General features: G+C 61.6%; 49 protein-coding genes and 2 tRNA genes (2 of these 51 running past the window's edge). 33 read left to right on the top strand and 18 right to left on the bottom strand.

The features are described 5' to 3' along the window. From GTP27_RS02330 to ppa, 3 genes are all read left to right on the top strand, one after another. Positions 1-554 carry the final stretch of a uroporphyrinogen-III C-methyltransferase gene (locus GTP27_RS02330; protein ID WP_161037546.1) on the top strand. The gene continues 586 nt to the left of window position 1, outside the view, so the window shows 554 of its 1,140 coding nt (coding positions 587-1,140); the start codon falls outside the window, past its left edge; it ends in the stop codon at positions 552-554. A gap of 2 nt (positions 555-556) precedes the next feature. Next, positions 557-1,753 (top strand): heme biosynthesis protein HemY, encoded by a 1,197-nt coding sequence (locus tag GTP27_RS02325; protein WP_161037545.1) that lies wholly within the window; start codon positions 557-559, stop codon positions 1,751-1,753. 108 nt (positions 1,754-1,861) lie between these two features. Then, the gene (ppa, locus tag GTP27_RS02320) at positions 1,862-2,404 is read left to right on the top strand and encodes an inorganic diphosphatase (RefSeq protein ID WP_155433559.1); all 543 of its coding nucleotides are present in this window, start codon (positions 1,862-1,864) and stop codon (positions 2,402-2,404) included. 87 nt (positions 2,405-2,491) lie between these two features. On the opposite strand, the gene GTP27_RS02315 is transcribed toward ppa, so the two are convergent. Continuing rightward, on the bottom strand, positions 2,492-3,439 hold the full coding sequence (locus GTP27_RS02315; protein ID WP_161037544.1) for a hypothetical protein: 948 nt from the start codon (positions 3,437-3,439) through the stop codon (positions 2,492-2,494). A gap of 106 nt (positions 3,440-3,545) precedes the next feature. Then, the gene (locus tag GTP27_RS02310) at positions 3,546-4,688 is read right to left on the bottom strand and encodes a GNAT family N-acetyltransferase (protein WP_161037543.1); all 1,143 of its coding nucleotides are present in this window, start codon (positions 4,686-4,688) and stop codon (positions 3,546-3,548) included. A 133-nt stretch (positions 4,689-4,821) separates the two neighbouring features. On the opposite strand from GTP27_RS02310, the gene GTP27_RS02305 reads away from it, so the two are divergent. The 6 genes from GTP27_RS02305 (at position 4,822) to GTP27_RS02280 (ending at position 15,926) form a co-directional block, all read left to right on the top strand. After that, positions 4,822-6,885, top strand: coding sequence for an NAD(+) synthase (locus tag GTP27_RS02305; RefSeq protein ID WP_161037542.1), 2,064 nt, complete (start codon positions 4,822-4,824; stop codon positions 6,883-6,885). Between the two features lie 101 nt (positions 6,886-6,986). Continuing rightward, on the top strand, positions 6,987-7,325 hold the full coding sequence (locus tag GTP27_RS02300) for a P-II family nitrogen regulator (RefSeq protein WP_161037541.1): 339 nt from the start codon (positions 6,987-6,989) through the stop codon (positions 7,323-7,325). Positions 7,326-7,465: 140 nt separating this feature from the next. Further along, positions 7,466-8,875 carry an arylsulfotransferase family protein gene (locus GTP27_RS02295; protein WP_161037540.1) on the top strand — a complete coding sequence of 470 codons (1,410 nt, stop codon included), beginning with the start codon at positions 7,466-7,468 and terminating at the stop codon, positions 8,873-8,875. A 95-nt stretch (positions 8,876-8,970) separates the two neighbouring features. Then, positions 8,971-11,373 (top strand): TonB-dependent receptor, encoded by a 2,403-nt coding sequence (locus GTP27_RS02290; protein ID WP_161037539.1) that lies wholly within the window; start codon positions 8,971-8,973, stop codon positions 11,371-11,373. 11 nt (positions 11,374-11,384) lie between these two features. Then, a complete protein-coding gene (locus GTP27_RS02285; protein WP_161037538.1) occupies positions 11,385-12,803 on the top strand; it encodes a sulfatase family protein in 1,419 nt (472 codons plus the stop codon). Between the two features lie 276 nt (positions 12,804-13,079). After that, positions 13,080-15,926, top strand: a complete 2,847-nt coding sequence (locus GTP27_RS02280; RefSeq protein ID WP_161037537.1) for a TonB-dependent receptor — start codon at positions 13,080-13,082, stop codon at positions 15,924-15,926. 209 nt (positions 15,927-16,135) lie between these two features. Here the strand turns inward: GTP27_RS02280 and GTP27_RS02275 are convergent, their stop codons facing one another. From GTP27_RS02275 to trxB, 3 genes are all read right to left on the bottom strand, one after another. Next, entirely contained in the window at positions 16,136-16,768 is a 633-nt protein-coding gene (locus GTP27_RS02275; RefSeq protein WP_161037536.1) for a trimeric intracellular cation channel family protein, read from the bottom strand. A gap of 79 nt (positions 16,769-16,847) precedes the next feature. Next, complete coding sequence (locus tag GTP27_RS02270) at positions 16,848-17,516, bottom strand: Smr/MutS family protein (RefSeq protein ID WP_161037535.1); 669 nt, start codon at positions 17,514-17,516, stop codon at positions 16,848-16,850. Positions 17,517-17,519: 3 nt separating this feature from the next. Then, positions 17,520-18,473, bottom strand: a complete 954-nt coding sequence (trxB, locus tag GTP27_RS02265) for a thioredoxin-disulfide reductase (protein WP_161037534.1) — start codon at positions 18,471-18,473, stop codon at positions 17,520-17,522. A 254-nt stretch (positions 18,474-18,727) separates the two neighbouring features. On the opposite strand from trxB, the gene GTP27_RS02260 reads away from it, so the two are divergent. From GTP27_RS02260 to GTP27_RS02250, 3 genes are all read left to right on the top strand, one after another. Continuing rightward, positions 18,728-21,103 carry a DNA translocase FtsK gene (locus GTP27_RS02260; protein WP_161037533.1) on the top strand — a complete coding sequence of 792 codons (2,376 nt, stop codon included), beginning with the start codon at positions 18,728-18,730 and terminating at the stop codon, positions 21,101-21,103. Positions 21,104-21,187: 84 nt separating this feature from the next. Beyond that, on the top strand, positions 21,188-21,820 hold the full coding sequence (gene lolA / locus GTP27_RS02255; protein WP_161037532.1) for an outer membrane lipoprotein chaperone LolA: 633 nt from the start codon (positions 21,188-21,190) through the stop codon (positions 21,818-21,820). A gap of 50 nt (positions 21,821-21,870) precedes the next feature. Then, on the top strand, positions 21,871-23,175 hold the full coding sequence (locus GTP27_RS02250; RefSeq protein WP_161037531.1) for a replication-associated recombination protein A: 1,305 nt from the start codon (positions 21,871-21,873) through the stop codon (positions 23,173-23,175). Here the strand turns inward: GTP27_RS02250 and GTP27_RS02245 are convergent. After that, a complete protein-coding gene (locus GTP27_RS02245; protein ID WP_202416484.1) occupies positions 23,172-24,830 on the bottom strand; it encodes a glycoside hydrolase family 32 protein in 1,659 nt (552 codons plus the stop codon). The two genes, GTP27_RS02250 and GTP27_RS02245, sit on opposite strands and share 4 nt — an antisense overlap. 213 nt (positions 24,831-25,043) lie before the next feature. On the opposite strand from GTP27_RS02245, the gene GTP27_RS02240 reads away from it, so the two are divergent. Next, a complete protein-coding gene (locus GTP27_RS02240; protein WP_161037530.1) occupies positions 25,044-25,895 on the top strand; it encodes an alpha/beta fold hydrolase in 852 nt (283 codons plus the stop codon). 52 nt (positions 25,896-25,947) lie between these two features. On the opposite strand, the gene GTP27_RS02235 is transcribed toward GTP27_RS02240, so the two are convergent. Further along, the gene (locus tag GTP27_RS02235) at positions 25,948-26,355 is read right to left on the bottom strand and encodes a hypothetical protein (RefSeq protein ID WP_161037529.1); all 408 of its coding nucleotides are present in this window, start codon (positions 26,353-26,355) and stop codon (positions 25,948-25,950) included. 171 nt (positions 26,356-26,526) lie between these two features. Between GTP27_RS02235 and serS the strand changes: the two genes are divergently transcribed. From serS to GTP27_RS02215, 4 genes are all read left to right on the top strand, one after another. Beyond that, positions 26,527-27,816, top strand: a complete 1,290-nt coding sequence (serS, locus tag GTP27_RS02230) for a serine--tRNA ligase (protein ID WP_161037528.1) — start codon at positions 26,527-26,529, stop codon at positions 27,814-27,816. 66 nt (positions 27,817-27,882) lie between these two features. Then, positions 27,883-27,972 (top strand) — tRNA-Ser (locus tag GTP27_RS02225). A 27-nt stretch (positions 27,973-27,999) separates the two neighbouring features. Continuing rightward, positions 28,000-28,089: transfer RNA gene (locus tag GTP27_RS02220), tRNA-Ser, on the top strand. A 111-nt stretch (positions 28,090-28,200) separates the two neighbouring features. Further along, positions 28,201-28,728 (top strand): hypothetical protein, encoded by a 528-nt coding sequence (locus GTP27_RS02215; protein ID WP_161037527.1) that lies wholly within the window; start codon positions 28,201-28,203, stop codon positions 28,726-28,728. 109 nt (positions 28,729-28,837) lie between these two features. Here GTP27_RS02215 and GTP27_RS02210 read toward each other — a convergent pair whose 3' ends face one another. Continuing rightward, positions 28,838-29,512: a UPF0149 family protein gene (locus GTP27_RS02210; RefSeq protein WP_229633317.1), complete on the bottom strand. Its 675-nt coding sequence runs from the start codon at positions 29,510-29,512 to the stop codon at positions 28,838-28,840. A 186-nt stretch (positions 29,513-29,698) separates the two neighbouring features. On the opposite strand from GTP27_RS02210, the gene GTP27_RS02205 reads away from it, so the two are divergent. The 4 genes from GTP27_RS02205 (at position 29,699) to GTP27_RS02195 (ending at position 34,147) form a co-directional block, all read left to right on the top strand. Beyond that, on the top strand, positions 29,699-29,893 hold the full coding sequence (locus GTP27_RS02205) for a hypothetical protein (RefSeq protein WP_161037526.1): 195 nt from the start codon (positions 29,699-29,701) through the stop codon (positions 29,891-29,893). Between the two features lie 114 nt (positions 29,894-30,007). Beyond that, the gene (locus GTP27_RS23565) at positions 30,008-30,145 is read left to right on the top strand and encodes a hypothetical protein (protein ID WP_202416482.1); all 138 of its coding nucleotides are present in this window, start codon (positions 30,008-30,010) and stop codon (positions 30,143-30,145) included. 109 nt (positions 30,146-30,254) lie between these two features. Further along, positions 30,255-30,620, top strand: a complete 366-nt coding sequence (locus GTP27_RS02200; protein WP_161037525.1) for a hypothetical protein — start codon at positions 30,255-30,257, stop codon at positions 30,618-30,620. 74 nt (positions 30,621-30,694) lie between these two features. Next, complete coding sequence (locus tag GTP27_RS02195; protein ID WP_161037524.1) at positions 30,695-34,147, top strand: response regulator; 3,453 nt, start codon at positions 30,695-30,697, stop codon at positions 34,145-34,147. Positions 34,148-34,204: 57 nt separating this feature from the next. On the opposite strand, the gene GTP27_RS02190 is transcribed toward GTP27_RS02195, so the two are convergent. Together GTP27_RS02190 and GTP27_RS02185 are read right to left on the bottom strand one after the other, a co-directional pair. Further along, entirely contained in the window at positions 34,205-35,620 is a 1,416-nt protein-coding gene (locus GTP27_RS02190; RefSeq protein WP_161037523.1) for a M16 family metallopeptidase, read from the bottom strand. Continuing rightward, positions 35,621-36,934: a M16 family metallopeptidase gene (locus GTP27_RS02185; protein ID WP_161037522.1), complete on the bottom strand. Its 1,314-nt coding sequence runs from the start codon at positions 36,932-36,934 to the stop codon at positions 35,621-35,623. A gap of 117 nt (positions 36,935-37,051) precedes the next feature. On the opposite strand from GTP27_RS02185, the gene GTP27_RS02180 reads away from it, so the two are divergent. Next, positions 37,052-37,531 (top strand): acyl-CoA thioesterase, encoded by a 480-nt coding sequence (locus GTP27_RS02180; protein WP_229633315.1) that lies wholly within the window; start codon positions 37,052-37,054, stop codon positions 37,529-37,531. Between the two features lie 16 nt (positions 37,532-37,547). On the opposite strand, the gene GTP27_RS02175 is transcribed toward GTP27_RS02180, so the two are convergent. Then, a complete protein-coding gene (locus GTP27_RS02175) occupies positions 37,548-38,297 on the bottom strand; it encodes a spermine/spermidine synthase domain-containing protein (protein ID WP_308495156.1) in 750 nt (249 codons plus the stop codon). 177 nt (positions 38,298-38,474) lie between these two features. Between GTP27_RS02175 and GTP27_RS02170 the strand changes: the two genes are divergently transcribed. From GTP27_RS02170 to fdhD, 9 genes are all read left to right on the top strand, one after another. Beyond that, positions 38,475-38,750, top strand: coding sequence for a hypothetical protein (locus GTP27_RS02170; RefSeq protein ID WP_161037697.1), 276 nt, complete (start codon positions 38,475-38,477; stop codon positions 38,748-38,750). Positions 38,751-38,772: 22 nt separating this feature from the next. Next, positions 38,773-39,948, top strand: a complete 1,176-nt coding sequence (locus GTP27_RS02165; RefSeq protein ID WP_161037521.1) for a GGDEF domain-containing protein — start codon at positions 38,773-38,775, stop codon at positions 39,946-39,948. A gap of 135 nt (positions 39,949-40,083) precedes the next feature. Continuing rightward, a complete protein-coding gene (locus tag GTP27_RS02160) occupies positions 40,084-41,538 on the top strand; it encodes a Ppx/GppA phosphatase family protein (protein WP_161037520.1) in 1,455 nt (484 codons plus the stop codon). A 13-nt stretch (positions 41,539-41,551) separates the two neighbouring features. Then, complete coding sequence (locus GTP27_RS02155) at positions 41,552-42,334, top strand: substrate-binding periplasmic protein (RefSeq protein WP_161037519.1); 783 nt, start codon at positions 41,552-41,554, stop codon at positions 42,332-42,334. A 37-nt stretch (positions 42,335-42,371) separates the two neighbouring features. Further along, positions 42,372-44,975, top strand: coding sequence for a hybrid sensor histidine kinase/response regulator (locus GTP27_RS02150; protein ID WP_202416480.1), 2,604 nt, complete (start codon positions 42,372-42,374; stop codon positions 44,973-44,975). Positions 44,976-44,977: 2 nt separating this feature from the next. Continuing rightward, positions 44,978-45,355 (top strand): response regulator, encoded by a 378-nt coding sequence (locus tag GTP27_RS02145; RefSeq protein WP_161037518.1) that lies wholly within the window; start codon positions 44,978-44,980, stop codon positions 45,353-45,355. 63 nt (positions 45,356-45,418) lie between these two features. Next, positions 45,419-46,054 (top strand): hypothetical protein, encoded by a 636-nt coding sequence (locus tag GTP27_RS02140; protein WP_161037517.1) that lies wholly within the window; start codon positions 45,419-45,421, stop codon positions 46,052-46,054. 162 nt (positions 46,055-46,216) lie between these two features. Then, a complete protein-coding gene (locus GTP27_RS02135; protein WP_161037516.1) occupies positions 46,217-46,981 on the top strand; it encodes a GNAT family N-acetyltransferase in 765 nt (254 codons plus the stop codon). 82 nt (positions 46,982-47,063) lie between these two features. Next, positions 47,064-47,876, top strand: coding sequence for a formate dehydrogenase accessory sulfurtransferase FdhD (fdhD, locus tag GTP27_RS02130; protein ID WP_161037515.1), 813 nt, complete (start codon positions 47,064-47,066; stop codon positions 47,874-47,876). Positions 47,877-47,882: 6 nt separating this feature from the next. Here fdhD and GTP27_RS02125 read toward each other — a convergent pair whose 3' ends face one another. Together GTP27_RS02125 and GTP27_RS02120 are read right to left on the bottom strand one after the other, a co-directional pair. Next, positions 47,883-50,204, bottom strand: coding sequence for an FdhF/YdeP family oxidoreductase (locus GTP27_RS02125; protein WP_161037514.1), 2,322 nt, complete (start codon positions 50,202-50,204; stop codon positions 47,883-47,885). 77 nt (positions 50,205-50,281) lie between these two features. Next, positions 50,282-51,073, bottom strand: coding sequence for a transporter substrate-binding domain-containing protein (locus tag GTP27_RS02120; RefSeq protein ID WP_161037513.1), 792 nt, complete (start codon positions 51,071-51,073; stop codon positions 50,282-50,284). Between the two features lie 91 nt (positions 51,074-51,164). Between GTP27_RS02120 and GTP27_RS02115 the strand changes: the two genes are divergently transcribed. Next, positions 51,165-51,758: a YdeI/OmpD-associated family protein gene (locus tag GTP27_RS02115; RefSeq protein ID WP_161037512.1), complete on the top strand. Its 594-nt coding sequence runs from the start codon at positions 51,165-51,167 to the stop codon at positions 51,756-51,758. Positions 51,759-51,873: 115 nt separating this feature from the next. On the opposite strand, the gene GTP27_RS02110 is transcribed toward GTP27_RS02115, so the two are convergent. The 5 genes from GTP27_RS02110 to GTP27_RS02090 all read right to left on the bottom strand — a co-directional run bounded on the left by GTP27_RS02110 (position 51,874) and on the right by GTP27_RS02090 (position 56,337). After that, on the bottom strand, positions 51,874-52,161 hold the full coding sequence (locus tag GTP27_RS02110; RefSeq protein ID WP_155433603.1) for a hypothetical protein: 288 nt from the start codon (positions 52,159-52,161) through the stop codon (positions 51,874-51,876). Positions 52,162-52,329: 168 nt separating this feature from the next. Continuing rightward, the gene (locus GTP27_RS02105) at positions 52,330-53,022 is read right to left on the bottom strand and encodes an ABC transporter ATP-binding protein (RefSeq protein ID WP_161037511.1); all 693 of its coding nucleotides are present in this window, start codon (positions 53,020-53,022) and stop codon (positions 52,330-52,332) included. A 22-nt stretch (positions 53,023-53,044) separates the two neighbouring features. Then, positions 53,045-53,836, bottom strand: a complete 792-nt coding sequence (phnE, locus tag GTP27_RS02100; protein WP_161037510.1) for a phosphonate ABC transporter, permease protein PhnE — start codon at positions 53,834-53,836, stop codon at positions 53,045-53,047. Beyond that, the gene (locus tag GTP27_RS02095; protein ID WP_161037509.1) at positions 53,833-54,666 is read right to left on the bottom strand and encodes a PhnE/PtxC family ABC transporter permease; all 834 of its coding nucleotides are present in this window, start codon (positions 54,664-54,666) and stop codon (positions 53,833-53,835) included. The genes phnE and GTP27_RS02095 overlap by 4 nt, the downstream gene beginning before the upstream one ends. 84 nt (positions 54,667-54,750) lie before the next feature. Further along, positions 54,751-56,337: a cytochrome C gene (locus GTP27_RS02090; RefSeq protein WP_161037508.1), complete on the bottom strand. Its 1,587-nt coding sequence runs from the start codon at positions 56,335-56,337 to the stop codon at positions 54,751-54,753. 200 nt (positions 56,338-56,537) lie between these two features. On the opposite strand from GTP27_RS02090, the gene GTP27_RS02085 reads away from it, so the two are divergent. Continuing rightward, positions 56,538-57,671, top strand: partial view of an ATP-binding protein gene (locus GTP27_RS02085; protein WP_161037507.1) — the 5' portion only. It continues 414 nt past the right edge of the window; 1,134 of the gene's 1,548 nt are visible here — the first part of the coding sequence; it begins with the start codon at positions 56,538-56,540; its stop codon lies beyond the right edge, outside the window.

Genomic DNA, 57,671 nt, shown 5'->3' with positions numbered 1-57,671 from the left:
CTAACGTGGATTCGGTGGGTCTGGCCCTGCGGCTCGATAACGTGATCGCCCAGGTGGATACCCTGCCTATGCTGGCCGACGAAAAACCGACGCTGCCAGCTGCACCGGACAAGAAAACCGCTGCCAAACCAGCCGGCAAGGATGGCAAGGCCGAGGCGAGCGTAACGAGTCCCTGGCTGCAATCGGCCCAGGCCATCTGGCAGGGCTGGAGCAGCGAGATGTGGACTGATGTGCGCCAGCTGATCCGCGTGCGCAGCGTGGAAACCCCGGACGCGCTGATGCTGTCGCCCACCCAGGCGTATTTCCTGCGCGAGAATCTGAAACTGCGTCTGCTCAATGCCCGTATGGCTCTGCTGTCGCGCAACGAAGCGGCCTTCCGCGCCGACCTGATCGCCGCGCAGGATGCGCTGACCAAGTATTTCGATGTGCGCGCCAGATCGACCCAGACGGTACAAGCCATGCTGCGTCAGGTGCAGGGTAACAACCTGACCATCGAGCTGCCAACCCTGTCGGACAGCCTGAACGCCGTGCGTAACTACAAAGCGAAGCCCTAGTCATGCGTTTATTTATCTGGATAGTGTTGCTGATGGCTGCGGCCATCGGTATCGCCGTGACAGCCCGCTTCAACCCGGGCAATGTGGTGCTGTTCTACCCGCCGCACCGTATCGACCTGTCGCTGAACTTCTTTGTGGTGCTGGAAGTGGCGCTGTTTGCGCTGCTGTATGTGCTGATCCGCGCCTTCCGCGCCACCGTGAAAATGCCATCCAAAGTGGCCGCCTACCGTCAGCAGAAGCGCGAGCGTGACGGTAACAAGGGGCTGCGCGAAGCGTTGAAAGCCCTGTTCGAAGGCCGTTTCGGCCATGCCGAAAAAGCGGCCTTGCGCGCTGGCGAACTGGCGGAAAACGCCGGCGTGGCCGCATTGATAGGCGCCCGTGCGGCGCACCGCATGCGGCAGGCGGCGCGGCGTGACCAGTGGCTGGGCAAGATCGCGGACGACAACAGCATGAAAACGGCGCGTCTGATGACGATGACGGAACTGCTGGTGGATGACCATCAGCCGGAAAAAGCGCTGGAAGCCGTACACGAACTCAATGCCAGCGGCACGCGCCACATCCATGCATTGCAGATGTCGCTGAAAGCCCAGCAGCAGGCCAAGAACTGGCCGGAAGTGCTGCGCCTGGTGCGTTCGCTCGATAAACACCATGCGCTGCATCCGGCCCTGTCGGCCCGTCTGCGCGAACTGGCGTATGACGATATGCTGTCCGATGCCGGTCACGATGCCGAATCGCTGCAGCGGGTCTGGTCCACCGTGCCGACCGCCGACCGCATCAAGCCTTACGTGGCCTGCCGTGCTGCCACCGCACTGAATGCGCGCGGTCTGCATGACGAAGCGCGGCTGGTGGCGGAAGAATCGCTGGCCTCCGACTGGGACGAGCGGGTCGTGCGCGCCTACCGCGATGCGGCAGCACCGGCCGGTTCGGCGGCGCTGCTGACCCAGATCGAGCACTGCGAAGGCTGGGTCAACCAGCATCCGGCCGATGCCGAACTGGCGCTGACGCTGGGTTCTCTGTGCCTGAAGCAGAAGCTGTGGGGCAAAGCCCAGCGCTATCTGGAACAGGCGCTGTCCGATGCTACTGAAGCGGGCATGGTGCGCGAATCGCATCTGAAACTGGCGCAGTTGCATGAAGCGCTGGGTCAGGCCGAAGAGGCAGCCAATCATTACCGCCAGTGCGCACTGGCCACCATCCTGTAGTTTTACCGTCATCAGAGGCCGGAAATGCGGTGCTGCGCCGCACAAACGGCCTCTGTTTCGCTATAATGACGCGATCCCCAATTTGTCAGTACACACGAGGAAACCCCCATGAGCTTGAATAAAGTCCCATCCGGCCGCGATCTGCCGAACGATTTCAACGTCATCATCGAAATCCCGATGAATGCCGATCCGATCAAATACGAAGTGGATAAAGAATCGGGCGCGATCTTCGTTGACCGTTTCATGGGCACCGCCATGCACTACCCATGCAACTACGGTTATGTACCGAACACCCTGTCGAAAGACGGCGATCCGGTCGACGTACTGGTGATCACCCCGTTCCCGCTGATCCCTGGCGTGGTCGTGCGCTGCCGTCCTATCGGCGTGCTGAAAATGACCGACGAGTCGGGCGAAGATGCCAAAGTACTGGCTGTGCCAGTCGACAAAGTGCTGCCTATCTACAGCCACTGGCAGAAGCCGGAAGATCTGAACGAACTGCGTCTGCGTCAGATCCAGCACTTCTTCGAGCACTACAAAGATCTGGAAAAAGGCAAATGGGTGAAGATCGACGGCTGGTACGGCGCCGATGAAGCCAAGGCCGAGATCCTCAGCGGTGTGGCCGCCTACAAGGCAGAAAACCCAGAAGCGTAAGCAGTCCTGACGCTTCAAACAGAAAGCCCCGGTTGTTGTGACCGGGGCTTTTTGCTTCCTGCTTACTAGCTCCGTTTATGACGAGCGTTACATGGTCGGCAGAAGGGCGAGCACAGCTTGTTGTTCGTTCAGTTCCTGCTGGAGCTCATCTCTGCAGCTTTCTATGGCTTGCAGGTTATCGCTTGTATTGTGGAGCGAATTCTCTTCACTTTTTAACTGTGCTTCTTTGGTCGCAATTTCGCGTGCCAGATGGACGTCTCGCTCATGGGCAGAAGCGGACAGATCCTTTATTGCATCCACGGTCGCAATGGCCTCCTGCGCTAGCGACGAAACTTGATCCGGATCCGCTTGCGGCGGCATCAGGCGATCAACTACGGTGAGTACAGATAGCAATAATTCGCGTGCCTCGCCGAATGCTGTGGTTGATGGCAATTGCGCCAGTGCCGTTTCCAGATACTGTTTTGCGGCCACCACATCGTCTGCCGTCACCAGTATTGGTGCAAACTGGGCGAGCAATAACTTGCCATTTACCCTATCGAGGTTGGCGAGCACTTCCTGTGGTAATTTTGCTTCATCGGGCAGACGGCTCTGCTTTAACTGCGCTATCTCCAGTTTCAATTTGCTCGCTTGAGCTGCATAGTGCTGGAGATTATTGTTGGCATCTGAAATATGGCTGTTGGTGCTTTCAATGCGCTCTTTTAACTGCAGGATATGCAGATTTTTATCCAGCCGTGCGTGCAGTGCCTGCTCGCCCGTCGCGTTCAAGTGCGCCATCAGCTTTTCTATCTGCGCACGATGTTCTGGGCCGAGCGTAGCGGGTAGTGCATTGCGTAAGCGCCGGACTTCGGATGGCACGCCGATGAATTCGCGCAGATCACCCCATGCACTACGGATCTTGCTGCAGACGTTGCGCAATGGGTTGCGCGCGAAAGTATTCGACTGGCAGTCGTACACTCTTTTTTTCGAGATAGGGCTGCTAAAAGTAATGTTGGAAGGTTCAGTAGAACTGGAAACAACTGGTGTGGAAATATACATGGCGCACTCTTTAAAGGCTGGGAAATAATGACTTACCTATCAAATAGGTAACACTTGCCTTGTAAAGGTTCAGAGAGCAGAGCACCAAGTAGTGCTGGGCGCGGTGTCAGCTGCGATAAGGACTGTGTTCGCCCAGCTCATCGAGGTAGTGGCCGATGGCATCCGTTTCGCGGGCGAGGAAGTCGGCGATAGCATCGGCAAAGCGGGCGTCGGCAATCCAGTGGGCCGACCAGGTCGGAGTAGGGATCAGGCCGCGCGAGATTTTATGCTCGCCCTGTGCGCCGCCTTCGAATCGGGCCAGTCCGTGGGCAATGCAGTAGGCGATGCTCTGCATGTAGCAGGTTTCGAAGTGCAGGCCGGAGATGTATTCTTCGGTGCCCCAGTAGCGCCCGTACATGGTGCCGGCGCCGATCAGATTGAGCGCTGCCGCTACCGGCTGGTCGCCGCGCCGGGCGATGATCAGCAGCAGGCTGTCGGGCTGCTCGCGTAGCAGGCGCTGGAAGAAGTCCAGCGTCAGATAGGGGCGCGAGTAGTGGGCGCGGTAGGTGCCCACGTAGCAGCGGTAGAAAAACGCCAGCATGTCCGCGCTGATGGCGCCGCCGCGCAGGTGCAGAAAGTCGATGCCGGCCTGCGCCACGCGACGCTGGTCCTGCCGCAGCTTTTTGCGCTTGTCCATTTTCAGGCTGGCCAGAAAAGCCTCGAAGTCGGCATAGCCGGCATTCTCCCAGTGGAACTGTACGCCTTCGCGCAGCATGAAGCCGGCCGCGCTCAGGGCGGCGCGGTCTTCCTCGCAGGGGAACAGGATGTGCAGCGAGGAGGTGTCCAGCTGGCGTGCCAGTGCGATGGCCGCTTGCGCCAGCAAAGGACGGTCGGCTGCATCGCGCACCAGCAGGCGCGGGCCGGTAACGGGCGTGAACGGAATGGCGCCCAGCAGCTTGGGGTAGTAGGGCATGCCGTTGCGCTCGAACGCCTGCGCCCAGCCATGGTCGAACACGTACTCGCCGCGGCTATGGCTTTTCAGGTAAAGCGGCATGGCACCCACCAGTTGTCCGGCGCGCCGCATGATCAGATAACGTGGCGCCCAGCCGGTGTCCTCGCTGGCGCAGCCGCTGTCATGCAGGGCGTGCAGAAAAGCGTGGCTGAGCATGGGCTGCTCGCCCGCCAGCGCCTGCCAGTCGGCGGGGACGATCTCGGTCAGGCTGTCGATCAGGCTAAATTCGGCGCTCTGGCTGGCGGCGGTCACGCGCATCTCCGTGCATATACTCAGCCTTTAGTCTAGCCTATCTGGCGGTTGCGCGTTGCCGCAGCACTGATTTTGTCGGCCTTCCTTGCCCATGCGATAATGACTTTTTGCCTGACGGCGCTGTGCGCGAAAGACTTCCATGAGTACCAATTTCCTCAATCTGTATGCCCACGATTTTGCCCGCGTAGCGATCGCTGCGCCGGTGAGCCGCATCGCCGATCCGGCCCATAACGCGGCGCAGACCATCGCGCTGGCGGCGCAGGCAGCCGAGCAGGGCGCAGCGCTGGCGGCCTTCCCCGAACTGGGACTGGCTGGCTATACCTGCGATGACCTGTTCCATCAGCGCGCGCTGCTCGATGGCTGTCTCGATGGACTGGAGCAGATTGTGCTGGCCTCGCAGGAGTGGCGCATGGCGCTGGTGGTGGGCGTGCCGCTACGCGTGGAACATCAGCTCTACAACTGCGCGGTGGTGATCGCCGGCGGGCAGATACAGGGCGTGGTGCCGAAGAGCTACCTGCCCAACTACGGCGAGTTCTATGAAGCGCGCCAGTTCAGCAGCGGCGACTATGCCGTGGCAACGGAAATCGATCTGCTGGGCGAGCGCGTGCAGTTCGGCTCCGGCCTGCTGTTCGAAGTGGCCGATCTGCCGCTGTTCAAATTCCACGTCGAAATCTGCGAGGATGTGTGGGTGCCGATTCCGCCATCATCGTTTGCGGCGCTGGCTGGCGCTACCGTGCTGGTCAATCTGTCGGCCTCGAATGCCCTGGTGGGCAAGGCTAATTACCGCAATCAGCTGGTGTCGCAGCAATCGGCGCGCTGTATCGCCGCCTATCTGTACACCTCGGCGGGCGAAGGCGAATCGACCACGGATCTGGCGTGGGACGGGCAGGGCGTGATTTGCGAAAACGGCGAACTGCTGGCCGAAGCGCAGCGCTACAGCGACACGGCCACGCTGACTTTTGCCGATATCGATCTGGAGCGCCTGTCGCGCGAGCGCATGCGCATGAACACTTACGCGCAGTCGGTGCAGCGCCACGCGGCGGAAGTAAATAAATTCCGTACCGTGTTTTTCCAGCTCGACATCGACCAGAGCGCCACGCTGCCGCTCAAGCGCCACATCGAACGCTTCCCCTATGTGCCGTCCGACAGCCGCCGCCGCGACGAGCGCTGCAACGAGGTCTATAACATACAGGTACAGGCACTGGCCCAGCGGCTCAAGTCCAGCGGTTTGAAAAAAATCGTGATCGGCGTCTCGGGCGGACTCGATTCCACCCATGCGCTGCTGGTGTGTGCGCGGGTGATGGATAAACTGGGCCTGCCGCGTACCAATATTCTGGCCTACACCATGCCGGGCTTCGCCACCAGCGAACGCACGCTCAAGCAGGCGCACGCGCTGATGAAACTGGTGGGCTGCGCAGCCAGGGAAATCGATATCCGCCCCAGCTGCCAGCAGATGCTGCAGGATCTCGAACATCCCTTCATCAACGGCCAGCCGCAATACGACATCACGTTCGAGAACGTGCAGGCGGGCGAGCGCACCAATCACCTGTTCCGTCTGGCCAATCACCACCATGCCATCGTTTGCGGCACGGGTGACCTGAGCGAACTGGCGCTGGGCTGGTGCACCTATGGCGTGGGCGACCATATGTCGCACTACAACGTCAACGCCAGCGTGCCCAAGACCCTGATCTCGCATCTGGTGCGCTGGGTGGCCGAATCGGGCGTGATCGGGCGCAGCGATGCACAGGTGCTGCTCGATATTCTGGCGACGGAAATCAGTCCGGAACTGGTGCCCGGCACGGCGGGCGGCCAGCCCGAGCAGCGCACGGAAAGCACCATAGGCCCATACGAACTGCAGGATTTCCACCTGTACTATGTGCTGCGCTTCGGTTTCCGCCCTTCCAAGGTGGCTTTCCTGGCGCTGGCCGCCTGGCAGGACAAGACGCGCGGACGCTGGCCGGACGGCGATCACGTCACCCGCAACCAGTATGATCTGGTGGCGATCAAGCAGTATCTGGGCATTTTCCTCGACCGCTTCTTCCGCACCAGCCAGTTCAAGCGCAGCTGCGTGCCGAATGCGCCCAAGGTGGGTAGTGGCGGTTCGCTCTCGCCACGGGGCGACTGGCGTGCCCCCAGCGATAGCCAGAGTGTGGTGTGGATGGAAGAATTGCGCGCCATTCCGGTGCAGGACGCCAGCATTTAAACGATGTTCACGTCGGATCGCAGCGCGCGGGGTACAATATGCGCAAGCGCTAGAGGCATGCCCGGCACCAGATTCTCGATAGATATAACGAAGGAGTAGTGATGAAACAGATTACCGCTGTGATCAAGCCGTTCAAACTGGACGAGGTGCGCGAAGCACTGGCTGAAGTCAATGTCACCGGCCTGACCGTGACCGAAGTAAAAGGTTTTGGCCGTCAGAAAGGCCACACCGAGCTGTATCGCGGTGCCGAGTATGTGGTCGATTTTCTGCCGAAAGTAAAAGTCGAAGTGGTGGTGGACGATGATGTGGCCGAGCAGGTGGTCGATGCCATCATCAAGGCGGCCCGTACCGGCAAAATCGGCGATGGTAAGATCTTCGTGCAGAACGTGGAACAGGTGATCCGTATCCGTACCGGCGAAACCGGCGCCGACGCCGTCTAAATTCGCCCACTTGCGCCGTATAGAAAAATGCCGCTGATGCGGCATTTTTTTTCGCATATCGATGTTTGGTTATATTAGTTCGAATTTACTATGTAGATTAGTAATATAGACACACCATTATTCCAAGAAGAAAGTGTGTCATGTCCCTACGCTCGAATCTGCTCATCCTGTCTCTGCTGGCTGCCAGCGCCTCTGCCGGTGCGGCCCCCAGTGTCTATCCTACCGGCGTCACCCGCTACGATCCGGCGCTTGCGCATAACCAGTATGTGATCTTTAGCGGTCAGGACCAGAAGACCCATCTGATCGATATGAACGGCAATGAAGTGCAGCGCTGGGACGCCGAGGGTTTCCCGCCGGTGCTGCTCGATCCCGCTCTGACGGGTGGCCAGCGCGGCCATGTGCTGGTGCAGCTGGCCAGTGCTGCCGGCACCAGCAACGAAGGCAATGGCCTGCGTAACCAGTCCATCGGCGAGCTGGACTGGCAGGGCCGCGTGGTCTGGCAATGGGGCTCGGCCGGCGCGGCGCAGGACGCCTATGCCGCGCCAGTAGAAGGCAAGTCCGCGCAGGTGCCGGGCGGCAGCGCCAAGCAGCACCACGACTGGCGCCGTCTGGCCAACGGTAACACGCTGGTGCTGGCGAATCTGCTCCATCCGGTCAGCGGTTTTACTGCGCCGCAGGTGCTCGATGACGTGGTCTACGAAGTGACGCCGCAAGGCCAGATCGTGTGGCAGTGGGTCGCCGCCGAGCATCTGCAGGAATTCGGCTTTAGCCCGGCGTCGCTGAAACTGGTGCAGGGCGGCCATTCGCCGCGCGGCAAGGCAGCGCCTTATGACTTCCTGCATGTGAACAATCTCTCCGTGCTGGGGCCGAATCGCTGGTTCGATGCCGGCGACCAGCGCTTCCACCCCGATAATTTGATGATCGATGCGCGCGAGGCCAATTTCATCGCCATCATCGATAAGCACAGCGGCAAGGTGGTGTGGCGGCTGGGACCGGACTATCCGGCACAGCTGCGCATACCGCAGCCGCTGCCGCGCAAGGTCGATCAGATCGCCGGCCAGCACGATGCCCATCTGATCGAACCGGGCCTGCCCGGCGCCGGCAACCTGCTGGTGTTCGACAATCAGGGCGAAGCCGGCTATCCGCGTGTGAGCGTGGGCGTGCAGCCGCGTTCGCGCGTACTGGAGATCGATCCGGTCAGCCAAGAGATCGTATGGGAATACACGGGCCGCGATTCCAATCTGCCGGACTGGGGGTTCTACAGCTCGTTTATCAGCAGCGCGCGCCGTCTGCCCAACGGAAATACTCTGATCGACGAAGGCACCAGTGGCCGCATCTTCCAGGTCACCCCCAAGGGCGACATTGCGTGGGAATACATCAGCCCCTATTTTGCCCAGACGCCTGTAGCCGGTGCAGGCAAGGCCGTGCGCAGTAACTGGGTGTATCGCGCCCAGCCTGTGCCTTACCACTGGGTGCCTGAGGGCACGCCGCGCTCCGAACAGGCGGTGATCCCGCCAGAACCGGCCAGCTATCGCGTCGCCGCCCACTAGTCAGCGCGCCACCTCTTTCGTATCTACCGTTCCCACCCGCGCTCACGCGGGCGGGCAGGGCGGCTGTCGCCCGTAATTTTTGAACAGGATTTGTTATGCAACAGAAGAAACTCGTGGTGGCACTGGCTGCCGTTTATGGATTAGGCTGGACCGTGCTGGCGCAGGCCAGTCCGGCGGAGCTGGCGGTAGCGACGGCGGCAGCCAGCAGCGCGGCACTGGCGGCCGGCGCGGAAGCGGATGCGGCTCCGGCAGCAGAAGCAGCGCTGGTCGCCGAGGCAGCAGAGACGGGCGGCGCCGCCACGGCTGCGGCAGATGCCTCGCTTGATGTGATCGCCCGTGTGACCGTATCGGCGCGGCGCCGGGTGGAGTCGTCGCAGAGCGTACCGACCACCCTGAGCGTGCTCGATAGCAGCGCGCTGGAAGGTAACCGCGTCTATCGCGTGCAGGACCTGCAGCAGCTGCTGCCTAGTACCACGGTCAATTATGTGCATGCGCGCCAGATGAGTTTTGCCGTGCGCGGTCTGGGCAATAATCCGGCCAGCGACGGGCTGGAAGGCAGCGTGGGCGTGTATCTCGATAACGTCTATCTGGCCCGGCCCGGCATGGCGGCCTTCGATGCGCTCGATATCCAGCAGCTGGAATTGCTGCGCGGGCCGCAGGGCACGCTGTTCGGCAAGAACACCACGGCCGGCGTGCTCAATATCACCAGCAAGCAGCCGACCTACCGCAGCGAGAATAGCGCCCAGCTGTCGCTGGGCCAGCAAGGCTATGTGCAGGGCAAGGCGGTGCTGTCGGGCGCCTTCTCGGACACGGCGGCAGGCCGCATCGCGCTGTATAAAACCCACGAAGACGGCTACATCACCAACCTCCACACGGGCGGCAAGGTGCAGGGCGGCGACCGCGATGGCGTGCGGGCGCAAGTACTGCTGGAACCGGATGCAAACTTTAGCGCGCGCCTGATCGCCGATTACAACCGCGAAGATTCGAATAACGGCACGCTGGTGTTCTACAACGCCGGCCCTAGCGGCAAATTCCTCACCCAGGCGGCGGCGGTGGGCGGCCATCCGGTGACCGATCCATCACTGCGGCAAGTGAATCTGGATAACGGCTCGCATGTGGAGGTGCATCAGGGCGGCGTGTCGGGTGAGCTGAACTGGAAGCTGGCCAATGATTACAAGCTCACCTCCATCAGTGCGGCGCGCTTCTGGAACTTTACGCCGCATAACGACGACGGGCTGGAAGTGCCCGTCACGCTGAATGTGGGCTCGGCTGCGCGCCACCGCCAGTTCACGCAGGAGCTGCGGCTGGCCACGCCGCTGGGCCAGACTGTGGAATCGGTATTCGGTGCGTATTACTACTACCAGAATCTGGACAACATCAACTTCACCTACAACGGTCCGCTGGCCGACAAGTTCAATGGCACGCCGGCTGGCGCATGGAGCAATGTCACCAGCATAGGCAATGGCCATTTGCGCGTGAACAGCTACGCGCTGTTCGGCCAGAGTATCTGGCATATCGATCCGCTGTGGGATCTGACGGGCGGCGTGCGCGCCACCTACGAAGACAAGCTGGCGCAGGTGACGCGCGATGCACCGTATGGCGGTGTGGCGGTGTCGGGCGCGGCGCTGGCTTCGCGCAATGCCCGCTTCGGCGCGTACAACTCGGGCGAGGTGTACTTGAACAAGCTCAGTCCCTCGGCATTGCTGACGCTGGCCTACAAGGTCGATACCGATGTGCTGGCGTTTGCCAGCGCTTCGCACGGCGAGAAGTCGGGCGGCATCAATCTGTCCGTGCCCGGTGCTGCTGGCGTCTCCTCACTCAAGGTGAATAACGAGAAGGCCAACAATCTGGAACTGGGCGTGAAGAGCAATCTGCTGGGCCGCCGTGTACAGCTTAATGCCAGCCTGTTCTGGAACGATGTGTCGGGCTATCAGAGCAATGCCTATGATCCCGTCAGCGCCACCTCCTACCTGACCAATGCCGGCACCGTGCGTAGCCGCGGGCTGGAGCTCGATAGCAGCGTGGTGCTGGCGCACGGCTTCACGCTGAGCGCAAACGGTTCGTTCAATGACGTCAAGTACAAGGAGTACAAGAACGCGCCATGCCCGCCGGAGCGTAACGGCAGCTTCTGCGATCTGTCCGGCCGCGCTGCGCTGGTCAATGCACCGCGCTGGATAGGCAATCTGGCGGCGCAGTATGCCACCGCCGTGGCAGCTAACGTAGAAGCCTATGGCAACATCAACTACGCCTACCGCAGCAGCACCTACGGCACACTCGATGCGTCCGAATACTCGCGCATTCCTGCCTACAGCCTGACCAATCTGTCGGCGGGCGTGAAGCTGCGTCAGGGCAGTACCCGCTGGGATGTGTCGCTGTGGGCCAAGAACCTGTTCGACAAGCAGTACTACACCAGTATGTGGAACACCAGCCCGGGCGCCTATAACACGGTGATCGGCACGCCGCGCCAGATCGGCCTGACCGCCCGCGCAGATTTTTAAGGAGCAGCAGCATGACCAGTATCCGTCGCCGCAATTTACTCAAAACCCTGCCTGCGCTGGCGCTGGCCGGTGCGCTACCGCGCGCACTGGCGGCTAAAACGCAGCCGCCGAATATTCTCTTCATACTGGCCGACGATCTCGGCCACGCCGATCTGGGCGTGTATGGCCAGACCGACTTCCGCACGCCCCATATCGACCGGCTGGCGGCACAAGGCCTGCGCTTTACCCAGGCGTATGCCAACTCGGCCGTGTGCTCGGCCACCCGCTTTGCCCTGATTACGGGGCGCTACCAGTACCGCCTGCGCGGCGGACTGGAAGAACCGATCGCCGGCGCTTCCGACACCATAGGTCTGCCGCCCAGCCATCCGACCTTGCCGTCACTGCTGAAACAGCAGGGCTATGGCACGGCGCTGATCGGCAAATGGCATCTGGGCTATCTGCCCACCTTCGGTCCGCTGAAAAGCGGCTACGACAGCTTTTTCGGTAACTATGGCGGCGCCATCGACTATTTCACCCATAAGCCCGGGGTAGGGCCGCTGGTGAAAGAAGACCTGTACGAAGGCGAAGTGCCGGTGCACCAGATCGGCTACTACACCGACCTGCTCGGTGCCCGCGCGGTCGATTACGTGCGCGCCCAGCGGCCGGGCCAGCCCTTCCTGCTGTCGCTGCACTACACGGCGCCGCACTGGCCGTGGGAAGGGCCGGATGACGAGGCCGTGTCGCGCGATATCAGCAACATCTTCCACTACGATGGCGGCGATCTGGCTACCTACGGCCGCATGGTGGAAGCGCTCGATGCTTCCATCGGCCGCGTGCTCAAGGCGCTGGACGAGCAGGGGCTGGCCGATAACACCATCGTGATCTTCACCAGCGACAATGGCGGCGAGCGCTTCTCCAGAACCTGGCCGCTGACGGGGCAGAAAACCGAATTGCTGGAGGGCGGCATACGGGTGCCGGCCATCGTGCGCTGGCCCGCGCAGATCAAGCCGGGGCAGGTGAGCGATCAGGTGGCTATCAGCATGGACTGGCTGCCCACCTTGCTGGCAGCAGCCGGCGGCGCGCCCGATCCGGCCTATCCCAGCGACGGGCAGAATCTGCTGCCGCAGTTGCTGGGGCAGGCAGCGGTCCAGCCGCGTACGCTGTTATGGCGCTACAAGGCCAATGCCCAGCGGGCCATACGTTCCGGTAACTGGAAATATCTGCGCATAGGGGGCAATGAATTCCTGTTTGATGTTGTAAAAGACCAACGAGAACGCGCCAACTTGGTGCAACGCCATCCTGCTATTTTCAAACAGCTGAAAGCGCAATGGGAAAGCTGGAATAAAGACATGCTGCCGATCACGGCAGATGTACGCACCCATGGTGTATCAGGTCAAATACAGGCAGATCGCTATGGGATCAAAGCGGTTGATGGAAAGATTGAGGATTAGTTACTAATTGTTACAAGTGCCCGGTACTATTAGCTCAGAAAAATTAGTTTTTCGGTAAGTAAATTTGTAACTGTTGTTTATTTGTGAATTGAGTCAAAACGATATTGACGATCTGTTCTGTGACATGGTTCCATGCGCAGTTAGTAATTGGCGGGCAGCGGAATATCCTTCCGTAATGCACGTATCAAGTTGCTTACCATGCGGCCCCGCTAGCGCAAAACAGCGCGACTAGCGGTTTTGTTTTTAAAGAAGAATTTTGGGTCTGGGAGAAGTGCAATGAAGTTACGTATGAAATCCATGCCGCTTGCAATCCTGCAAGTAGTGGCTAGCGGTGCTCTGACGATGGCTGTAAGCCAGCCTGCGTTTGCGCAGCAAAAAGAAGAAGTGGTACCACAGCGTGTGGTCATTACCGGTTCGCTGATCAGCCGTGCTGACAAGGAAACCGCCAGCCCGGTGCAGGTTCTGACGGCTGAAGACATCGCCAAGTCGGGCTACACCTCGGTGGCTGAAGTGCTGAGCAATCTGTCGGCCAACGGCCAGGGTGCTCTGGGTAGCGGCTTCTCGGGCGCATTCGCCAACGGCGGCGCCGGCGTATCGCTGCGCGGTCTGACCGTGGGCCTGACCCTGGTGTTGATCGACGGCCACCGTATGGCTCCGTACCCGCTGTCGGACGACGCCCAGCGTCAGTTCGTCGACGTTTCGGCTATTCCATTCGACGCCATCGACCACATCGAAGTGCTGAAAGACGGCGCTTCCTCGGTGTACGGTTCCGACGCGATTGCCGGCGTAATCAACATCATCCTGAAAAAATCGTTCAACGGCACCAGCATCAAGACCGATGCAGGCACCTCGCAGCACGGCGGCGGCACCACCTATAAAACCGCGATTACCCACGGTTTCGGTGACCTGGCTACCGACGGCTACAACGTGTTCGGCTCGCTGGAACTGCGTCACGCCGACGCCATCAAACTGGCTGACCGTGACAACCAGATCTGGGCTAACGGTAACTGGTCCGACCGCGGCGGTATGAACCTGACCCGCGGCGTGCCGAATGCACAGAACAGCCGTCTGATCGCGACCAGCAGCCCGTTCTTCTACAACCCGGCCGGTACCGGCGGCGTGAACAACCCAGCCAACTTCCAGTTCCTGGATACTAACTGCAACTACAACAAATACATGGCCGGCGGCTGCGCGATCCGCGATACCGTCTCGTTCCTGCAGCCAGAAACCAAGAACGTCAACGCCCTGGTAGGCTTCAGCAAAAATCTGGGTGAAGACTGGAAACTGGCTGTAAAAGCTTCGGTGTTCCAGCGCGAAAGCGAAAACAACCGTGGCGTGCCGGCGACCTTCTCGCCAAGCAGCTTCACCGGTAACACCTCGCTGGTACCGGGCGCCAATCCTAAGATCGTGAACGTGTACGGTTCGACCGTGTTCCCGGCTTCCTACCCGCTCAACACCCTGGGTGCTCCGGCCCGTCTGTACGGCTACATCCCTGGTCTGGATCCATCCACCACCCAGAAAAACAAGGCGACTTCGAGCCGTGTCGTGGCTGACCTGAACGGTAGCTGGAATGGCTGGGATATCGGCGCTGCGCTGGGCTACACCCGCGTCAAGACCGACATCGACTACAGCGGCTACGTCAACCGTGCTGCCCTGTATCAGGCGCTGACCCGCGCAACCAGCCCATTCAACCCGCTGGGTGGCAACACCGCTGCGGACATGGCTGCCATTTCGCCGCACTTCAACAACCAGGCTACCGATACCCTGACCTTCGCTGACGTGCACGGTGTGCATGAAGTAATGGAACTGCCAGGCGGTACCATGAACTTCGCAGCCGGTCTGAGCTACACCCATAAAAACCTGAACGCACCGTCGGCTGATCTGCTGGCTCAAGGTGTGGTCGGTAACGGTGGCGCTTATGTGTTCGGTAAAGAAACCAATACCGCTGCTTACGGCCAGCTGTCGGCACCTTTGCTGAAAAATCTGGAACTGGAAGCTTCGGCACGTTACGACCACTACGATACCTACGGTCACTCGTTCACGCCTAAAGCTGGCTTCAAATACAAGCCAGTCGACATGCTGAGCCTGCGTGGTACCTACTCGCGCGGTTTCCGTGCACCGAACGCTGCCGAAAACGGCATCGCCGGTTCGTTCTTCTCGTTCCACGCGATCAACGACCCTATCCTGTGCAAAGACGGCAATCCTAAGACTGCCGGCAACGTACCTGCTGCCTGTAACTTCGCTCCTGCGTTCGTACAGCAGACCACCAAGGATCTGTCGCCAGAGAAATCGAAATCGTACACCTTCGGTGCGATCTTCGAGCCTACCCGCAACTTCAGCACCACCTTCGACTACTACCGTATCGAAGTTAACAACCAGATCAACACTGCAGCCGGTCTGCCAGGCTTCGTACCGACCTATGTGCGTAACGCGATCTTCCCAGTCGATATCGCTGACGGCAAAGGCGGTACCTACTCGGGCACCCCAGCAGTGGGTACCATTGCTTACGGTTCCTCCGGTTATGTGAACTCGGGCGGCACCACCACCAGCGGTATCGAACTGGACTTCCTGTACAAACAGAAGCTGGGCGAGCTGGGCAACATCAAAGCTGATCTGACCTTCAACCACATGATTTCGTATGTGCTGAGCTCGAATGGCGTTGATTACGAACTGGCAGGCACCCACGGTCCTTCCGTGATCTCGGGCGACACCGGCAATCCGAAAAACCGTGCTCAGCTGACCCTGGGCTGGGACAAAGGTCCGCTGGCGGTAACCACCACCTTCAACTGGGTGGGCTCGTTCTCGGCACTGGATCCTTCGGTTGATGTGACCGAGTGCAAAGACGTCGCTTCGGTATCGGGTCGTGCTTACTTCTACGGTAAAGACACTCCGGCTGGCTACTGCCACGTGCCATCGTTCATGTCGACCGACCTGAACGTGACCTACAAGATCGGCAAAAACTGGATGATCAAAGGTTCGATCCTGAACCTGTTCGACCGCAAACCGCCTATCGACGTAGCAACCTACGGCAATGCCAACAACCTGACCGCGTACAACGCTACGCTGCATCAGGCTGGCGCAGTAGGCCGCTTCTTCTCGCTGGGCGCGAACTACACGTTCTAATCTAGCTAGCTAGACCAAGCAAAACGGCACACCTGCGGGTGTGCCGTTTTTTTTGCGCCGTGCCCGAGGCGCGGAGGTCGGCACTGGGTGCAGGCTGGCTATGATCAGGCAAAGTAGGGGAAAGGTAGCAGCGCAGCGAGCGCGGCGCCGTAGCCCGCCCTCGGCCCGGCGCCGGCAGCAAACTCGGTGCCGCTGTACCGGATGTCCGATTAGTGCTTGCCGATGCGCAGATCGAACGACCAGGTGAGCAAACGGATGATGGTGATGGCGGCAGCGCTGGACCACAGGGCAAAATCATCCGAGACGTCGGTGTACTGCAGGCCGATGTACATCCAGCAGCCGAAGAAGGCGCAGATCGCATACGGTTTGCCATCGCGGAAGACCATCGGTACTTCATTACAGACGATGTCGCGCAACACGCCGCCGAAGATGCCGGTGATCACGCCCATCATGGCAGCAATGAACAGCGGCATGTGGGCCGCCTGCGCCTGCGACACGCCGGCCACGGCAAACAGGCCGAGGCCGATGGCGTCGGCAATCACGATCAGCCGCTCGGACAGAATCTGGCGCAGGGTGCGCATCAGCGGCGAAGCGACCAGCGCCAGAATGAAGATCAGGATGGCGTATTCCTGATGCATGACCCAGAACAGGGGCCGTTTATCGAGCAGGATGTCGCGCAGGGTACCACCGCCGAATGCGGTGATGAAGGCCACCGTGAAGATGCCGACGATGTCCATGCGCTTGCGGCGCGCTTCCACGAAGCCGGAAAACGCGCCCACCAGAATCGCGACGACTTCGATGACGGTGATCAGGGAGACGTGGGGTACGACGACGTGCTTCATGGGTGCTATGGACAAAGTTGTAATGTCCATAGGTTAACATGTCCTACACTCAGCGTGTAGGATTGTTTCTTGCCGGGAATTAGTAGCGGGCGGGCTGTAGTGCCGCGCGCAGCAGCACGATCAGCGCGCCTTCGCCGCCTTCGTGGTTGCGCGCCTGACAGAAAGCGACGACGCCTTTCTGTACCAGCCAGCTATGCACCATGGACTTGAGCACCGGTTCTTGTCCGCGCGAACCGAAGCCGCGGCCGTGGATCACGCACACGCAGCGGTGGTTGCGCTGGCCGGAACGGGTCAGGAAGGCGCCCAGTGCATCGCGCGCCTGATCGCGGTTCATGCCATGCAGGTCGAGTTCGTCCTGCACCGGCCAGTGGCCTTTGCGCATCTTCTTCATGACATCGGGACCGACGCCCGGCGCGCTGTAGTTGAGCGCCGGATCGTCTTCCAGATAGTGATCGACTTCGAACAGGTCGGACAGCGATTCGCGCAGCACGGCCGCATCATCCTCGGCCTGGGTCAGCTTGCGTGCCGGCGCCGCCGCTGCGGCCACAGTTTTCGGCATCTGCGCTACATGGCGGTTCTGTTCCGGCATGCGCTGTACGCCGCCCAGACTGGACTGGAACAGATTGGCCTCGCGTGCCTGCTGCGCTGCCCGTTTGACCCGTTCGGCTTCGGCCGCGGCACGCGTCTCGGCCTGTTCCCTCAGCTGCTTGCTGAGGGATTTCAGGTCAGCGAAGTCTTTCAGTGCCACCGATTACTCCTGGGCTTCGAGGTAGCGCTGGGCGTCCAGTGCGGCCATGCAGCCCGTGCCGGCGCTGGTGATGGCCTGACGGTAGACGTGGTCCTGCACGTCGCCGGCGGCAAACACACCTGCCACGCTGGTGGCGGTGGCCATGCCTTCGTTGCCGGCGCGGGTCTTGATGTAGCCGTTGTTCATGTCCAGCTGGCCTTCGAAGATGCTGGTGTTGGGCTTGTGGCCGATGGCCACGAACAGGCCGTGCACGTTCAGTTCGGTGACGCTGTTGTCTTCGGTCGACTGGATCTTCAGGCCGGTGACGCCGCCTTCGTTGCCCACTACTTCCTGCAGCGTGTGGTTGTACTTGATGACCACCTTGCCTTCGGCGACCTTGGCGTTCAGGCGGTCGATCAGGATGGCTTCGGCGCGGAACTTGTCGCGGCGGTGGATGATGGTGACCTTGTTGGCGATGTTCGACAGGTAGAGCGCTTCTTCCACGGCGGTATTGCCGCCGCCGATCACGGCGACTTCCTGATTGCGGTAGAAGAAACCGTCGCAGGTGGCGCAGGCGGATACGCCGCGGCCCATGAACTCCTGCTCCGATGGCAGACCCAGATACTGGGCCGACGCGCCGGTGGCGATGATCAGCGAGTCGCAGGTGTATTCGTGGCTGTCGCCGATCAGACGGATCGGTTTTTCCTGCAGCTTGACGGTGTGGATGTGGTCAAACACGATATCAGTATTGAAACGTTCTGCGTGCTGCAGGAAGCGCTGCATCAGGTCCGGGCCTTGCACGCCCATCGGGTCGGCTGGCCAGTTTTCCACGTCGGTGGTGGTCATCAGCTGGCCGCCTTGCTCGACGCCCGTCACCAGCATAGGCTTCAGGTTGGCGCGGGCCGCATAGATGGCGGCGCTGTAACCGGCGGGGCCGGAACCGAGGATCAATACGCGTGCGTGTTTAGGAGTGGTCATGGCAGGCTTCTTCTGTGTGTTGAATTAATCCGGATGTGGGGCCGGCAAAGCGAATCGCAAGCGCGGCAGTGTTGTAGCGCAGCCTGCTTTCGTCCGGGCAAGGCTAGATTATAGTCCAAGCGGCGTTCCTGCATGAATCGGCAGTCCCGTTCGCCGCCGTATGGCTTAGAATAAGCGTATGCGGACATTTCTCGGCATATAACATTGCTGGATCGTACACTTGGCTTTCTCTTTGTATTCTCTTCTTTCTATTTATGAGCAGTAAAAAAGTGCAGGAGCGCGCGCCCAAGGCCGTGGTTTCCGGCTATACCCGCACGCCTACCGAACGCCAGCCTCTGCCGAACCGGCTAGTGCGGCTGCTATCCGAAGCGCGCTGGCTGGCGCTGGCCGTGCTGGGCGTGTATTTCGTGCTGATACTGGCCAGTTATGACAAGCTGGATCCGGGCTGGTCGCATGGCACGCTGGTGCCGCAGATTCATAATCTGGGGGGCCGTGCCGGTGCCTGGCTGTCCGATCTGCTGCTCTATATTTTCGGTTTCTCGGCGTGGTGGTGGGCCTTCTACCTGCTGCGTCAGGTCTGGCTAGGCTATCGCGGCCTGACCCATAAATATGTGCTGGCCCAAGCGCCGGAGCCCGAACATGCGCAGGAGCCGCTGATCCGCGCGATCGGCTTCGTGCTGCTGTTTATAGGCTCCATCGGTCTGGAATACCTGCGCATGTACACGCTGCGCGTGCAGTTGCCCCGTGCGCCCGGCGGCGTGCTGGGCGAACTGGTGGGCCATACTGCCCACGTTGCGCTGGGCTTTACGGGGGCGACCCTGCTGCTGTTGCTGATGTTCGGGCTGGGCCTGAGCCTGTTCTTCCACGTCTCGTGGCTGACCCTGGCCGAAAAAGTCGGTACAGCCATCGAAATGGGCATCGAATGGGTGGTGCTGCGCTACCAGTACCGCGAAGACCGCCGTCAGGGCGAAGTGGCAGCGGTGAAGCGCGAAGAAGTGGTGGTGACGGAACGCGCCAAGCATGTGGAGAAGCATGTGGCCGCGCCGCCAGTGAAGATCGAACCGCAGGTGGTCACCGTGGTCAAATCCGAACGGGTGGAAAAAGAGCGTCAGGCCAGCCTGTTCCAGGATATGCCGACCGACAGCACGCTGCCAGCCCTGTCGCTGCTCGATGAAGCGGCGGAAGTGCAGGAGACGGTGTCGATCGAGACGCTGGAATTCACCAGCCGCCTGATCGAGAAGAAGCTGTCCGACTTCGGCGTGGAAGCCAAGGTGGTGGCGGCCTATCCGGGCCCGGTGGTGACACGCTATGAAATCGAGCCGGCAACGGGCGTGAAGGGCAGCCAGATTGTCGGTCTGGCGCGCGATCTGGCCCGTTCGCTGTCGCTGACCTCGATCCGTGTGGTGGAAACCATCCCCGGCAAGAACTACATGGCGCTGGAACTGCCGAATCCGAAACGCCAGATCGTGCGCCTGAGCGAGATACTCGGTTCCAAGGTGTATCACGATAATGCGTCGCCGCTGACGGTGGCGCTGGGTAAGGATATCGCTGGCAAGCCAGTGGTGGCTGATCTGGCCAAGATGCCGCACTTGCTGGTGGCCGGTACTACCGGCTCCGGTAAGTCGGTGGGGATTAATGCCACCATCCTGTCGCTGCTGTACAAGGCCGATCCGGCGGATGTGCGCATGATACTGATCGATCCGAAGATGCTGGAGATGTCGGTGTACGAAGGTATCCCGCACCTGCTGGCGCCGGTGGTGACGGATATGCGTCAGGCCGGCCATGCGCTGAACTGGGCGGTGAACGAGATGGAACGCCGTTACAAGCTGATGTCCAAGCTCGGTGTGCGTAATCTGGCCGGCTACAACGCCAAGATTGCCGAAGCCAAGAAGCGCGAAGAGCATATTCCGAATCCGTTCAGCCTGACGCCGGATTCGCCGGAGCCGCTGGAAAAACTGCCAACCATCGTCATCATCATCGACGAGCTGGCCGACCTGATGATGGTGGTGGGTAAGAAGGTGGAAGAGCTGATTGCGCGGATTGCGCAGAAGGCCCGCGCTGCCGGCCTGCACCTGATACTGGCCACCCAGCGTCCTTCGGTGGATGTGATTACGGGTCTGATCAAGGCGAATATTCCTACCCGTATCGCCTTCCAGGTATCGTCCAAGATCGACTCGCGTACCATTCTGGATCAGATGGGGGCGGAAACCCTGCTCGGTATGGGTGACATGCTGTACATGCCGCCTGGTACAGGTTTGCCAGTGCGGGTGCACGGCGCCTTCGTTTCCGATGACGAGGTGCACCGCGTGGTGAAACATCTGAAGAGCACCGGCGAGCCTAACTACATCGACGGCATACTCGAAGGCGGTACGCTGGAAGGCGGCGAAGGCGGCGAGGGTGCGGCAGCAGGCGAGGGCGGCGGCGAGGCCGATCCGATGTACGATCAGGCAGTACAGGTGGTGCTGAAAAACCGCCGCGCCTCGATCTCGCTGGTGCAGCGCCATCTGCGCATCGGCTACAACCGCGCGGCGCGTCTGCTCGAGCAGATGGAGCAGAGCGGGGTGGTGTCGCCCATGCAGTCCAACGGCAACCGCGACATACTGGTGCCGACCGCGAGTGCCGAACAGTGATGGCGCGCCGTTAAGCCCGTGATAAGCGGCGGCGCGTAGGCTGGGCCGCTGTGTGACTCAACCGGATAGATCAGGATAAATCGTATGCATCGTTTTAAATTTGTAGCGCTGGCCATGGCCGGCTGGCTGGCGGTAGCGCAGGCGCAGGCCAGCGCGCTGGAACAGTTCAAATCTTTCGTCAGCTCGACCAAGGCCGCCCGTGGCGAGTTCAGCCAGCGGCAGGTGAAGAGCAGCACAGGCGAAGCGCCCAAGGTGTCCTCTACCGCCAGCGGCACTTTCCTGTTTGCCCGTCCCGGCAAGTTCATCTGGACTTACAGCAAGCCTTACGAACAGGTACTGCAGGCCGATGGCGAACAGCTGTTCATCTTCGATAAAGACCTGAATCAGGTTACGGTGAAGAAGCTGGGCGACGCGCTCGGTTCTTCGCCTGCCGCGATCCTGTTCGGCAGCAATGATCTGGAAAAGAATTTCACGCTGTCGGAAGCCGGCAGCAAGGACGGGCTGGAATGGCTGAAAGCCGTGCCTAAAGCCAAGGACACCAGCTTCGAGCTGATTACCATCGGCCTGCGCAACGGCTTGCCGGAAGCCATGGAGCTGAAAGACAGCTTCGGTCAGACTTCCGTGCTGGCGTTCCGCAAGATCGAAAAGAATCCGCCGCTGACTGCTACCACTTTTAAATTCGTCATGCCCAAAGGCGCCGACGTCTTCAATAATTAAGCGGTATGCCCGCCCTGTTGCGGGCTGTCTGTCTACCACTCCGAACACGCATGGCTGATCTTTTTTCCACCGAACCGCGCCCGCCTCTGGCCGAAGCACTGCGTCCGAAAACGCTGGACGAAGTGATAGGCCAGTCACATCTGCTGGGGCCGGGCAAGCCTTTGCGTCTGGCGTTCGAATCGGGCCAGCCCCATTCGATGATACTGTGGGGCCCGCCCGGCGTGGGCAAGACCACGCTGGCACGGCTGACGGCCACGGCCTACGATTGCGAGTTCATCGCGCTGTCGGCAGTGTTCTCCGGCGTGAAGGATATCCGCGCCGCCATGGAGCAGGCCCAGCACAATCTGGAGCGGGGCAAGCATACCATCCTGTTCGTCGACGAGATACACCGCTTTAACAAGTCGCAGCAGGATGCCTTGCTGCCCTATGCGGAATCGGGACTGGTCACGCTGATCGGCGCGACCACGGAAAACCCTTCCTTCGAAGTCAATTCGGCGCTGCTGTCGCGCTCGCAGGTCTACGTGCTGCAATCGTTCACGCCGGAGGAGTTGCGCCAGCTGGTGGACAAGGCGCGCGCTACGCTGCTGGCCCATCTGCAGTTCGATGAAGCGGCCATCGATACGCTGATCGGCTATGCCGATGGCGATGGGCGCCGTTTGCTGAATCTGCTGGAGCAGACCAGTCTGGCGGCACAGGCGGCCCGCAACAGCCATATCACGGCCGAGTTCATCCAGAATGCGCTGACGCTCAATGCGCGCCGTTTCGACAAGGGCGGCGATAATTTCTACGACCAGATATCGGCCCTGCACAAGTCGGTACGCGGCTCCAACCCCGATGCTGCGCTGTACTGGCTGTGCCGCATGCTTGATGGCGGTGCCGATGCCAAATATCTGTCGCGCCGTATCGTGCGCATGGCGTGGGAAGATATCGGTCTGGCCGATCCGCGTGCCATCCAGCTGGCCAACGATGCTGCCAGCACGTTCGAACGGCTCGGTTCGCCCGAAGGCGAGCTGGCGCTGGGGCAGGCGGTAATCTATCTGGCGATTGCCGCCAAGAGCAATGCCGGCTACAACGCCTTCAATCAGGCCATGGCGTTTGTGAAGAAAGACAAATCGCGCGAAGTGCCCGTGCATCTGCGTAATGCGCCGACCAAACTGATGAAGGAGCTGGGTTACGGCCACGAATACCGCTATGCCCACGATGAGCCGCATGCCTATGCGGCAGGCGAAACCTATCTGCCCGATGGCATCGCAGAGCCGGGCTGGTATCAGCCCGTCCCGCGCGGGCTGGAAAGCAAGATCGCCGACAAAATGGCCTTCCTGCGCAAGCTCGACGAGGATGCCCGAGCGCCCTAGCGGGCCGGTTCTGCAGGCGTCTGCATGCTGGTCTGGCTGCTGCCAATTTCCGTGACTGTGAATGCAGCTGGCTGCGCGGCCTGTCCGTCGACGAGGAAGCGCACCTGCGTGTAGGGGGCGCTGGGGAATATCAGTTCCGACATCAGCGTGGCGCCGTCATCGGCAAACAGCTCGGCCGAATTGCGGTCGAGGTAGACCCGCATCCTGACGACGGCTGACTGCGCGTGGCGCGGTGCCGTGTGCAGCTTGCTGGCGAACTGCTCGGAAAAATCCTTGCGTCCGGCCTGACGCCGGTCGCTGAAATAGCGGCCTGTCTGTCCGTCCAGCCCGACCTTGTACGCCTCGCCTTGCGCATTGGAAAACTCCAGATAGGCTTTGCTGTTGCCGCCGGGAAGGCTGAATTCGACATAGGTTTCCGATTGCTCGAGTGCGCGTCCGGACAAGCTCAGGCCTTCAGTTGCGGTTGCTGTCTGTGGCTGGCTGATGCGGCCTTTCAGCGCATCGAGTTCGCGCACGGGCAGGGAATGCAGCACGTAGCCCTGCGCCTGCCGGTGCAGCTGCAGCTCGCGCGGCAGCGTCATGCCGCTGCGCCATGCGCTAGTTGGCACCTTGGTGGCGTAATCCCAGTTGCTCATCCAGCCCAGCATCAGCACCCGGCCATCGGCTGCCGGCACATCGGACCATGTCACGCCGGCGTAATTGTCACGGCCCCAGTCTATCCACTGCGGTCCATCCTGTTCGAGCTGGCTGGCAAACGCGGGGTCGAGCACAAAATTGCGGCCATCGAAATCACCGATGAAGAACTGGGTGGCCGAGCCGCCGTTGGGCCCGCCGGGGTTGATGCTCAGCAGAAGCATCCATTTCTGCCCGCCCGTTTCGGCTACACGGATAGGTAGCAGGTCCGGGCATTCCCATACGCCGCCGTGGGCGCCCACGTTCTTGCCGAACTGACTGAGCAAGTGCCACTGCTTCAGATCGGGCGAGGCATGGAATTCCACATGATCGCCTACGGCCAGACTCATGATCCAGCTTTGGCTGGCCTCGTGCCAGCGCACTTTGGGATCGCGGAAATCGCCCTGATCCGGTGCCGCCTTCAGCACGGGATTGCCCGCGTATTTGGTCCAGCTGGCACCGTTGTCGCTGCTGTAGGCCAGTGCCTGACTTTGCGGCGGGCGCTTGCCGGCCAGCCGGTCTGCTTCATTGTGATAGGTAAAGATGGCCACCAGTGGCGGGTTGTCTGCTGTGCCGAAGCCGCTGGTATTTTTCCAGTCCACCACGACACTGCCACTGAAGATGGCGCCCAGCTCATCCGGCGCCAACGCTATCGGCTGATGTGTCCAGTGGATCATGTCGGGGCTGGTGGCGTGGCCCCAGTGCATGGGCCCCCAGACATTGCTGTAGGGATGAAACTGGTAGAACAGGTGATACAGGCCTTTATAGTAGACCATGCCGTTCGGATCATTCATCCATGCATGGGGCGGGGTGAAATGGTAGGCAGGGCGATAGGGTTGCGGCTGGATTAATTCCGGCGCGGCAGCTGTGTTGCCGTGTCCGCTATGAGCGACACCCTCGGCCCCCTGCGTTGCGGGCACTGCCATTAACAGCGGACCAGCCAGACCTGCCATCATTACGCTCCGGATTAAGCTTGCGTTCATGCCCTGTTCCCCAGTATGTCGGACTGCCTGCGCTGGCACAGGCTAGATCCGCTAATGCAATCGATTGCAAAGAATTGTAAGGAGATCAAACAGGCTTGTAAAGGAGATTTTCTGCTTGCTGGCTGCAAGCCCGAGGGACATGTTGATACCCATACTAAACGCTGCCAGTTACGGTAAGATACTGTTTTATTTGCTAACAAGGCGAGGGGCGGCATGTCGCAGGTGAAGAAGGTGGATGGAATCGATATCCATATCGATGGCGAGGGTGACGAAACCATCGTAATGATCCATGGCTGGCCTGATACCTACCGTATGTGGGATGCGCAGGTGGCTGACTTCAAGCACCGTTACCGTTGCGTCCGTTTTACCTTGCCCGGCTTCGATCCCGATACGCCGCGCCGCGTGTACTCGCTCGATGCAACGGTGCGCAGCATTTCCTACGTGATCAATGCGATCAGCCAGAAGAAAAAAGTAATACTGATGCTGCACGACTGGGGCTGCGTGTTCGGCTACGAATACTACATGCGCAACAAGCAGCAGGTGTCGGCGATTATCGGCGTCGATATCGGTGATGCCAATTCCGTCGAAACGCGCCGCTCGCGCAGCTTTACCCAGAAGCTGGGCGTGAGCTCCTACCAGAATATGCTGTCGCTGGCGTGGGCCATAGGTGGCCCTATCGGCAATATGATTACGCGCAGCATGGCCAGCAAGCTGGGTGCGCCGTCCGTGCGCGAGTACATCGGCTCGCAGATGAATTACCCGTATTACATCCTGTCCGCAGGCGAGGCCGGTTCCTACCGCAATCTGCAAGCGTTCGAGCCTAAAGTGCCCATGTTGTACATCTACGGCGTGCGCAAGCCTTTCATGTTTCACTCGAATAGCTGGCTGGAAAAGATCGAGGCGCGCAAGGGCAACAAGATTATCCCTTTCAATACTGACCACTGGCCCATGGTGCGCCAGCCCGAGCGCTTCAACAAGGTCGTGCAGGACTGGCTGCCGATTCCGTCCGCCCATCCCGAACATGAGGGCGAAGGTGCGGCCGAGGATGAGGTCGCCGATGGCTGATCCGGGCTAAGCCCCGTGCCGCGCTGCGCGCACGGCACGGGCACTGGCCCAGCTAGCGCAGCCGGATAGGCTTCTGGTAGGGCGCAAATGGCGGCGGCGGCAGCTGCGCCGCTGCGTAGGCCTGGCGGAAACATTCGGCCTTGGCGTTCATCACATCGGTGGTGGAACCGACCACCTTGCCGCTGGCGTCCAGCGTCAGCACGATCACCACGGGGTATTTCGAGCGCTCGTGGCAATTGCCTTTCTCGTCGAGTTTCAGGTTGTTGTTGTAGTTGATAGACACCTCTTCGTAGCGGCTCGCCTTTTCGTTCGGGAACTGGGCATTGAATTTGGCCATGGCGCCAGCGAAGTCGGGATTGGCGGGTGGTGGCGCTTCGTCGCTGGCAGCGGGATGCATGCTGGCGCAACCGCTGACCAGCAGCAGGGCGGCGCCGGCCAGCGCCAGAGTACGGGTCATCATGGTGATCTCCTTGTGCAGTCTATCGTGATGGCATCTTAGCCAGCATGGCGATGGCGTGGCGCACGATAGGTTGCGTAGGAGAAATCCTACAGTTGAGTCCGGTCAAAACTAGCAAACAAGTGGCTGCCTCTTGGTACAATGGCTGTTTTCGATACAACGGCACTTGTTCTCATGATTGATATTCAACTTCTCCGCAAAGATATAGCCACCGTTGCCGCGCGTCTGGCAACCCGCAAATTCCAGCTCGACGTCGAGGCCTTCAATGCGCTCGAAGCTGAACGTAAAGCCATCCAGATGCGCACTGAAGAATTGCAGAGCAAGCGTAATTCGCAGTCCAAGCTGATCGGCATGATGAAGGGCAAGGGCGAAGACACTAGTGCGCTGATGGCGGAAGTGGCCGGTCTGGGCGACGAGCTGAAAGCCAACGAAGCGGCGCTGGGCGTGGTGCAGGCCAAGCTGAGCGACTTCATGCAGGCGATTCCGAATCTGCCGCACGAGTCCGTGCCGGTGGGGAGCGATGAAGCGGGCAATGTGGAAGTGCGCAAAGTGGGCACGCCGCGCAGCTTCGATTTCGAAGTGAAAGATCACGTCGATCTGGGTGCGCCGCTGGGGCTGGATTTCGACACGGCGACCAAGCTGACCGGTTCGCGCTTCTCCGTGATGAAGGGCGGCATCGCCCGTCTGCACCGCGCACTGGCGCAGTTCATGCTGAACACCCACACCGACGAACACGGCTACACCGAGTGCTACACCCCCTACATGGTGAATGCCGATTCGCTGCGCGGTACGGGCCAGTTGCCGAAATTCGAAGCGGACCTGTTCTCCGTCAAAAAAGGCGGCGCGGAAGGCGAGGGCGAGAACTTCTACCTGATCCCGACCTCGGAAGTATCGCTGACCAATATCGTGCGCGATGAAATCGTCGCTGCCGACAGCCTGCCGCTGAAGATGACCGCGCATACCCCATGCTTCCGTTCGGAAGCGGGCAGCTATGGCCGCGACACCCGCGGCATGATCCGCCAGCACCAGTTCGACAAGGTCGAAATGGTACAGGTGGTGCATCCGGACCAGTCGTATGCGGTGCTGGACGAGATGGTCGGCCATGCCGAAACCATTCTGCAGCGTCTGGGCCTGCCCTATCGCGTGATGGCACTGTGCACGGGCGACATGGGCTTTGGCGCCACCAAGACCTTCGATCTGGAAGTGTGGCTGCCGGCGCAGAACACCTACCGTGAAATTTCCTCGCTGTCGAACTGCGAAGCCTTCCAGGCGCGCCGCATGCAGGCCCGTTTCCGTAATGCCCAGGGCAAGCCGGAACTGCTGCACACGCTGAACGGTTCCGGGCTGGCCGTTGGCCGTACACTGGTGGCCGTGCTGGAAAACTACCAGCAGGCCGATGGTTCCGTCGTGATTCCGGACGTGCTGCAACCATATATGGGCGGTCTGAAAGTGTTGCAGGCGTAAATAGTCCTTTTATTTTCCTGCAAGCCTGCTATAATCTTGCCTTCTCGCAGCAGCAGGTGGGATAACGGAGAGGTGGCAGAGTGGTCGATTGTACTTGACTCGAAATCAAGCGTCGGGGCAACCCGACCGTGGGTTCGAATCCCACCCTCTCCGCCAGACGCTGCAGAGGGAATAGTAGTATCAGGAGAGGTGGCAGAGTGGTCGATTGTACTTGACTCGAAATCAAGCGTCGGGGCAACCCGACCGTGGGTTCGAATCCCACCCTCTCCGCCAGAACACTGCCTAGCTGGCTAGGCTTAAAGAAACCGCCGTCTTGCAAAAGACTGGCGGTTTTTTTATTTTCGCAGTATTCATTCATTGCCACTCGCCTGACCCTGAATTTCCATGCTAACGAACAAGATACAGCGCTTACTCGTCGTTTTTATCTGGGCCATTTGCTGCGCCAGCGCCGCCGCTGCCGCCCCTGCCGCCAAGGCGCCGCCTGCATTGCTGGAACAGGTGCAGCGCTTAAGTGAACTATTGCGTGATGGTTATGCGGTGCTGTATCCGGACGCAACGATGGTGCAGCAGGTGACTGTGAGCAAAGGCCAGCAATGGGCCTTAGTGGCGTTCTCGGTTGAAGGCTATGGCGGAGGGAACAATCATCGTCAATACTTCGCAGTTTTCAGCATGGAACCCGATCAGAGCGGCGTCACCTTTTACTCGCTGCTCGATGTGATGCGTATTGGCGGCAAAGGCTGGCGTAGCGTCGTGAAGCTGAACGCTAAAGTGATCGGCCAGGCCAAGAACGGGGCGACTCTGATCAGTCTGGACGGACTGGAAGTCACCACAGGCGACGCGCCCAACTTCCCAAGCAAAAAAATCACCATCAGTCTGCTGTTCAAAGACGGACGCCTGATAGAACAGAATTAGACATAGCCCAGGTTCTGGCACTACGCTCGCGTTCACATGAGCGGCAGCGTCTGGAAAGTCCTGCAAATGCCAGCGAACCCTGACTCGCTCAGTTGGCAATACGGCCGCGTCAGGCGCCGCAGCACTTCTTGTATTTCTTGCCGCTGCCGCAAGGGCAGGGATCATTGCGTCCCACCTTGGCGCCTTTGGGCGGGTGCCAGTGCGCATGGATGCTGATCACGGCGGACGGAATGGCATCATAGGCGGTATCTTCCGCTACATCGTCGGCAAAAGCGGCCAGCCATTCCGGATGCGCGCTGCGCAGGCTATCCCACGCGACAGGGTCTAGTGCCATCGCGGCGCGGAAACCGGCAGCCCACTGCACTGCTGTCCAGTTGCCGCCGCATTCGTAGATAGGCTCGAAGCTGCCCGGGTCCTTGGCCATCCAGGTCTGCATGTAATGGTGGTGACGCAGCGCCAGCGCTTCTGCCTGCGGATCTTTCAGGGCAGCGGGCAGCCACGCTGCCTGTGCCGGCGTGACTGGCGTGACGACGATGGCCGTCAGAAAACCTTCCAGCCATGCTACATCCTGCAGGGCGTCGAGCGCGGCGTATTCATCATCGTTAAGCGGGGTGGTGGACATGGCTGGCCTTGTTGTGCGGGAAAGCCGGTATTGTAAATCCTGCGCGGGTAGATCGACGAGCAACACGTGCTTGTCGACGGCGCCGCTGTGTTGCTGCTGCACTAGTTGTACCGCAACGGGGCGGTGGTCGAACACGGAGACGGGGCGCTTGGGTGCCAGCATGGCGAGGCTTTCATAGTCGGATCATGCGACCCTAGGTGGGTGGGCTGAGCAAAATTGCAAGTTAGCGGCAAATAAATACTTGTCTGTGTGGGCTGGCGCACCCTGATTCCCTATGCGCCGCTTGTGGCGCTTCCGTGCTGACCTGATCTTGGAGTTCTCTCCAACCAGTCCACCAGGAGCATCGCCATGTCGAAATATCGCCACCAGCCTGCCACAGCTATCGGCCCGCAGCGGGCACATAGCACACCAGACCCCGATCAGCCGCCGCAACCGGACGACGACCCGCAACCGGACGAGCGGCCGCAACCCCAGCATGCGCCGATCGAAGAACCCCAGCCCAAACCGCATCCGGTACAGGCCCACGCGGGTGAGAATCCGTGACAATTGTTGCCGAGTGGCTACATTTTTTAAACTTTGTGTTGAGCGTCACATGTTGGACACGAAACAGTTTCTATAATTTAGTCATGGCAGCAGTTTTCGTTCAAGGAGGAGATCATGGGCAATTCTTTACACAATAAAATCTATCTCGGTCGTCGCAGTATTGCCCTGAGCAGTAAGCGTACGCAGGCGCTGTTGTGTATCGCGGCGTTTGCTACCATCGGTCTGATCTGGCTGGCTATCCGTGCATTCTGATGCATGATCGCAGCGCTGGCAGGGCAGGGGCGACCTTGCCGTGGCAGCGCGCTGCGCGTACCATGAGGGCCGGTCTGCTATGGACCGGTCTTTTATGGAACGTATGGCAATGAGCAACGAAAAATTAACGCAAGACGAGTACGACGCCCTGAGCGAGGTCAAGCGCGGCATCAAGGGGGAGCGCGTCAGCGCTTGCGTCGGACGCAACACCAAACGTCTGGCGGGTCTGAAACTGTTTACCATCGCTAAAAACGGCCGTATCTCGCTCAGCGAGAAAGGCGAGCAGGTGCTGTTCCTGCGGCGCTGCGTGCTGGCCATGCGGGCGCTGGCCAGCGACCCGGCCAGCGTGCCCGACGCCGATGTCGCCCTGTTCCTCGGCAAAAAGTCCCATATCAGCGCCAACCCCGATGGCAGCTATACGCTGAGCGACAAAGGCCGCGAAGCGCTGGCCGATATTAATCAGCTGGGCCTGTAATCCGCAAAAAGCTGTCACAGCAGCGATTTTTTTGCGGTAATGTAGCGTCATACCGATAAATATCGCTGCTGAATATGAAACTACATACGCTGCAGAAATTCCGCAAACTGTTCGGCATACTGGTGGCCGCCGTGGCGCTGGTGCTGATCGTGGTGTCTGTGTTTGTGGCGCATGTCCTGCAGGAGAGCCGCGAGCGCTATTACGCCAATGCCGGCGCCACGGCGCATAATCTGGCGATTTCGCTGGAAAATTTCCTGCAGTCCCATTTCGAGGAAGTCGATCTTGCCATGCGGCGGGCCGATGTCGAGTTCCGCACTATGCAACTCGAACATCGCTACAGCGACGAGAAATTCAGCGCCTATCTGCGCACCCTGCGCGAACGGATACCGAACGCGCAGGCGGTGCGCGGCGCCAATGCCGACGGCAAGGTGATTTTTGGCGAGCAGATCGACCTGGCGCGGCCGCAGGATCTGACCATCCGCGAATTCTTCCAGCGTGCCAAGGCCGAGCACGAACTGATCATCTCTATTCCCGTCAAATCGCGCATCAGCGGCGAATGGGTGCTGCCCATGGCCTATCCGCTGACGGCCGCCGACGGCAGTTTTGGCGGCACCGTGTATGCGCTGATGAATAGCGACCGGCTGACCGAGCTGTTCTCCTCGCTGAATGTGGGGCCCAACGGTTCCATCCTGCTGCTCGATGACCGCCGCCGCGTGCTGCACCGCTATCCGTTTGTCGACGATATGCAGTTCGGCGCTACCATTCCCGTTGCGCCGCAGACCCGCGCCATCCTCGAGGGGCGGCAGCGCGGCACCACCTATAACGTGGTCAGCCCGCATGACGGGCGGGAACGGGCGCTCAGTATCGAGCGGGTGGGCAGCTATCCGATCGCCATCCTGGTGGGGCTGGCCAGCGAAGATTTTCTGCAGCCATGGCAGCGGGAAGTACGCAACGCCATCGTGTTTCTCGGCGTGGTGGCCGGCATCGTGGCACTGCTGCTGGCCAGCGTCTGGTATTCCATGCAGCGCCACTACCAGTCGCTGTCCAAGCTGGTGGATACGGATCTTGCGCTACAGGGCTCGCTGACCCAGCTGCAGGCCTCCGAAGCACGCTGGCGTTCGCTGGCAGAGGGCTTGCCGCAGATGGTGTGGACGGTGACGCCGGCGCTGCGGGTGGACTTCATGAGCCAGCACTGGGAACGCTTCAGTGCCGTGCCATCGGCCCAGCTGATCGCTGCCGGCAGCTGGGCGCCGGTGCTGCACCCGGATGACCGCGCTGTCCTGCTGGCCGAATGGCAGCGGGCCGCAGCGGCGGGCGACGAGTTCCGCTGCGATTGCCGCCTGCGCCGGCATGATGGCGCGTGGCGCATTTTCGATAACCACGCACTGCCGCGCAAGAACGCGGCGGGCGTGATACTGGGCTGGGTGGGCAGCAGTACCGATTGCACGGAAGCGCGCGCCGCCCATGTGGCGCTGCTGCAGGCCAAGGAAGAGGCGGTGCTGGCGGGACGTGCCAAATCCGATTTTGTGGCCAATATGAGCCATGAAATCCGCTCGCCCATGAATGCAGTGCTGGGCATGCTGCAGCTGTTGCAGCAGACTGAAATGAGCGAACGCCAGTGCGACTATGTGGCCAAGGCCCATGCCGCCGCCAGCGCGCTACTGGGCTTGCTTAACGATGTGCTGGACTTCTCCAAGGTGGAAGCGGGCAAGCTGGAACTCGATCCCCATCCGTTCCGGCTCGATAAGCTGTGGCGCGATCTGGCCGTGATCCTGTCGGCCAACGTGGGTAACAAGGATATCGAAGTGCTGTTCCGCATCGACCCCGAACTGCCGCAGGTGGTGGTGGCCGATGCCCTGCGGCTGCAGCAGATACTGCTCAACCTTGCCGGCAACGCGATCAAATTTACCGCCCACGGCGAGGTGGTGCTGTCGGCCCAGCTCAAACAGCGCAGCGCGCAGGGGCTGACCATCGCCTTTGCCATCCGCGATAGCGGCATCGGGATTTCGCCTGAACAGTGCCAGTACATCTTCGATGGCTTTGCCCAGGCCGAAGCGTCCACCGCGCGGCGCTACGGCGGCACCGGGCTGGGACTGGCCATCAGCCAGCGGCTGGTGCAGCTGATGGGCGGTAGTCTGCGCGTCGAGAGCGCGCTGGGACAGGGCAGCCTGTTCGAGTTCGAGCTGCCGGTGCAGGTAGTGCAGCAGGAAGCGATATCGCTGGCCGAACCGGCGGCGCCTAGCCTGCCCTTGCAGGATATGCAGTGTCTGGTGGTGGATGATAATGAAGTGGCGCGCACCGTGCTGAGCGAAATGGCGCGCTCGTTCGGCTGGCAGGTGGAACTGGCTGCGAGCGGCCAGCAGGCACTGGCCGCCATCGAAGCACGGCTGGCGCAGCAGCGCAGCTACGACGTGGTATTCATCGACTGGCGCATGCCGGGGCTCGATGGCTGGGAAACCAGCTGCGCTATCCGCCAGCTGGCCGCGCCGGGCAAAATGCCGCTGATCGTGATGGTGACGGCGCACGACCGCGAGCTGCTGGCCCAGCGCCATCAGAGTCTGGCGCCCGTACTCGACGGCTTTGTGGTCAAGCCGGTGACGGCTTCCATGCTGTTCGACGCGGTGGCCGATGCACGGCTGGGGCGGCGCACCCCGCTGGCAGCGGTGGCGGTACCAGCTATGCACCGCCTGCAGGGATTGCGCCTGCTGCTGGTGGACGATAATCCGGCCAACCAGCAGGTGGCGAGCGAATTGCTCAGCAACGACGGTGCCCATGTGGTGGTGGCCAGTTCGGGACCGATGGCGATTGCCGCCGTGACCGATGGCAGTCCCTTGCCCGATCTGATACTGATGGATATCCAGATGCCGGAGATGGACGGCTATCAGGCCACGCGCGCCATTCAGGCATGGCTGGGCGCAGCGGCGCCGCCTATCGTTGCCATGACGGCCAATGCGATGGCGGCAGACCGTCAGGCCGCGCTGGCAGCGGGCATGGTGGACCACGTGGGCAAGCCGTTCGACCTGTCGCAGCTGATCTCCGTGATACTCAGCCATACGCGGCCACAGAGCGTGGCGCTGGCCAGTCTGCTGGCAGGCGGTCAGGCTGCGGGCAGCGTGCCAGCACGCGCTGATGCGGCAGCTTATGGCGCAGCGCCAGAGCGTGCCACGCTGCCGCCGCCGGGCCTACGCTATGAGGCAGCCATCAGGCGGCTGGGCGGCATGCAGGCCGTATATGCCGCCACCTTGCGCGGTTTTGTTACGGAAGGGCCGCGCCTTGCAGAGCTGCTGCACGCGGCCATGCAGGCGGGCGATATGGCCGCGGCCACACCGCCACTGCATACGCTGAAAGGACTGGCTGGTACGGTAGGTGCGGAACGCCTGCAGGCGCTGGCGCAGACCGCGGAACTGCTGCTGCATGAAGAGGCCAGTACGCCATTCTGGGCGCAGCTGGCGCGGGTGCTGGAGGCTGCGGCTGCCGTGCTGGTGGAAGTGGATGAACTGCTGGCCAGACTGGAAACTGAGGCCTAGCCGTATAGGACAGGCGGTGCTGCAGGTCGGGCAGCGCGCTGCCCGACCTGCAGACACTTAAGGCTGGAAGCCGTCTGCGCTGATCTGCAGTTCCGTCACTTCGCCATAGCTGGCTGCCGTGTCACGGATGGCGTCCGCTTTGCCGATCAGCAGAGTCTGCAGCTTCAGGCGGGGGAAGTGGGCGTCCACCAGTTGCTTGGCGCGCTGCGGCGTCAGGCTGTCGACATCGCGCATGAAGTTGTCGATCTGTTCGCGTCCCACATTCGAGGCATACATATCGCCCAGCAGGCCGGCCAGCTGTTCGCCGGTTTCGTAGCGCGGCGGGAACTGCCCTTTGACATAGGCTTTGGCCGATTCCAGCGTGGCGGCATCGATGCCCTTGGTCCACAGGCGCTGGTAGGTCTGGTTAGCCAGTGCCAGTGCTGCGGCCGTTTTCGGCAGTGCCGTGAAGCTGGACATGGCAAACGTGCCGGTCTGCGACAGCGTGGCAAACTCGCTACGCGCGCCATAGGTCAGGCCCGAGTTGACGCGCAGTTCGTCGTTCAGCCACGAGGTAAAGCGGCCGCCCACGATAGTGTTGAGCACCTGCAGCGGCACGTAATCGGGATCGTTACGGGCGATGCCCACGCCGCCTATCATGAAGGTGGTTTCGATCGCATCGGGTTTGTTGACCAGCCAGACGCGGGCACGGTCGGCCTGCACCTTGCCGTAGTCCGGCACAGGCAGAGCGGGGCCGCTGGCCTGCCAGCCGCCGAACAGGCTGGCCAGCTGGGCGCGCATGGCCGCCGTGTCGAAGTCGCCCACCACGATGATGGCCGCATTGTCGGGCCGGTAGTAGCGCTGGTAGTACTGCTGCACGTCTTGTTCCGTCAGCGCGGTCACGCTCTGCACCGTGCCGCCGGCCGGCTGGCCGTAAGGCGTGGCGCCGAACAGCATGGCGCGGTAGTACTGGCTGACCACATTGCGCGGTGATTCCTTGGCCTGCTTCAAGCCGTTGACCTTGCGGCTGCGCAGCTTGGCCAGTTCGGCGGCGTCGAAGCCCGGCTGCTGGATGATCTCGGCAAACAGCGGCAGCAGGGCGGCGCTGTCCTGTCTGGCGAAGTTGGCCTGTACGGTGCTCGATTCGGTACCGGCGCCGCCGGCCAGACGGGCGCCGCGGAAGTCGAAGGCCTGATCGATTTCGGCTTTGCTGTGGCTGCGGCTGCCCAGCAGCAGGGCGTCGCCCGTCAGGTTGGACAGGCCAGCCTGGGCGCCATCCTGCACGGCACCGGCCTTGATCACGGCGCGCACGGAAATCAGCGGTACTTCATGGCGTTCCATCAGGTACAGCGTCAGGCCGCTGGGCAGTTTGACGGTTTCGAACTGGGGCAGGCGGAATTCCGCGCCATGAACGCTGCCTGCGCTGGCAGCGGCCAGTGCCACTGCGGCGGCGGCCACGACGGGGCGCAGCGTATGCTTGGTAGTGTGATGCATTTAGTCCTCCCGGGCGGCCAGTACCCCGACCGTGCGTTGTGATTTTTTCAGATAGCGTGCAGCGACGGTCTGGATGTCGGCCGGCGTCAGACGTCCGTAGGCGGCCGGTACATCGAACAGTTTTTTGTAGTCGCCGAACAGCACTTCGTAATTACCCAGCTGCTGGGCCTTGCCGTTGATGGTTTCCAGCGCGCGGTAGTAGTTGAGCAGCTTCTGGTTCTTCACCTTTTGCAGTTCTTCCGGCGTGACGCCGTTCTGTACCAGATCGTTGAGGGCGGCCAGCAGGGCCTGCTCCAGCTGGGCAGGCGTGACATTGGCGGCGGCCACGGCTGAGATGTACATCAGGCCGGGATCGAAGCCTTCCATGCTGCTGGCACCCACTTGCGTGGCCAGCTGCTGCTCCACCAGCGCACGGTAAAGGCGCGACGTCTTGCCATCGGCCAGCAGGCTTTGCAGCACTTCCAGTGCGTAGTAATCAGCGTGATTAGCTTGCGGGATTTTGTAGGCGAAGACCAGATTGGCCGAAGTGGCCGATTCCTTGGCGACGAACACGCGCCGCTCGCCTTTCTGCTCCGGCTCCACCGTGCGCACTGCGGGCGGCATGGCGCGCGCCGGAATGGCGCCGAAGTAGCGGGTGGCCAGTTTTTTCACGGCGTCGGCCTGGACGTCGCCGACGATCACGCTCACCGCATTATTCGGTGCGTAATAGGTGTGGAAATAGCGCTGCAGGTCTTCCTGCGTCCACGCCTTGATGTCCGATTCGTTGCCGATCACCGACCACGAGTAGGGGTGAGCACGGAAGGCGACGCCGTTGATCTCTTCGTGCAGCATGCGCATATTCGAGTTTTCCAGCCCCGTGCTGCGTTCGGACAGCACTACTCCGCGTTCGCTGGCCACCATTTTCGGATCGATGCTGAGGTGGGCGATACGGTCGCTTTCCAGCGTGAAGATGGTTTCCAGCGAGCTGGCCGGGAACCAGTCCTGATACACGGTCAGGTCGTTGCTGGTGTAGGCGTTGTTGGAGCCGCCCTTGGCTTCCATGGTGCGGTCGAAGGCTTTGGGGCCGAAATTTTTCGAGCCGTTGAACATCATGTGTTCGAAGAAGTGCGACAGTCCGGTGATGCCGGGCGCTTCGTTGCGCGAGCCCACTTTCCAGAACGTGTACATATTGGCATTGGGGATGGTGTGCGATTCCAGCACGATGAATTTCATGCCGTTGGCCAGCGTGAAGGTCTGCACTTCGCTGGCCGTCAGGGCGTGGGCAGCGGACGATAGGCCTAGCGTGATAGCCGCGGCCAGAACTTTCCATTTCATACGGGACTCCGGTAAGCGTGAAGCGCAAAGCATACGCCAAAACTTGAAGTATTTGATAACTAATTGCCGAGCCGGCGTTTAGCCGTTAGCATGGCGCAAACAACTAGGGAGCTGGGAATGGAAAAACCGATGAGCTGGAGTGCCCATGAACTCACCATGACGGTGCTGATGACGCCCGATATGGCCAATTTTTCTGGCAATGTCCACGGCGGTACCATCCTCAAATTTCTCGATAGCGTGGCCTATGCCTGCGCCAGCCGCTATTCGGGCAGCTATGTGGTGACGCTGTCGGTGGATCAGGTGATGTTCTTGCAGCCTATCCATGTGGGCGAGCTGGTGACTTTCCTCGCCTCGATCAACTACACGGGCCGCACCTCGATGGAAGTCGGGATCAGGGTGGTCACCGAAAACATCCAGCAGCGGCTGGTGCGCCACGCGAACAGCTGCTACTTCACCATGGTGGCGGTGGACGAACAGCGCAAGCCGGTGGAAGTGCCGGTGCTGGTGCCGGAAACCGAGGTGCAGCGCGCCCGCTGGGATCAGGCGCTGCTGCGCAAGCAGGCGCGCCAGATGGTGCACGGCGCCCGCAAAAAATAACGCGGTGCGGCGTCTGCTAGAGCCGCACAGGGCGGCCCCGTTCGAGCCGGCGTACCACCCAGTGCGCCAGCAGGCGATTGAGCGCGCTGAAGGCAAACAGGGTGCTGCGCTGCACGCGGCGCAGCATGCCCAGTGCCGGCGTGGCTGCCTGGCCCGCCACGGCAAACAGCAGATGGTTGTTGCCGGCGATGCCGTGGAAGCGGCATAGCTGGCCGTCGAAGGCGGCGTTCAGGCGCATGCGCATATCGGGATAGGCCGGATCGTAGCTGAAGATATTCGCCACCAGCACGCCGCCGGGGCGCAGGATGCGGCGGCAGTGGCGGTAGAAGCTGCTGCTGCCCAGCGCCGGCGGCAGGCCCAGTTCATCGAAGCCGTCGATCAGCAGCACATCGGCCGGATCATCGCAGCGTTTCAGATAATCGCTGGCGTCGGCCTCGATGATGCGCAGGCGCGCATCGTCGGGCGGAATGGCGAACTGTTGGCGCAGAGCGATCACGTCGGCGCGCAGTTCCAGCACGGTGATGCGGCTGTGCGGCAGGTAACGGTGGCAGAACTTGACCAGCGAACCGCCGCCCAGTCCCACCATGAGGATGTGGGCCGGCTGGGGCTGGAACAGTACAAAGCACATCATGGCACGCGGATAGGCCAGCACCAGCTGGTCGGGATGGGATAGCCGCATCTCGCTCTGTATCATGCCGGGCACGAATTCCAGCGTGCGGGTATTGCCGCGGGTGCGCACCAGCGGCGGGTCGGGTGGCAAACTCAAGATGGCTAGACGGCGTAAGCGGAGCAATTCCCGTGTCATGAAACAGTCGTGGCGGCACAAATTAATGTCGCTTGACGTCTAGTGTAGACGACATTGCATTTACAGATGGAAAAATTGTATGTACATTGACGTTAGATTAAGCCAGCCCTCTGGGCGGCACTACTGGAGAGTATGACGATGTTTCTCGATCACCCAACGCTGACCGCCACCAATAGCTTCACCGAGCCGGATCGTCTGGAGCGCCTGACCCGCGTGTATGGCTATGTGGTAGCGCTGGCCGACATGGCTGGCAAACAGGCCTTTATCGAAAAAGTCAGTCAGCTGCATGACCACAAAGGCACGCTGATCGTGTTCTGGCACGATGCCCCGACCGAAGACGAAAAAGTCTTCTTCGGCCAGGCCTGGGCCAGCAAAGTGGGTGACGGCACCCAGAACGTGGAACACGAAGTCTGATCTGCTTTTCGACCAGTAGTTCATGGATATCAAGACTCTGGTGCTGGCGCTAGCGCTGGGCAATTTCAGCCTGTGCGCGGCGCTGTTCTTTTATCAGCAGCAGGAAGGCCGCAGTAGCCCTTCGGCCAGCCTGCGCAGCTGGCGCATCGCGCGCCAGCTGCAGGCCGTAGCCTGGGGCCTGCTGTATCTGCGTGGCGCGCTGCCCGATTTCCTCACTATTCCGTTTGCCTATGCAGTGCTGTTCAGCGGCTTTGCCTTCGACGCTTCGGCGTGGTGGGAGCTGGCCGGACGGCGCGTGTGGCGGCGCTATCTGCTGCCGGCACTAGGCGTTTCGATCGGCCTGTTTACGGGCGCATGGCTGCTCGATATGCCGGCCGGCGACCGCATCGGCATCGCCGCACTGGTGGCCGGTTTCTTCGCGCTGGCCAGCGCCGGCGCACTGGGGCGCGGCTGGCGCCGCGGCACGCTGCTGCGGCGCTATCTGGTGCTGTCCACGCTCAGCCTGACGCTGGTAGTGCTGCTGCGCGGCGTGCTGGCCGCGCTGCTGCCCGACGGCGCCGAATGGCTGAGCCCTGCGCTGATACAGGCGGCCGGCATCGTGGCGCTGTATCTGCTCACTTTCGGCAATGTGTTCGGCTATCTGCTGCTGAGCCGCGAGCAGCAGGAGAGCGAGCTGGCGCGCCTGCAGGTGGCCGATGCGCTGACCGATGTGCCGAACCGGCGCGGTTTCTATCAGGCGCTGGCGCCGTGGATAGCGCTGGCACGGCGGCCCGGTCAGCCGACCTCGCTGATCCTGCTCAAGTTCGATGATTTCAAACGCATCAATGAACACTATGGCCACCCGGTGGGCGATCTGGTGCTCAAGGCACTGGTGGAAGTGTGCCAGAAGCAGTTGCGCGACAGCGATCTGATGGGCCGCATGGGCGGCGCCGAATTTGCCATCCAGCTGCCGCGTACGGGGCAGGAAGATGCCTGCATGGTGGCCGAGCGTATCCGGCTGGCGATTGCCGCGCTGCCGGTCAAGGCCGGCAAGGCGGTGATCAATATGACGGCCAGTCTGGGCGTCACTACCATCCGGCCCGATGATGCGGCCGTGAGCCTGTTCAAACGCGCCGACGAGGCGCTCCAGCAAGCCAAGCGGGAAGGGCGTAACCGCGTGGTGGCCGCCGCACAGGCGGAAAACGCACCGGAAGTCTGAAATTCCAATATCAAGCTGTCATTAAGCCGTCACAAACTGCGCTTATCGTGATCTATAATCATGTAAATCGTTTAGTTTGATTTCAGCCTAATCTGGCATAAATCTGATACCCAGTTCCGGGAGAGACTTCCAAATATGTATGCAGCTGTAGATCTGGGTTCGAATAGCTTCCGTCTCCACATCGGCAAGCATGATGGCGAGGCCATACGCGTGCTGAAAAGCGTGCGCGAGCCTATCCGTCTGGCCGCCGGCCTGGACGAACAGGGCAACCTGACGCCGGCTGCCATGCAGACCGCGCTCAACTGCCTGAAAAATTTCCGTACTGTGCTGGCCGCCTACAAGCTCGACGCCGTGCGCGTGGTGGCCACTTCGGCCATGCGGGTGGCGCGCAATAGCGCGGTGTTTCTGCCGCAGGCCGAGCTGGCCATAGGCTATCCCATCGAGATTATCTCCGGCGAGGAAGAGGGGCGCCTGATCTATATGGGCGTGGCCAACGCGCTGGCCACGCCGGGCGAGCGCCGGCTGGTGATCGATATCGGCGGCGGTTCCACCGAGCTGATACTGGGACGCGGGCAGGAAATCGAAAAGGTCGAGTCGTTCAGTGTCGGCACGGTGAAACAGAGCCTGTCGTTCTTTATCGGCGGCCGGGTCGATGCGGCTTCGTTCGAAGCGGCCATCCTGTCGGCGCGCAGCCATTTCGAGGATGCCGCGCCGCCCTATCACCCGCAATTCTGGAAGCAGTGCTACGGTTCGTCGGGCACGGCGCGCACGATTGCCGACATCATCATCAAGAACGGCATCGGCAAGGAAGTCAATGGCGCCACCCTGAGTGCGCTGAAACAACGTTTTATCGAATGCGGTCACGTCAGCAAGATCGATATGGCGGGCCTGCGGCCGGAGCGCGCCGGTACCATCATCGGCGGGCTGGCCATCCTGATCGGGCTGGTGCGCGAACTGGAAATCCCTGTGGTGCAGCCGATCGAAGCGGGCCTGCGCATGGGCGTGATGTGGGATCTGCATCTGCGTTCCATCAAGCGCGATCGGCGCGAACAGACGGTGCTCGATTGCGTGCAGCGCTTCCATTGCGACGAAAAGCGCGCCAACCGCGTGGCCGACGATGCGCTGGCGCTGTATGCCCAGACCAAGCCGGCCAGCGACCAGTACACGCGCCACCTGTACTGGAGCGCGCTGCTGCATGAAATGGGCATGGTGGTATCGCATACGGGCTATCACAAACATGCGGCCTACATGATAGAGAATGCCGATCTGCCGGGCTTTACCGCGCGCGAGCAGAAGACCATGGCGCGCCTGATCGCGGCGCACAAGGGGAATCTGCGCAAGGTGGCCGAGGCGCTGGGCGAGCCGGACTTTGTCAAGGCGGTGGTGGCCTTGCGGCTGGCCGTGCTGTTCATGCACTCGCGCATGGACATCGATTTCAGCCTGATCAGATTGCGCGTCAAGAGCCGGATCGAACTGGAATTGCGCCGTAGCTGGATCAGCGAACATCCTACCCTGTCATACTGGCTGGAGAAGGAACAGGAGCAGTGGGACGAAGTTGGAGTAGACTTCAGCTTGCGCAGTACCACTTGAGGCGGAGACGAAGATGAACGGCACAGGCCTGCGGAGCGTTGCCATTGGCTTGTTGATGGCGCAGTTGCTGCTGCCAGCCATGGCGGCGGAGCGGCGCGAGCCTTTGCGTCTGTGCTTCGAGCAGACCAATGTGCTGCCGTGGCGCACCGAGTCCGGCGCCGGACTCAATTTCGCGCTGCTCAATATGGTCGAACAGCGGCTCCATCTGCGCTTCGAATACCAGGGCATTCCGTGGAAGCGCTGTCTGGCCCAGCTCAAGGCCAACGCCGTGGACGGCGCGTTTGCCGTCAGCTACAAGCCGGACCGGCGCGAACTGGGCGAATACCCGGGCGGGCAGGTAGTCGATGCCAGCAAGCGTATGCATATCGATAGCTATATGGTATTGCGGCGCAAGGGCAGCAAGGTGGAATGGGATGGCAAGAACTTCCGCAATCTCGATGGTGCGGTGGGCTTCCAGCTCGGTTATTCGGTGGGCGATGTGCTGCGTGGCCTGAACGTGGAAGTGGACGAAGGCAGCCAGCGTGCCGACGAACTGGCGCGCAAGCTGATTGCCGGGCGGGTGGCAGCGGCTGCCTTGGGCGGCAGCGACGCCTATAGCCTGATGCACGGGCCGCTGGCCGCGCAGCTGGAGCAGCTGCCCATACCCATCATCGAAAAGCCGTATTTTCTGATTCTCTCGCACGGGATGGTAGCGGCCGATCCGCAACTGGCCGAGCGTATCTGGCGCAGCATAGAGGAAGTGCGTAATAGCCCCGCCTATCGCAAGCTGGAGCAGGCTGAAGGAGCCCGCCATTGATGCGCTGAACGCCGCGAACAGCAGCCTGCTGGCGCGGTTGCTGCGCCTATGGCGGCGCAATATCCTGCTGCGTCTGGGCTGCGGGATTTTTCTCGCTGTGGCGCTGTCCACGGCGGTCTACACGACCTACATCATGCGCTCGCTGAGCGCCGAAGCGGAACAGAATCTGCAGGAACGGGCCGAGCGGCTGGCTGCCGTGCTGTCGCAGGCACTGGCGCGGCCCCTGTTCGATATCAATAGCGCGGCCATCAACAGCGTGGTCGATGCTTCGGGCGCTACGCCGGAAGTGCTGGTGCTGCGCGTACTGGCGCCCAATGGCACGGAAGTGGCCAGCTATGTATCGCCTACCGATACGCCGGTAGCTGCTATCAAGGTGCATCGCGACATCAGCTTTAGCGACGCGCGCCGCAGCTATGCGGTGGGTTCCATCGATCTGGCGTTCTCGCGCGAGCAGATAGACCGCGATCTGCGCCGGCAGATTTTCAATACCGTGGCAGCCAACCTGCTGCTGGCGCTGGCCATCGTGGGATCGATCTTCGTGGTAGGGCGGCGCGCGGCGCGGCCATTTGCCGATATCCAGACCAGTCTGGAAAAACTGACGCGCGGCGAAATCGATATCAAGCTGTCCGGCATAGACCGCGAAGATCAGGTGGGGCGGCTATCCGGCGCGGTGCTGCGCTTCCGCGATGCGCTGACGCGCGTGCGCGACGCCGAACGCGAACTGCGCGACCTGAATAGCGCGCTGGAAGAGCGCATTGCCACCCGCACTCACGAGCTGACGGAATCCATGCAGCGTCTGGGCGACAGTCAGGCCAAGCTGCAGACCATCGTCGATACGGCACTCGATGCCGTAGTGCGCATGGACCTGAACGGCAGCATCGTCGGCTGGAATACCCAGGCTGAACGCACTTTCGGCTGGAGCCGCGATGAAGTGATGGGCATGTCGCTGGACCAGACCATTATTCCGCAGCGTTTCCGCTACGAGCACCGGCGCGGACTGCAGCGCCTTGCGGCCGGAAACGATGTGACGCGCGTGCTCGATGCGCGCATCGAAGTGGTGGCGCTGCGCCGCAGCGGCGAAGAGTTCCCCATCGAACTGGCGATCACCAAGGTGAAATCGGAAGGGCAGCATAGCTACGAGTTCTGCGCCTTCATCCGCGATATCAGCGACCGGCGCGAGCGGGAACAGAAACTGCTGAATGCGAATGTGATGGCGGAGGCGGCGAATATCGCCAAGTCCGAGTTTCTTGCCAATATGAGCCACGAAATCCGCACGCCCATGAGCGCGGTGATCGGCATGGCCTATCTGGCGCTGCGCACGGAAATGACGCCCAAGCAGCACGACTATATCACCAAGATCCACCGTGCAGCGTTGTCGCTGCTGGGCATCATCAATGACATACTGGACTTCTCCAAGATCGAGGCAGGGCGGCTGGAAGTGGAACAGATTCCTTTCCTGCTGGACGATGTGCTGACCAATGTGTCCAGCGTCACCACCCAGCGGGCCAGCGACAAGCATCTGCGCTATCTGGTCACCACCGGCGAGGATGTGCCGCGCTATCTGGTGGGCGATCCGCTGCGGCTGGGACAGGTGCTGATCAATCTGGCCAATAATGCGGTGAAGTTCACCGAAAAGGGCGAACTGGAACTGCGCTGCCAGCTGGCGCCTGGAGATGCGCCGGATGGCATGGTGCGGCTGCGCTTCTCGGTGCGCGATACCGGTATCGGCATGACGGCGCAGCAGAAAGGCCGGTTGTTCCGCGCCTTCAGTCAGGCCAATGGTTCGACCACGCGCAATTACGGCGGTACTGGGCTGGGTCTGTCGATCTCGCAGCAACTGGTACGTCTGATGGGCGGGAATATCGAGGTCGAAAGCCGGCCCGGCTTCGGTTCGACCTTCTATTTCGATCTGCAACTGGCGCGCTCGGATGCCGCCGCTTTGTCGGTGCAGGCCGTGCTGCATCAGGGGGCTGTGGCCGATCTGCCGCTGCAGGCGACGCAGCGGCGTAGTGCGCGGGTGCTGCTGGCCGAAGATAGCCCGGTCAACCAGTATGTGACGCGCGAACTGCTGGTACTGCAGGGGCTACAGGTAGATACCGTGGGCAACGGGCAGGAAGCACTGGACCGGCTGAAGGAGGTTGGGCCGCAGGGCTATGATCTGGTGCTGATGGATCTGGCCATGCCGGTGATGGATGGTCATGAGGCCACCCGTCTGCTGCGGCAGGATAAGCGCTACGACGAACTGCCGCTGATAGCCGTTACCTCGCGCGCGCTGGCAGGCATGCAGGCGCGCTGCATCGAGGAGGGCATGCAGGACTACATCACCAAGCCTATCGACCCGCAGCGCTTGTATGCCGTGCTGTCGCGCTGGCTGGGGATGTCGATCAAGGTCATACCGCCGGTGCCGCCGCGCGATCCAGTGGCCGCGGCCGCGGATGCCGTTGATGCGCAGCAGGCAGTAGCAGGCTTGCGCCAGCTGCTGGCCGAGTTCAGCGGCGAGAGCGGCGATTATTTCGAGCGGGTGCGGCCCGCGCTGGCGACTTTGCTATCGCCGGTGCAAATGAGCCGGCTGGCCGACTACATGGAGCATTATCAATTTGAAGCTGCGGCAAAATTGCTGGCAGCTCTGGAACAGGAGTGATCATGAGTGCAGGCCAGCAGCGGAAAACGGTACTTATCGTCGACGACACCCCGGATAACATTACTCTGCTGGCGGGCCTGCTCAAGGACCGCTACAACACCAAAGTGGCGACCAGCGGCGCCACGGCGCTGCAGATAGTGGCCAGTTCTCAGGTGGATCTGATCCTGCTCGATATCATGATGCCGGACATGGACGGCTTTGAAACCTGCCGTCGTCTGAAAGCCGATCCGGCCAGCAGTGCGATTCCTGTCATTTTCCTGACCGCCAAGAGCCAGCCCGAGGACGAGGCGATGGGGCGCAGTGTGGGCGCGGTGGAATTCCTGCGCAAGCCGGTAAGTCCGCCCGTGCTGTTTGGCCATGTCGCTGCGCATTTGCGCTAATTCAAGCAACAATGACATAAATAGTATATATTGTTTATAGTATTAACATCATCTGGAGCAGGTATGAATAAATCCTTGAATGGTACCGTTGCCGGCAAAGTTGCAGCCGCCGAGAAGAAGCCCGCTGCCCGCGCGGCTAAACCACTGGCCAAGCCGGCCACCAAGCCAGCCGCCAAGGGCGCAGCCGCGCCAGCCAGCAAGGCAGCAGTCAAGCCGGCTAGCAGCGCGAAGAAGGTGGCTGCCAAGCCGGTAGCGCCGAAAGCTGCGGCCAAGCCAGCTGCCAAGGCGGCGCCGAAAGCACCGGCTAAAGTAGCAGCGAAAGCCCCGGTCAAAGCCGCCGGCAAAGCACCTGCCAAGGCGGTGGTCAAGGCAGCCAAACCTGCCAGCAAAGCAGTTGCCGCTAAACCGGCCGCTAAAAAGCCTCAGGCGAAGCCGGCTGCCGCTGCGCCAGTGGCTGCTCCGGCGATTGAAAAGGCTCGCAAGGAAAAGCTGGTGCGCGACAGCTTTACCATGCCGGAGCAGGAGTATGCAGTGTTAGGTCAGGTCAAGAAAGCCTGCCTGAAAGCCGGTTTCGAGATCAAGAAGAGCGAACTGCTGCGTATCGGCGTTGCCCTGATCAGTCAGATCGATCTTGCCACACTGCAAAATGTGCTGGCCAGCCTGCCGCAGCTGAAAACCGGCCGTCCCAAAAAAGTCTGACCCCGGCAACTGGTAGCATCGGGGCGGCAGGTCCGCGCTTGCACTGCCTGCGCCCCTGATTTACAACAGTTTGATGCATGTCATGCAACTGACATAGCGCTGTCATGTTCTTGAAGTATTCCCCCGTTACGCTTGCTTCGTCTTCCACAGAAAGGATGAAGCATGCAAACTTCGATCATACAAGCCGACGTCCGAGCAGCGTCCGGCAAGCTGGTACTCAGTATGGCAAGCACACCGGAGGAGCTGCGCGAGGTTCAGCGTCTGCGCTACAAGGTGTTCATCGAAACCCTGGGCCTGACTTCGCTGATGCGCGACGACGGTCTCGACTCCGACGAATTTGACGAGCATTGCGATCACCTGATCGTGCGTGATAGCGCCACCCTGAAAGTGGTGGGCACCTATCGCCTGCTGAGCGCCGCCCGCGCGCGCAAACTGGGCCGCGTGTATTCGGAAGGCGAATTCGATCTGGGCCGTCTGAATCACCTGCGCGGCCGCATGGTGGAAGCTGGCCGTGCCTGCATCCATCCCGACTACCGTGGCGGCAGCGTGATCATGCTGCTGTGGTCCGGTCTGGCGGAATATATGCGCCGCGAGAACTGCGATTACCTGATCGGCTGCGCCAGTATCAGCCTGGCCGATGGTGGCCACAATGCCGTGGCGGTGTACCAGCAGCTGGTAGCGGCCCACATGGCACCGATGGAATACCGTGTGACGCCGCACCTGCCTTTCCCGTTCTCCAAGCTGGAAGCCGCGCAGAAGCCGCAAGTGCCAGCGCTGCTCAAGGGCTATATGCGTTCGGGTGCGTGGATTTGCGGCGAACCGGCATGGGACCCTGATTTCGAAAGTGCCGATCTGTTCCTGCTGCTGCCACTGGCCAATCTGGATAACCGTTATGCGCGCCACTATGGCGTGAACGGCGAAGCCTGAACGCAGTTTTAGCCAGTGCCGGACTGACGTAGTTTGCCGCGCCGTGTAGAATAAGCCGCAATGCTTTTCTACCGGAGCGGTAATGAAGTTTGAAACAGGGGTGGACCAGACTGGCGCGCAGCAGCGCGCCGTGCGCCGCCATAGAGTGGCGCAGGCGCCGCAGTCCCTCGATGACAGCGTGGCCGAAGAGGCGCCCGTAGCGCTGGTATTTAACGGCATATCCCACGCCGTGATGATGGTCACTCCGCGCCAGCTGGAGGCATTTGCACTGGGCTTCGCCCTGACCGAAGGCCTGATCGCGCAGGCCGCCGATGTCTACGATATCGAAGTGGCTTCCTATTCGGGCAGTATTGCCGTCTCGCTCACCGTGGCCCAGCAGGCTTTCCATGATCTGAAACTGCAGCGCCGTTCGATGGCAGGCCGCAGTGGTTGCGGCGTGTGCGGGCTGGAAAGTCTGGAGCAGATCGATCTGCACCCCGAACCGATTACCACGCCGCCGCTGCACGACGATGCGCAACTGGTGGCTGCCGTGGCCAATGCGGTAGCGCAGTTCGGCCAGTATCAGGAACTGATGCGCGTTACCGGCGGGGTCCATGCGGCCGGCTGGTGCGATGCGGCGGGCAATGTGCTGCAGGTGTGCGAGGATGTGGGACGCCACAACGCGCTCGATAAGCTGATCGGCGTGCTGGCTGCTACCGGCGTGGATATGCGGCGCGGCTTCGTGTTCATGTCCAGCCGCGCCAGTTACGAGCTGGTACGCAAGGTGGCGCGCATGCAGATTCCGCTGCTGGCAACCATCTCGGCCCCCAGCACGCTGGCCATCGAGGTGGCCAGCCGTGCCGGCGTCAAGCTGGTGAGCTTCTGCCGTCAGGATGCCTGCGTCGAGTACACCTGATCGCGCCTATTCCAGCGATGCCTGCACGGCCGAGCGCTGCAGCAGCACGGGGATGGATTTGGCGGTTGGCGTGCCGGCACCGTCGGCCGTGCTATGCAGCGGCAGCAGGGCATTGGTCTCGGGGAAGTAGGCGCCCAGACAGCCGCGCGGAATATCGTATTCCACCAGCAGGAAGCGCTCGGCGCGGCGCTGCACGCCGTCGTCCCACACGCTGTGCAGGTCCACCCACTCGCCCCGCTGCAAGCCCAGCATGGCCAGATCGTCGCGGTGGATGAATAGCACGCGGCGCAGGCCGAACACGCCGCGGTAGCGGTCGTCGAGACCGTAGATGGTGGTGTTGTACTGGTCGTGCGAGCGTGCCGTCATCAGCACCATCAGGCGCTCGCCATGCAGGGCACGGGCGCGGTGGATGGGCGTAGTCAGATCCAGTGCATGCACCACGAAACGGGCTTTTCCGTCCGCTGTGCGCCAGACGCGCTCGCGCGAAGCCACTCTCAAGTGGAAGCCGCCCGGCTGCGCCAGCCGTGTGTTGAAATCGTGGAAGTCGTCGAATACCTGCGCGATGGCGTCGCGGATGCGGGCGTAGTTGCCGGCATAGCCTAGCCAGTCGATTTTTCCGCTGCCCAGTGTGGCATCGGCCAGCCGCGCCACGATCATGGTTTCCGATAGCAGCTCGCTGGAGGCGGGCGTGTTCTGGCCATAGGACAGGTGCACCATGCTCATCGAATCTTCCACCGTGACGCCTTGCGGCACGCCGTTCTGCAGATCGATTTCCGTGCGCCCCAGCGTGGGCAGCAGCAGGGCAGCTTTACCATGCACCAGATGGCTGCGATTGAGTTTGGTGGCGATGTGCACGGTCAGGTCGCAGGTGCGCAAGGCGGCAAAGGTCAGCGGCGTATCCGGCGTGGCCATGGCGAAGTTGCCGCCCATGGCGATGAAGACTTTGACTTTACCATCGAGCATGGCCTGTATGCTGTCCACCGTGTCGTAGCCGTGGTGGCGCGGCGGCGCAAAGCCGAACACTTTCTGCAGGCGGTCGAGGAAGGCTGCGGTCGGTTTGTCTTCGATGCCCATGGTGCGGTCGCCCTGCACATTGGAGTGGCCGCGCACGGGGCACAGGCCGGCGCCGCGGCGGCCTATGTTCCCGCGCATCATCATCAGGTTGGACAGCATCTGGATGGTGGCCACGGCGCCCTTGTGCTGGGTTAGTCCCATGCCCCAGGTGCTGATGACATTGGGGCTGCGCCGGTAGATATCGGTCAGCTGCTCGATCTGTTCGCGCGGCACGCCCGATTCTTCCAGCAGCGGCTGCCATGGCTGGCTGCGCAGGTCGTGTTCGAAGGCGGCAAAGCCGCTGGTGTGTTCGGCGATGAAGGCGCGATCGAGTACGCTGGCGGCACCACTGGCCAGCGCAGCATCGTCGAGTTCCAGCAGGCGCTTGGCCACGCCTTTGATCAAAGCGAAGTCGCCGCCCAGGCGCGGCTGGATGAACAGCGAGCTGATAGTGGTACTGCCATTGCCCAGCATTTCGCCCGGGTGGGTGGGGCTGGTGAAGCGTTCCAGTCCCCGTTCGCGCAGGGGATTGATGGAGACGATGGTGGCGCCCCGTCTGGCGCAGGCGCGCAGCTCGCCCAGCATGCGCGGGTGGTTGGTGGCGGGATTCTGGCCGAAGATGAACAGCGCGTCGGCGTGCTCGAAGTCGTCCAGCGTTACCGTGCCTTTGCCTATGCCCACCGTGCCCGGCAAGCCGCGGCTGGTGGGTTCGTGGCACAGGTTGGAGCAGTCGGGGAAGTTATTGGTGCCGTACATGCGCACGAAAAGCTGGAACAGGAAGGCTGCTTCATTGGCGGTGCGGCCAGAGGTGTAGAAGATGGCCTGATCGGGATCGGGCAGGGCGCGCAGGTGCTGCGCCATCACGCTGAATGCCCGCTCCCAGCTGATAGCGCGGTAGTGATCGCTGGCGCTATCGTATTCCATGGGCGCCGTCAGGCGGCCGTGCTGTTCCAGTTCGTAGTCCGATTGCTGCAGCAGTGCGCTGACACTGTGCGCCGCGAAAAAATCGGCGCGTACCCGCTTGCTGGTGGCTTCGGCCGCAACGGCTTTCACGCCGTTTTCGCAGAAGGCAAAGCTGGCGCCGGCAGCGCGGTCCGGCCATGCGCAGCCGGGGCAATCGAAGCCGCCCGGCTGGTTCTGGCTTAGTAGAGCTTTGCTATGAACGGCGCTGACTTTTTCGCGCACCAGATTGACCGCTACCTGTTTGACGGCACCCCAGCCTGCGGCGGCGTGCGGGTAAGCCTGTATGCGTCCGGGCGCTTTGTTGTTGGGCATAGCCGAGTTCCATAGTTTCCGTTGTGCGGAGTATAGAGCAGATTGCCGGGCTTGCGGCACCCGCTTGCGGCACCCGTTCAGGGCTTGAGCAGATCGTCGACGATCTTGCGCTGCTGGGCCAGATAGGCGGGGCTGTAGCGCAGGCGGCTGATGGCGTCCCACAGCTTCTCCACTAGTTGCGCATGGCTGTCGTAATAGGCCGGCGAGATCGCCAGATAGTAGTTCTCGTCGAGGAAAGGGGCGGGCAGCATTTCGATCTTACCGGCGAACTGGTGCTGCATCAGCAACTGCGCACCATGGGTTTCCAGTGCCACGGCCACATCGGCGCGGCCAGCCAGCATTTTCTGGAAGTTGGCCGCCATGGTGCGGCCATTGGCATCGATAGGCACGTTCAGTGACTGCAGTTTTTCACGCGGCATGACGGTACCAAATGGTGTCAGTACCGGCGTGTTCAGGCGGATAAAGTGCGTGCCGTCCCAATCGACGCTGCTACCTACGCGGCGGAACACCATGGTGCGCCCGCTCACCACGGCGTGGCTGGTCTGGATTTCGCCACGTTGTAGCGGATAGCGGAATTCTGCTGCCAGCGTGGGAATGTAAGGGGCGGCGGGAAAAGCGTCGGCAATGCCGGAGCGTACCTGTTCGCGGCAGCGCGCCAGCGGCGCGGTCTGATAGATCAGGGTGATGTCGAGTTCCTGTGCTGCCATGCGGATCAGCAGGTCCGCCGTGCCCTGACCTTGCGGCGTGATGTAGGGCAGTACCGGGCTTTCCATGGTACACAGGCGCAGCGTGGCAGCGTATGACGGAGCCAGTAACGGGAAGGGCAAAGCAAGCGCGAACACTAGTGCAGACAGGCGGCGACGATGCATGGGCTGCTCCGCAATGGGATACTGACATTCTACCTTTGCGCGCAAGACTTTTGGTATATTGGTGGCTTCCGCCACATGGATAGTCTCTTTTATGCCGACGCCAGACCCTCGAGTTGATGCCTATATCGCCCAAGCGGCGCCGTTTGCCCAGAGCATATTGATCCATCTGCGTGCGGTGGTGCACGAGGCCTGTCCCGAGGTAGAGGAAACCATGAAGTGGAGCTTTCCGCACTTTATGTACAAGGGCATGTTGTGCAGCATGGCGGCGTTCAAGGCCCACTGCGCACTGAATTTCTGGAAAGCGGAACTGCTGATGGGCGATGCAGTCCAGCGCGATGCCATGGGCCAGTTCGGCCGCATCACGGCGCTGGAAGATCTGCCCCCGGCGGCGCAATTGCAGGCCTATCTGCTGCAGGCCATGCAGCTCAACGATGCCGGTGTTACGCCGGTGCGCAGTCGCACGCCGCGCCCGGCGACGGTGACGGTGCCGGACGACTTGCTGGCAGCGCTGGCGCAGCAGGCGGGCGCGCAGCAGCATTTCGACGCGTTCAGCCCCAGCAAACAGCGTGATTACATCGAATGGCTGGATGAAGCCAAGACGGCAGCGACCCGCACGCGCAGGCGCGAGCAGGCAGTGGCGTGGATAGCCGAAGGCAAGGCACGTAACTGGAAATACGAAAAATAGCAGGGAAGTTGTAGCAGGGAGGTCGTTCAGCAGGGTTTGGGCTGTACGTTATTACTACTCGGGGGCGCCGGATACCGCATGCCGGCGCCTGGCATGGCACTAGCAGCAGCGCTGTTTAGTGCATGGAAGCGGTCGACAGGTCTTTCAGTTCCCGTATGCTGATGTCCGACTTTTCATGCATACGCAGCAAAATGGTCGCGCCCACGGTAAGTTTGCGATGACGGATTTTGCTGATAATCGGAGGTTGTACCTCCAAAACTCGGCAGAGTTCTGCGTCGTTTTTCAGGTTCATCTTTTCGATCAAAGTATCAAGCAGCTTGTTCGGGACAAAACTGGATGGCTCCAGAGCCCGAGCACGATTCATGGCTTCGATCAGTTCCAGCTTCTTTTGCCGTACGTTCATGATTGCTCCTCCTTTGCTCAAAACGTAAATTAAAGATGACGTTTCCTGGCAGGGCTAGCGCCCACACTCTTATCTGAATGCGGAGCGCTACTCAACATTCTTGATAACCATGCAAGTTAGGTAAATCATACTACGGCGCGTGCTGAAAGGCACGGTTTGCCAAAAGAATTAGCTTGTTTTTTGGTCAAACAGCTTGACGTTTGTTGTTTCTTGTATGCCAATCTTTGATAAATGAAGGACTTTATCGCTCATCGCCGCGGCCGAGGTCGCATGAGTCACCATAATGGTGCACGCACCGGTGGACTTGATCTCGCGCTGAAGTAATTCGAGGATGCTGTGCGCCGTATCCGGGTCGAGATTGCCGGTCGGTTCATCGGCCAGCACCAGCGCCGGACGGTGCACCAGTGCGCGGGCGATGGCCACCCGCTGCATTTCGCCGCCCGATAGCTGGTGGGGGAAATCGTGATCGCGCCCGCCCAGCCCCACGGCTGCCAGCATCTCGCTGGCCGCGCCGGTGGGCATGCCGTTCAGCAGCAGGGGCAGGGCCACGTTCTGCACCAGCGTCAGGTGCGGCAGTACGTGAAAGGCCTGAAAGATGAAGCCCATGCGCTGGCGCCGCAAGCGGGTGGCAGCATCGTCGTCGAGGCTGGCCAGTGCCACCCCGTCGACCATGATGGCATCGGCCGGGCAGTGGGCGTCGGGCGTATCGAGCCCGGCGATGAGATTGAGCAGGGTGGATTTGCCCACGCCCGAATCGCCCATGATGGCGACGAATTCGCCGGCCTTGAATTTCCAGCTGACGTCGTTCAGGACGGTGCGGCCATTGCCGTAGGTTTTACTCAGGTGACGCAGTTCTAGCATGGCGGCTTTTCGGGGGCGGGGGTCAGCGGGTGAGCGCGCGGCGCAGGGCAAAGCTGACGCCATCAACCAGCGCCACCAGCAGCAGCATGGCGAGGATGACGGTGGCAGCGGACGGCATCTGGAACAGCGACAGGTGGTATTTGAGCATCTGCCCCAGCCCGCCGGCGCCTACCACGCCCAGGATGGCGGCGGCGCGGATGTTGTTCTCCCAGCGGTATAGTGTATAGGACAGCATCTGCGGCAGCGTCTGCGGCAGGGTGGCATAGAAGAAGGCCGCGCCGGCGCTGGCGCCGTTGGTGCGCAGGCTCTGCTCGGGCAGAGGCGCGGCATTTTCCAGTGCATCGGCAAATAGCCGGCCCAGCACGCCGGCGGTGTGCGCGGCCAGTGCCAGCGTGCCGCCGAACGGTCCCAGACCGGCGGCAATCAGCAGGATGGCGGCCCAGACCAGCTCCGGTATGGAACGCAGCACATTGAGCATGGCGCGCATGGCGGCGCGGGCAGTGCGGCCCATGCGCCCCGAGGCGGGCAGCGAGAACAGCAGGGCCGCCAGCACGGCCAGCAGGGTGCCCAGCGCCGACATGGCCATGGTTTCGACGGCAGCCCAGCCGGTTTTGATGAGGAAGGGCGTGGCCAGTTCCGGCGGGGCGAAACCGGCCAGCAGCTCCATGACGCTGCGCACCGCATCGAGGGTGAAGAACTCGCGCCATTTCAGTGGCAGCGAGACAAAGCTGGCGATCATCAGCAGCAGCACCAGCAGCATCAGGCTGATGACGGTCCAGTCACGACCGGGCGGAGGCGGCAAACGGGTTTTCATCCTAGACGGCGGCGCAAGGTTTTGGAGAACAGGTCGGCCAGCGCTACCAGCGCCACGAATACCAGCAGCATGGCGCTGACTTCGGCGCCAGCCAGCATTTTCATGGATTCGTCCATGCGCTGGCCCAGGCCGCCGGCGCCGACAAAGCCCATGACGACGGAGCCGCGGATGGCACATTCCCAGCGGTAGACGGTGTAGGACATCAGTTCGGCAGCAGCTTCGGGCAGGGCGCCATAGAGCAGTGCCGCCAGCCGCCCGCTGCCATTGGCCAGCAGGGCATTGCTGGCGCGGGCGTCGGACGATTCGAGTATTTCGGCATACACTTTGCCCAGCATGCCGCAGTAGGTGAGGGCAATGGCCAGCACACCGGCAGTGGGGCCCAGACCGATGATGCGCACGAAGATCAGCGCCCACACCAGTTCGGGTACGCTGCGCAGCAGCACCATTTTCCAGCGCACCAGCTGGCGTACGGCGCGCGCCAGCGGGTGCATGCGCCCCGTGCCCAGCCGCGAAATCGACAACTGTTCGTTGATGATGAGGGTGGCGGGGATAGCGCCGATCAGGGCCAGCGTGAGGCCGGCGGTGGCGATGGCCACGGTCTGCCAGGTCTGCTCGGCCAGCATCAGCAGAAATTCGCTGCTGTGGGCTGGCACGAGGAAATCAGCCAGAAAACGGCCAGTGGCGCTCAGGCTTTGCCAGTCCAGCAGCAGCCATGGTTTGAATTCCGTCACCACCAGCATGGGCCACAGCAGGAGCAGCGCCAGCACGCAAGCGGCAACGCGGCCGCGCCAGGCGGGGTCGGGATGCGTGCTGGTGAGCGTGGTGGTCATGGTGCGGTTTAGCGCGGCGGGCAGCCGTGGTATCGGTGAGCCGCTATGATAGCAAAGATACCGGACGTGCTGGCCACCACCCGCCTAGAGCGCTTTGAGAAAGGCGGCCAGATCGGCTGCCTCCTGCACCGTATAGCCGATATTGAAGCGGGTGTCGTAGAACTGCACCAGCTGTTCGATGCTGGCGGCCGAACCGTCGTGGAAATACGGCGAGCGCGATTCCAGCCCGCGCAGGCTGGGCACCTTGAAGCGGCCTATGTCCTTCCATTTCCCGCTCAGCATGGCGGCGCCCGGGTCGCTGACGCTGATCGTCTCGCCGGTAGTGCTGTTGCGCAGGGTGTACAGGGGCAGGTCGGCGCTGCGGCGGCTGGCTGCCGACACGCCGGTATTGAACATGCGCGCCACCGATTGCGAGCCTATGCCGGGAGCGTCGTGGCAGCTGGTGCAGCTGCCGCGTGCCAGCGGCCGGCGCAGTTCGTCGTTAAAGCCGGCCACGCCGCTAATGTTGAAGCCCTTGTTGTTGAATATCTGTTCACCGCGGGCGATGGCGGCGCGCGCCACGTCGGTGGCGGAAGGCGGTGCAGGCGGACGGCCGCGCTGCGCTGGTGCTGGCGCTGGCGGCCGGTCCAGATTACGCCATGCGCCGAACAGGGTGATAACGTCGCGCTTGAACGGGGCGCCGGTCTGGTAGTCGCCCGCATCGATATCATTGATACCGAAGTAGTAGGCGGTTTGCGACAGTGCCAGCGGGCCGCCCAGTGCACCCGCCGCGGTCAGGCTGCCGGCAGTGGAAGAATTGATCTGGGCGGTGTACAGGGTTTGCTCGAAATCGACGATGGCGCGCTGCTGGGCCGCGCTCAGGTCCTGCGCTGCTTCGGCGTGGCCGCGCACGGCGTCATTGGCCTGATGCAGCAGGCTGCTGGTGATGCTGGCAAAGCACAGGGCCGGACGGGTATTGCGCACGCAGTTGGCGCCCGTGTTGGCGCTGGCGGTTTCGCGGCTATCCCACATGACGCTGCTGAGGAAAGTCAGATTGGTGGTGGGCAGGGGGCGGCGGAATAGCGATAGTTCGCTGGCGCTGGCGTAGTGGTAGGGATCGTCCACGCGGCTCAGGGTGAATTCGGCGGCGGACGGCAGCGCCAGACCTACCCGTATCAGGCCTTTGCCCAGCAGCAGAGCATAGGCCAGCCGTTTCTGTTCCAGCGTGGCGGTGGGGGCTTGCGGCGATACGGCGCCGTCCACGCTGCGGAATACGGGATCCAGACCGGCGCTGCTGTCGAAGCGGGCCGCCAGCTTGTCCGGCCCTATGCTCCAGCCATTGTCGGGCTGGTGGCAGCTGGCGCAGCTGCGCCCATTGCCCATGGGCTGAAAGAAGGGATTGCTGCTATCGATGCTGCCCCTGCTGCTGATAGTGAGGGCGCTGCCGGCTTCGTTGCCGACCGGCTGCAGCGGATTGGCGGCTAGCGCCAGTAGGCTGGTGGCGGCGCTGGTGGTGGCATTATTAGCCGTATTGGTGGCTGCCGCGCCCTGCACGGGCGCGCCTTGCGCTAGCCGCGTGCCGCTGCTGCTGGTGGCGATGTCGGTGCTGCCACCACCGCAGGCGGTCAGCAGGGCTGCACTAAGCAGGCCGGCCGCCAGTGGTGCACTAGGCTGGGAGGGAAGCGGGCGCATGATGGTCTCCAATCTTGTACGGTTGATGGCGCCAGCTTGGCGGGCAAATGTGCAGGAAAAATGCAGGCAGCAATTCTTGTCGCTTAAATGCAGCATCGTCGCGCGGCCGGACGGGAAAGGCAGCACATCCACATTTCATGCACATTCGGCAGGTATGATGGCAACACACCATGTGGTGTAACGGGACTTTCAGGACGCGCATGCCTAACCGATGGCGCTTAACCATTGCACGCAAGCTGGCACTGGCCATTACGGCCATCGTGCTGCTGTGTCTCGGCACGATGGCGTGGGTGACCAGCGTCAGTCTGCAGCGTGGTTTTGTCTCCTATCTGAACCAGTTGCAGACGCAGGATCTTGACCAGTTGCGCGTGCTGCTGGAACAGCGCTACCGGCGCGAGGGCAATTTCGAATGGCTGCGCGGGCGGCCCCGCGCGCTGGGCGATCTGGTGGCGCAGATGCAGCCGCAATTGCAGGCCGATGCCGACGATGGGCGGCCACGCCCCGAGGGGCGGCGCGGTCCCTTGCGTCCGGATGACAGGCGCGGACCGCCACGCGAGGATGGACCGCCCGGCTACGGACGTCCCGCACCGCCAGCCCCACGGGCCGATCCGCCGCCCAACCGGCATGATCCGGTCGGTTTTCTGTCGCGGATTTCCATCGTCGATGCGGACGGCCGCACGCTGATAGGTCCGCCCGATTTCCCGCCCGGGATAGAACGCGATATCAAGGTCGATGGGCAGGTGGTGGGACGCATGCGGCTGCTGCCCTTGCGTCAGGCCGGCGGCAGCGATGCCAGCGCAGCAGGCTTTCTGCGCGACCAGCTGCGCAATATCGTGCTGCTGGCCTGCGCCTTGCTCGGGCTAGCCATCCTTGCCGCGATCTGGCTGGCGCGCCATCTGCTGCGGCCGGTGGCGGCACTGCGCGATGTGACGGCGCGGCTGGCCAGAGGCGAGTTTGCTGCCCGTGCGCCCTTGCTGTCGCGCGATGAACTGGCCGAACTGGCGCTGCATGTGAATGCCATGGCCGAGGCGCTGCAGGCCAGTGAACAGCAGCGGCGCCAGCAACTGGCCGATGTATCGCATGAATTGCGTACGCCGCTTTCCGTGATCCGTGGCGAAATCGAAGCGCTGCAGGATGGCATACGGCAGGCCGATGCGCAGGCGCTGGCTTCGCTGCACAGCGAGGTGCTGCGGCTGAACCAGCTGGTGGATGATCTGCACCAGCTGACCATGGCCGATGCCGGCGACCTGCAATATGACTGGCAGGTGGTGGAACTGGCACCGTTGCTGCAGCCGCTGCTGGTGCGCTACCAGTCGCGGGCCTGCGAACAGGGA

The sequence above is a fragment of the Duganella qianjiadongensis genome (genome assembly GCF_009857915.1).
Lineage (GTDB): Bacteria > Pseudomonadota > Gammaproteobacteria > Burkholderiales > Burkholderiaceae_D > Rugamonas > Rugamonas qianjiadongensis.
This window is presented reverse-complemented; position numbering and strand designations above follow the sequence as displayed.

Excerpts from the sequence above, each read along its gene's own strand:
- GTP27_RS02325 (WP_161037545.1), top strand. The coding sequence starts at position 557 with ATGCGTTTATTTATCTGGATAGTGTTGCTGATGGCTGCGGCCATCGGT.
- ppa (WP_155433559.1), top strand. The coding sequence starts at position 1,862 with ATGAGCTTGAATAAAGTCCCATCCGGCCGCGATCTGCCGAACGATTTC.
- GTP27_RS02315 (WP_161037544.1), bottom strand. The coding sequence starts at position 3,439 with ATGTATATTTCCACACCAGTTGTTTCCAGTTCTACTGAACCTTCCAAC.
- GTP27_RS02310 (WP_161037543.1), bottom strand. The coding sequence starts at position 4,688 with ATGCGCGTGACCGCCGCCAGCCAGAGCGCCGAATTTAGCCTGATCGAC.
- GTP27_RS02305 (WP_161037542.1), top strand. The coding sequence starts at position 4,822 with ATGAGTACCAATTTCCTCAATCTGTATGCCCACGATTTTGCCCGCGTA.
- GTP27_RS02300 (WP_161037541.1), top strand. The coding sequence starts at position 6,987 with ATGAAACAGATTACCGCTGTGATCAAGCCGTTCAAACTGGACGAGGTG.
- GTP27_RS02295 (WP_161037540.1), top strand. The coding sequence starts at position 7,466 with ATGTCCCTACGCTCGAATCTGCTCATCCTGTCTCTGCTGGCTGCCAGC.
- GTP27_RS02290 (WP_161037539.1), top strand. The coding sequence starts at position 8,971 with ATGCAACAGAAGAAACTCGTGGTGGCACTGGCTGCCGTTTATGGATTA.
- GTP27_RS02285 (WP_161037538.1), top strand. The coding sequence starts at position 11,385 with ATGACCAGTATCCGTCGCCGCAATTTACTCAAAACCCTGCCTGCGCTG.
- GTP27_RS02280 (WP_161037537.1), top strand. The coding sequence starts at position 13,080 with ATGAAGTTACGTATGAAATCCATGCCGCTTGCAATCCTGCAAGTAGTG.
- GTP27_RS02275 (WP_161037536.1), bottom strand. The coding sequence starts at position 16,768 with ATGAAGCACGTCGTCGTACCCCACGTCTCCCTGATCACCGTCATCGAA.
- trxB (WP_161037534.1), bottom strand. The coding sequence starts at position 18,473 with ATGACCACTCCTAAACACGCACGCGTATTGATCCTCGGTTCCGGCCCC.
- GTP27_RS02260 (WP_161037533.1), top strand. The coding sequence starts at position 18,728 with ATGAGCAGTAAAAAAGTGCAGGAGCGCGCGCCCAAGGCCGTGGTTTCC.
- lolA (WP_161037532.1), top strand. The coding sequence starts at position 21,188 with ATGCATCGTTTTAAATTTGTAGCGCTGGCCATGGCCGGCTGGCTGGCG.
- GTP27_RS02250 (WP_161037531.1), top strand. The coding sequence starts at position 21,871 with ATGGCTGATCTTTTTTCCACCGAACCGCGCCCGCCTCTGGCCGAAGCA.
- GTP27_RS02245 (WP_202416484.1), bottom strand. The coding sequence starts at position 24,830 with ATGAACGCAAGCTTAATCCGGAGCGTAATGATGGCAGGTCTGGCTGGT.
- GTP27_RS02240 (WP_161037530.1), top strand. The coding sequence starts at position 25,044 with ATGTCGCAGGTGAAGAAGGTGGATGGAATCGATATCCATATCGATGGC.
- GTP27_RS02235 (WP_161037529.1), bottom strand. The coding sequence starts at position 26,355 with ATGATGACCCGTACTCTGGCGCTGGCCGGCGCCGCCCTGCTGCTGGTC.
- serS (WP_161037528.1), top strand. The coding sequence starts at position 26,527 with ATGATTGATATTCAACTTCTCCGCAAAGATATAGCCACCGTTGCCGCG.
- GTP27_RS02215 (WP_161037527.1), top strand. The coding sequence starts at position 28,201 with ATGCTAACGAACAAGATACAGCGCTTACTCGTCGTTTTTATCTGGGCC.
- GTP27_RS02210 (WP_229633317.1), bottom strand. The coding sequence starts at position 29,512 with ATGCTGGCACCCAAGCGCCCCGTCTCCGTGTTCGACCACCGCCCCGTT.
- GTP27_RS02205 (WP_161037526.1), top strand. The coding sequence starts at position 29,699 with ATGTCGAAATATCGCCACCAGCCTGCCACAGCTATCGGCCCGCAGCGG.
- GTP27_RS23565 (WP_202416482.1), top strand. The coding sequence starts at position 30,008 with ATGGGCAATTCTTTACACAATAAAATCTATCTCGGTCGTCGCAGTATT.
- GTP27_RS02200 (WP_161037525.1), top strand. The coding sequence starts at position 30,255 with ATGAGCAACGAAAAATTAACGCAAGACGAGTACGACGCCCTGAGCGAG.
- GTP27_RS02195 (WP_161037524.1), top strand. The coding sequence starts at position 30,695 with ATGAAACTACATACGCTGCAGAAATTCCGCAAACTGTTCGGCATACTG.
- GTP27_RS02190 (WP_161037523.1), bottom strand. The coding sequence starts at position 35,620 with ATGCATCACACTACCAAGCATACGCTGCGCCCCGTCGTGGCCGCCGCC.
- GTP27_RS02185 (WP_161037522.1), bottom strand. The coding sequence starts at position 36,934 with ATGAAATGGAAAGTTCTGGCCGCGGCTATCACGCTAGGCCTATCGTCC.
- GTP27_RS02180 (WP_229633315.1), top strand. The coding sequence starts at position 37,052 with ATGGAAAAACCGATGAGCTGGAGTGCCCATGAACTCACCATGACGGTG.
- GTP27_RS02170 (WP_161037697.1), top strand. The coding sequence starts at position 38,475 with ATGTTTCTCGATCACCCAACGCTGACCGCCACCAATAGCTTCACCGAG.
- GTP27_RS02165 (WP_161037521.1), top strand. The coding sequence starts at position 38,773 with ATGGATATCAAGACTCTGGTGCTGGCGCTAGCGCTGGGCAATTTCAGC.
- GTP27_RS02160 (WP_161037520.1), top strand. The coding sequence starts at position 40,084 with ATGTATGCAGCTGTAGATCTGGGTTCGAATAGCTTCCGTCTCCACATC.
- GTP27_RS02155 (WP_161037519.1), top strand. The coding sequence starts at position 41,552 with ATGAACGGCACAGGCCTGCGGAGCGTTGCCATTGGCTTGTTGATGGCG.
- GTP27_RS02145 (WP_161037518.1), top strand. The coding sequence starts at position 44,978 with ATGAGTGCAGGCCAGCAGCGGAAAACGGTACTTATCGTCGACGACACC.
- GTP27_RS02140 (WP_161037517.1), top strand. The coding sequence starts at position 45,419 with ATGAATAAATCCTTGAATGGTACCGTTGCCGGCAAAGTTGCAGCCGCC.
- GTP27_RS02135 (WP_161037516.1), top strand. The coding sequence starts at position 46,217 with ATGCAAACTTCGATCATACAAGCCGACGTCCGAGCAGCGTCCGGCAAG.
- fdhD (WP_161037515.1), top strand. The coding sequence starts at position 47,064 with ATGAAGTTTGAAACAGGGGTGGACCAGACTGGCGCGCAGCAGCGCGCC.
- GTP27_RS02125 (WP_161037514.1), bottom strand. The coding sequence starts at position 50,204 with ATGCCCAACAACAAAGCGCCCGGACGCATACAGGCTTACCCGCACGCC.
- GTP27_RS02120 (WP_161037513.1), bottom strand. The coding sequence starts at position 51,073 with ATGCATCGTCGCCGCCTGTCTGCACTAGTGTTCGCGCTTGCTTTGCCC.
- GTP27_RS02115 (WP_161037512.1), top strand. The coding sequence starts at position 51,165 with ATGCCGACGCCAGACCCTCGAGTTGATGCCTATATCGCCCAAGCGGCG.
- GTP27_RS02110 (WP_155433603.1), bottom strand. The coding sequence starts at position 52,161 with ATGAACGTACGGCAAAAGAAGCTGGAACTGATCGAAGCCATGAATCGT.
- GTP27_RS02105 (WP_161037511.1), bottom strand. The coding sequence starts at position 53,022 with ATGCTAGAACTGCGTCACCTGAGTAAAACCTACGGCAATGGCCGCACC.
- phnE (WP_161037510.1), bottom strand. The coding sequence starts at position 53,836 with ATGAAAACCCGTTTGCCGCCTCCGCCCGGTCGTGACTGGACCGTCATC.
- GTP27_RS02095 (WP_161037509.1), bottom strand. The coding sequence starts at position 54,666 with ATGACCACCACGCTCACCAGCACGCATCCCGACCCCGCCTGGCGCGGC.
- GTP27_RS02090 (WP_161037508.1), bottom strand. The coding sequence starts at position 56,337 with ATGCGCCCGCTTCCCTCCCAGCCTAGTGCACCACTGGCGGCCGGCCTG.